52 protein-coding genes and 6 pseudogenes (1 of these 58 only partly in view) are annotated in these 55,020 nt (G+C 69.2%); 28 read left to right on the top strand and 30 right to left on the bottom strand.

The features are described 5' to 3' along the window. The 3 genes from ACFYO0_RS10175 to ACFYO0_RS10165 form a co-directional block, all read right to left on the bottom strand. Nucleotides 1-893 carry the 5' portion of an MFS transporter gene (locus ACFYO0_RS10175; protein ID WP_388673182.1) on the bottom strand. 280 nt of this gene lie to the left of the window's left edge, so only the first 893 of its 1,173 coding nucleotides appear in the window; the start codon lies at nucleotides 891-893; its stop codon lies beyond the left edge, outside the window. 371 nt (nucleotides 894-1,264) lie between these two features. After that, entirely contained in the window at nucleotides 1,265-3,955 is a 2,691-nt protein-coding gene (fdhF, locus tag ACFYO0_RS10170) for a formate dehydrogenase subunit alpha (RefSeq protein ID WP_388673180.1), read from the bottom strand. Further along, nucleotides 3,952-5,640 carry an NAD(P)H-dependent oxidoreductase subunit E gene (locus ACFYO0_RS10165; protein WP_388673178.1) on the bottom strand — a complete coding sequence of 563 codons (1,689 nt, stop codon included), beginning with the start codon at nucleotides 5,638-5,640 and terminating at the stop codon, nucleotides 3,952-3,954. Before ACFYO0_RS10165 ends, fdhF begins: the two co-directional genes overlap by 4 nt. Before the next feature lie 199 nt (nucleotides 5,641-5,839). Here ACFYO0_RS10165 and ACFYO0_RS10160 point away from each other — a divergent pair, with 199 nt between their 5' ends. The 3 genes from ACFYO0_RS10160 (at nucleotide 5,840) to ACFYO0_RS10150 (ending at nucleotide 8,075) form a co-directional block, all read left to right on the top strand. Next, entirely contained in the window at nucleotides 5,840-6,616 is a 777-nt protein-coding gene (locus ACFYO0_RS10160; protein WP_388673176.1) for a PspA/IM30 family protein, read from the top strand. Next, on the top strand, nucleotides 6,613-6,891 hold the full coding sequence (locus tag ACFYO0_RS10155) for a hypothetical protein (protein WP_388673174.1): 279 nt from the start codon (nucleotides 6,613-6,615) through the stop codon (nucleotides 6,889-6,891). The genes ACFYO0_RS10160 and ACFYO0_RS10155 overlap by 4 nt, the downstream gene beginning before the upstream one ends. A gap of 509 nt (nucleotides 6,892-7,400) precedes the next feature. After that, nucleotides 7,401-8,075, top strand: a complete 675-nt coding sequence (locus tag ACFYO0_RS10150; protein ID WP_388673172.1) for a class I SAM-dependent methyltransferase — start codon at nucleotides 7,401-7,403, stop codon at nucleotides 8,073-8,075. A gap of 290 nt (nucleotides 8,076-8,365) precedes the next feature. On the opposite strand, the gene ACFYO0_RS10145 is transcribed toward ACFYO0_RS10150, so the two are convergent. The 5 genes from ACFYO0_RS10145 to ACFYO0_RS10125 all read right to left on the bottom strand — a co-directional run bounded on the left by ACFYO0_RS10145 (nucleotide 8,366) and on the right by ACFYO0_RS10125 (nucleotide 10,251). Continuing rightward, nucleotides 8,366-8,893, bottom strand: a complete 528-nt coding sequence (locus ACFYO0_RS10145) for a DUF6448 family protein (protein ID WP_388674216.1) — start codon at nucleotides 8,891-8,893, stop codon at nucleotides 8,366-8,368. Between the two features lie 153 nt (nucleotides 8,894-9,046). Further along, nucleotides 9,047-9,256: a hypothetical protein gene (locus ACFYO0_RS10140; RefSeq protein WP_388673170.1), complete on the bottom strand. Its 210-nt coding sequence runs from the start codon at nucleotides 9,254-9,256 to the stop codon at nucleotides 9,047-9,049. Nucleotides 9,257-9,499: 243 nt separating this feature from the next. Further along, complete coding sequence (locus ACFYO0_RS10135; protein WP_388673168.1) at nucleotides 9,500-9,652, bottom strand: hypothetical protein; 153 nt, start codon at nucleotides 9,650-9,652, stop codon at nucleotides 9,500-9,502. A 30-nt stretch (nucleotides 9,653-9,682) separates the two neighbouring features. Further along, nucleotides 9,683-9,937 (bottom strand): DUF2933 domain-containing protein, encoded by a 255-nt coding sequence (locus ACFYO0_RS10130; protein ID WP_388673166.1) that lies wholly within the window; start codon nucleotides 9,935-9,937, stop codon nucleotides 9,683-9,685. Between the two features lie 50 nt (nucleotides 9,938-9,987). Next, nucleotides 9,988-10,251: an SHOCT domain-containing protein gene (locus ACFYO0_RS10125; RefSeq protein ID WP_388673164.1), complete on the bottom strand. Its 264-nt coding sequence runs from the start codon at nucleotides 10,249-10,251 to the stop codon at nucleotides 9,988-9,990. A 331-nt stretch (nucleotides 10,252-10,582) separates the two neighbouring features. On the opposite strand from ACFYO0_RS10125, the gene ACFYO0_RS10120 reads away from it, so the two are divergent. Continuing rightward, on the top strand, nucleotides 10,583-11,302 hold the full coding sequence (locus tag ACFYO0_RS10120; RefSeq protein WP_388673162.1) for a hypothetical protein: 720 nt from the start codon (nucleotides 10,583-10,585) through the stop codon (nucleotides 11,300-11,302). A gap of 449 nt (nucleotides 11,303-11,751) precedes the next feature. Here the strand turns inward: ACFYO0_RS10120 and ACFYO0_RS10115 are convergent, their stop codons facing one another. The 4 genes from ACFYO0_RS10115 to ACFYO0_RS10100 form a co-directional block, all read right to left on the bottom strand. After that, nucleotides 11,752-13,767: a beta-galactosidase gene (locus ACFYO0_RS10115; RefSeq protein WP_388673160.1), complete on the bottom strand. Its 2,016-nt coding sequence runs from the start codon at nucleotides 13,765-13,767 to the stop codon at nucleotides 11,752-11,754. Nucleotides 13,768-13,814: 47 nt separating this feature from the next. Beyond that, entirely contained in the window at nucleotides 13,815-14,684 is an 870-nt protein-coding gene (locus ACFYO0_RS10110; protein WP_388674214.1) for a carbohydrate ABC transporter permease, read from the bottom strand. A 62-nt stretch (nucleotides 14,685-14,746) separates the two neighbouring features. Further along, nucleotides 14,747-15,727 (bottom strand): carbohydrate ABC transporter permease, encoded by a 981-nt coding sequence (locus tag ACFYO0_RS10105; protein ID WP_388673158.1) that lies wholly within the window; start codon nucleotides 15,725-15,727, stop codon nucleotides 14,747-14,749. A gap of 38 nt (nucleotides 15,728-15,765) precedes the next feature. Next, complete coding sequence (locus tag ACFYO0_RS10100) at nucleotides 15,766-17,076, bottom strand: ABC transporter substrate-binding protein (RefSeq protein ID WP_388673156.1); 1,311 nt, start codon at nucleotides 17,074-17,076, stop codon at nucleotides 15,766-15,768. Between the two features lie 507 nt (nucleotides 17,077-17,583). On the opposite strand from ACFYO0_RS10100, the gene ACFYO0_RS10095 reads away from it, so the two are divergent. The 11 genes and pseudogenes from ACFYO0_RS10095 to ACFYO0_RS10045 all read left to right on the top strand — a co-directional run bounded on the left by ACFYO0_RS10095 (nucleotide 17,584) and on the right by ACFYO0_RS10045 (nucleotide 26,703). Next, entirely contained in the window at nucleotides 17,584-18,621 is a 1,038-nt protein-coding gene (locus ACFYO0_RS10095) for a LacI family DNA-binding transcriptional regulator (protein ID WP_388673154.1), read from the top strand. A gap of 221 nt (nucleotides 18,622-18,842) precedes the next feature. Further along, nucleotides 18,843-20,903 carry an RICIN domain-containing protein gene (locus ACFYO0_RS10090; protein WP_388673152.1) on the top strand — a complete coding sequence of 687 codons (2,061 nt, stop codon included), beginning with the start codon at nucleotides 18,843-18,845 and terminating at the stop codon, nucleotides 20,901-20,903. Between the two features lie 255 nt (nucleotides 20,904-21,158). After that, on the top strand, nucleotides 21,159-21,653 hold the full coding sequence (locus ACFYO0_RS10085; RefSeq protein WP_388673150.1) for a MarR family winged helix-turn-helix transcriptional regulator: 495 nt from the start codon (nucleotides 21,159-21,161) through the stop codon (nucleotides 21,651-21,653). A gap of 153 nt (nucleotides 21,654-21,806) precedes the next feature. Next, nucleotides 21,807-22,418 (top strand): DsbA family protein, encoded by a 612-nt coding sequence (locus ACFYO0_RS10080; protein WP_388673148.1) that lies wholly within the window; start codon nucleotides 21,807-21,809, stop codon nucleotides 22,416-22,418. A 34-nt stretch (nucleotides 22,419-22,452) separates the two neighbouring features. Then, the gene (locus ACFYO0_RS10075; protein ID WP_388673146.1) at nucleotides 22,453-23,259 is read left to right on the top strand and encodes an MBL fold metallo-hydrolase; all 807 of its coding nucleotides are present in this window, start codon (nucleotides 22,453-22,455) and stop codon (nucleotides 23,257-23,259) included. Between the two features lie 2 nt (nucleotides 23,260-23,261). Next, nucleotides 23,262-23,672 (top strand): nuclear transport factor 2 family protein, encoded by a 411-nt coding sequence (locus ACFYO0_RS10070; RefSeq protein WP_388673144.1) that lies wholly within the window; start codon nucleotides 23,262-23,264, stop codon nucleotides 23,670-23,672. Between the two features lie 30 nt (nucleotides 23,673-23,702). Next, nucleotides 23,703-23,861 (top strand): annotated as a pseudogene (locus ACFYO0_RS10065) (hypothetical protein); the annotation flags it as partial. 125 nt (nucleotides 23,862-23,986) lie between these two features. After that, a complete protein-coding gene (locus ACFYO0_RS10060; protein WP_388673142.1) occupies nucleotides 23,987-24,274 on the top strand; it encodes a winged helix-turn-helix domain-containing protein in 288 nt (95 codons plus the stop codon). After that, nucleotides 24,199-24,933, top strand: a complete 735-nt coding sequence (locus tag ACFYO0_RS10055) for a transposase (protein WP_388673140.1) — start codon at nucleotides 24,199-24,201, stop codon at nucleotides 24,931-24,933. Before ACFYO0_RS10060 ends, ACFYO0_RS10055 begins: the two co-directional genes overlap by 76 nt. Nucleotides 24,934-24,943: 10 nt before the next feature. After that, nucleotides 24,944-25,468 carry a MarR family winged helix-turn-helix transcriptional regulator gene (locus ACFYO0_RS10050; protein ID WP_388673138.1) on the top strand — a complete coding sequence of 175 codons (525 nt, stop codon included), beginning with the start codon at nucleotides 24,944-24,946 and terminating at the stop codon, nucleotides 25,466-25,468. Further along, nucleotides 25,465-26,703 carry a multidrug effflux MFS transporter gene (locus tag ACFYO0_RS10045; RefSeq protein WP_388673136.1) on the top strand — a complete coding sequence of 413 codons (1,239 nt, stop codon included), beginning with the start codon at nucleotides 25,465-25,467 and terminating at the stop codon, nucleotides 26,701-26,703. The genes ACFYO0_RS10050 and ACFYO0_RS10045 overlap by 4 nt, the downstream gene beginning before the upstream one ends. Before the next feature lie 362 nt (nucleotides 26,704-27,065). On the opposite strand, the gene ACFYO0_RS10040 is transcribed toward ACFYO0_RS10045, so the two are convergent. Both ACFYO0_RS10040 and ACFYO0_RS10035 read right to left on the bottom strand, forming a co-directional pair. After that, complete coding sequence (locus tag ACFYO0_RS10040; RefSeq protein ID WP_388673134.1) at nucleotides 27,066-27,260, bottom strand: hypothetical protein; 195 nt, start codon at nucleotides 27,258-27,260, stop codon at nucleotides 27,066-27,068. A gap of 1 nt (nucleotide 27,261) precedes the next feature. Continuing rightward, nucleotides 27,262-27,693, bottom strand: a pseudogene (locus ACFYO0_RS10035) (pyruvate carboxylase); the annotation flags it as partial. 343 nt (nucleotides 27,694-28,036) lie between these two features. On the opposite strand from ACFYO0_RS10035, the gene ACFYO0_RS10030 reads away from it, so the two are divergent. The 4 genes from ACFYO0_RS10030 (at nucleotide 28,037) to ACFYO0_RS10015 (ending at nucleotide 32,335) form a co-directional block, all read left to right on the top strand. Then, entirely contained in the window at nucleotides 28,037-28,852 is an 816-nt protein-coding gene (locus tag ACFYO0_RS10030) for an oxidoreductase (protein ID WP_388674212.1), read from the top strand. 59 nt (nucleotides 28,853-28,911) lie between these two features. Then, complete coding sequence (locus tag ACFYO0_RS10025) at nucleotides 28,912-29,559, top strand: alpha/beta fold hydrolase (RefSeq protein WP_388673132.1); 648 nt, start codon at nucleotides 28,912-28,914, stop codon at nucleotides 29,557-29,559. Between the two features lie 112 nt (nucleotides 29,560-29,671). Then, nucleotides 29,672-30,550, top strand: a complete 879-nt coding sequence (locus ACFYO0_RS10020; RefSeq protein WP_388673130.1) for an alpha/beta fold hydrolase — start codon at nucleotides 29,672-29,674, stop codon at nucleotides 30,548-30,550. A 105-nt stretch (nucleotides 30,551-30,655) separates the two neighbouring features. Further along, entirely contained in the window at nucleotides 30,656-32,335 is a 1,680-nt protein-coding gene (locus tag ACFYO0_RS10015) for a CocE/NonD family hydrolase (protein WP_388673128.1), read from the top strand. Between the two features lie 416 nt (nucleotides 32,336-32,751). On the opposite strand, the gene ACFYO0_RS10010 is transcribed toward ACFYO0_RS10015, so the two are convergent. Together ACFYO0_RS10010 and ACFYO0_RS10005 are read right to left on the bottom strand one after the other, a co-directional pair. Beyond that, entirely contained in the window at nucleotides 32,752-33,846 is a 1,095-nt protein-coding gene (locus tag ACFYO0_RS10010) for an NmrA family NAD(P)-binding protein (RefSeq protein WP_388673126.1), read from the bottom strand. Between the two features lie 87 nt (nucleotides 33,847-33,933). Beyond that, a complete protein-coding gene (locus ACFYO0_RS10005) occupies nucleotides 33,934-34,386 on the bottom strand; it encodes a transposase (protein ID WP_388673124.1) in 453 nt (150 codons plus the stop codon). 15 nt (nucleotides 34,387-34,401) lie between these two features. Between ACFYO0_RS10005 and ACFYO0_RS10000 the strand changes: the two are divergent. Next, nucleotides 34,402-35,068 (top strand): annotated as a pseudogene (locus ACFYO0_RS10000) (transposase family protein); the annotation flags it as partial. On the opposite strand, the pseudogene ACFYO0_RS09995 reads toward ACFYO0_RS10000, so the two are convergent. The 6 genes and pseudogenes from ACFYO0_RS09995 to ACFYO0_RS09970 form a co-directional block, all read right to left on the bottom strand. Beyond that, nucleotides 35,043-35,246 (bottom strand): annotated as a pseudogene (locus ACFYO0_RS09995) (alpha/beta fold hydrolase); the annotation flags it as partial. The pseudogenes ACFYO0_RS10000 and ACFYO0_RS09995 overlap by 26 nt on opposite strands. A 310-nt stretch (nucleotides 35,247-35,556) precedes the next feature. Next, complete coding sequence (locus tag ACFYO0_RS09990; protein ID WP_388673122.1) at nucleotides 35,557-36,126, bottom strand: TetR/AcrR family transcriptional regulator; 570 nt, start codon at nucleotides 36,124-36,126, stop codon at nucleotides 35,557-35,559. A gap of 303 nt (nucleotides 36,127-36,429) precedes the next feature. Further along, nucleotides 36,430-37,332 carry a LysR family transcriptional regulator gene (locus ACFYO0_RS09985; RefSeq protein WP_388673120.1) on the bottom strand — a complete coding sequence of 301 codons (903 nt, stop codon included), beginning with the start codon at nucleotides 37,330-37,332 and terminating at the stop codon, nucleotides 36,430-36,432. A gap of 40 nt (nucleotides 37,333-37,372) precedes the next feature. Continuing rightward, nucleotides 37,373-38,566, bottom strand: coding sequence for a glycine C-acetyltransferase (locus ACFYO0_RS09980; protein ID WP_388673118.1), 1,194 nt, complete (start codon nucleotides 38,564-38,566; stop codon nucleotides 37,373-37,375). A 35-nt stretch (nucleotides 38,567-38,601) separates the two neighbouring features. Then, nucleotides 38,602-39,630: an L-threonine 3-dehydrogenase gene (gene tdh, locus ACFYO0_RS09975; RefSeq protein WP_388673116.1), complete on the bottom strand. Its 1,029-nt coding sequence runs from the start codon at nucleotides 39,628-39,630 to the stop codon at nucleotides 38,602-38,604. 629 nt (nucleotides 39,631-40,259) lie between these two features. Then, on the bottom strand, nucleotides 40,260-40,526 hold the full coding sequence (locus ACFYO0_RS09970; RefSeq protein ID WP_388673114.1) for a hypothetical protein: 267 nt from the start codon (nucleotides 40,524-40,526) through the stop codon (nucleotides 40,260-40,262). Nucleotides 40,527-40,622: 96 nt separating this feature from the next. On the opposite strand from ACFYO0_RS09970, the pseudogene ACFYO0_RS09965 reads away from it, so the two are divergent. Further along, nucleotides 40,623-41,391: pseudogene (locus ACFYO0_RS09965) on the top strand (transposase family protein). Nucleotides 41,392-41,448: 57 nt separating this feature from the next. Here ACFYO0_RS09965 and ACFYO0_RS09960 read toward each other — a convergent pair. From ACFYO0_RS09960 to ACFYO0_RS09950, 3 genes are all read right to left on the bottom strand, one after another. Continuing rightward, complete coding sequence (locus tag ACFYO0_RS09960) at nucleotides 41,449-41,880, bottom strand: hypothetical protein (protein ID WP_388673112.1); 432 nt, start codon at nucleotides 41,878-41,880, stop codon at nucleotides 41,449-41,451. A gap of 461 nt (nucleotides 41,881-42,341) precedes the next feature. After that, a complete protein-coding gene (locus ACFYO0_RS09955; protein WP_388673110.1) occupies nucleotides 42,342-42,572 on the bottom strand; it encodes a hypothetical protein in 231 nt (76 codons plus the stop codon). 1,142 nt (nucleotides 42,573-43,714) lie between these two features. Beyond that, nucleotides 43,715-44,017 carry a DUF2218 domain-containing protein gene (locus tag ACFYO0_RS09950; protein ID WP_388673108.1) on the bottom strand — a complete coding sequence of 101 codons (303 nt, stop codon included), beginning with the start codon at nucleotides 44,015-44,017 and terminating at the stop codon, nucleotides 43,715-43,717. 71 nt (nucleotides 44,018-44,088) lie between these two features. Here ACFYO0_RS09950 and ACFYO0_RS09945 point away from each other — a divergent pair, with 71 nt between their 5' ends. Beyond that, the gene (locus tag ACFYO0_RS09945; protein WP_388673106.1) at nucleotides 44,089-44,655 is read left to right on the top strand and encodes a MarR family winged helix-turn-helix transcriptional regulator; all 567 of its coding nucleotides are present in this window, start codon (nucleotides 44,089-44,091) and stop codon (nucleotides 44,653-44,655) included. Here the strand turns inward: ACFYO0_RS09945 and ACFYO0_RS09940 are convergent. The 3 genes from ACFYO0_RS09940 to ACFYO0_RS09930 are packed head-to-tail and all read right to left on the bottom strand — an operon-like array spanning nucleotide 44,577 to nucleotide 47,535. Further along, entirely contained in the window at nucleotides 44,577-45,404 is an 828-nt protein-coding gene (locus ACFYO0_RS09940) for an ABC transporter ATP-binding protein (protein ID WP_388673104.1), read from the bottom strand. The two genes, ACFYO0_RS09945 and ACFYO0_RS09940, sit on opposite strands and share 79 nt — an antisense overlap. Further along, nucleotides 45,401-46,465 (bottom strand): FecCD family ABC transporter permease, encoded by a 1,065-nt coding sequence (locus ACFYO0_RS09935; RefSeq protein ID WP_388673102.1) that lies wholly within the window; start codon nucleotides 46,463-46,465, stop codon nucleotides 45,401-45,403. The genes ACFYO0_RS09940 and ACFYO0_RS09935 overlap by 4 nt, the downstream gene beginning before the upstream one ends. Then, on the bottom strand, nucleotides 46,462-47,535 hold the full coding sequence (locus ACFYO0_RS09930) for a FecCD family ABC transporter permease (protein ID WP_388673100.1): 1,074 nt from the start codon (nucleotides 47,533-47,535) through the stop codon (nucleotides 46,462-46,464). Before ACFYO0_RS09930 ends, ACFYO0_RS09935 begins: the two co-directional genes overlap by 4 nt. 136 nt (nucleotides 47,536-47,671) lie before the next feature. On the opposite strand from ACFYO0_RS09930, the gene ACFYO0_RS09925 reads away from it, so the two are divergent. Further along, a complete protein-coding gene (locus tag ACFYO0_RS09925) occupies nucleotides 47,672-48,643 on the top strand; it encodes an ABC transporter substrate-binding protein (protein ID WP_388673098.1) in 972 nt (323 codons plus the stop codon). A 26-nt stretch (nucleotides 48,644-48,669) separates the two neighbouring features. Here ACFYO0_RS09925 and ACFYO0_RS09920 read toward each other — a convergent pair whose 3' ends face one another. Together ACFYO0_RS09920 and ACFYO0_RS09915 are read right to left on the bottom strand one after the other, a co-directional pair. Next, entirely contained in the window at nucleotides 48,670-49,176 is a 507-nt protein-coding gene (locus ACFYO0_RS09920) for a MarR family winged helix-turn-helix transcriptional regulator (protein WP_388673096.1), read from the bottom strand. A 299-nt stretch (nucleotides 49,177-49,475) separates the two neighbouring features. After that, nucleotides 49,476-49,769 (bottom strand): hypothetical protein, encoded by a 294-nt coding sequence (locus ACFYO0_RS09915; RefSeq protein WP_388673095.1) that lies wholly within the window; start codon nucleotides 49,767-49,769, stop codon nucleotides 49,476-49,478. Nucleotides 49,770-49,844: 75 nt separating this feature from the next. On the opposite strand from ACFYO0_RS09915, the gene ACFYO0_RS09910 reads away from it, so the two are divergent. From ACFYO0_RS09910 to ACFYO0_RS09890, 5 genes and pseudogenes are all read left to right on the top strand, one after another. Then, nucleotides 49,845-51,131: a carboxypeptidase regulatory-like domain-containing protein gene (locus ACFYO0_RS09910; protein ID WP_388673093.1), complete on the top strand. Its 1,287-nt coding sequence runs from the start codon at nucleotides 49,845-49,847 to the stop codon at nucleotides 51,129-51,131. Between the two features lie 457 nt (nucleotides 51,132-51,588). Then, nucleotides 51,589-52,002: pseudogene (locus ACFYO0_RS09905) on the top strand (cbb3-type cytochrome c oxidase subunit I); the annotation flags it as partial. After that, the gene (locus ACFYO0_RS09900) at nucleotides 51,999-52,358 is read left to right on the top strand and encodes a hypothetical protein (RefSeq protein WP_388673091.1); all 360 of its coding nucleotides are present in this window, start codon (nucleotides 51,999-52,001) and stop codon (nucleotides 52,356-52,358) included. The pseudogene ACFYO0_RS09905 and the gene ACFYO0_RS09900, both read left to right, overlap by 4 nt. A 197-nt stretch (nucleotides 52,359-52,555) precedes the next feature. Continuing rightward, entirely contained in the window at nucleotides 52,556-53,977 is a 1,422-nt protein-coding gene (locus ACFYO0_RS09895; protein ID WP_388673089.1) for an ABC transporter permease, read from the top strand. Nucleotides 53,978-54,083: 106 nt separating this feature from the next. After that, nucleotides 54,084-54,764: an ABC transporter ATP-binding protein gene (locus tag ACFYO0_RS09890; protein ID WP_388673087.1), complete on the top strand. Its 681-nt coding sequence runs from the start codon at nucleotides 54,084-54,086 to the stop codon at nucleotides 54,762-54,764. Nucleotides 54,765-55,020: the final 256 nt, after the last annotated feature.

The raw sequence follows: 55,020 nt of genomic DNA, 5'->3' as shown, positions 1-55,020 counted from the left end.
ATGCCGAGGAAGGTCAGTGTGCCGATCGGGATCAGGGCGAGTTCGAGGGAGGTGAGGAGGGCGAGCGCGGCGAGGGCGGCGTACGCCCCGATGAGCACAGGGATGGGCTGTAGCCGGTCGGAGAGCCAGCCACCCGCCGGGCGGGCGGCGACCGCGAGGACGATGAAGCCGGCGGTGCGCAGGGCGGCGTCGGAGCGCCCGAGGTCGTACGCGTTGGTGAGATAGGTGGGCAGGTAGACGCTGAAGGCGACGAACCCTCCGAAGGCCACGGCGTAGAGGAAGGCCAGTTGCCAGGCGGTGGGCATACGCATGGTGGCGGTGGTGCGCGCGAGCAGCGAGCCGGCCGGGATGGCGCGGTCGGGCTGGTCGCCCAGGAGGAAATGTGCGGTGACGGCGTAGACGGCCAGGATGACGGCGACGAGGGTGAAGGGAAAGCTTCGGTCGACCGCATCGGCCAGCTGCACGGTGGTGAACGCCGAGATGGCGGTGCCGCCCGTGCCGATACCGAAGACGCCGAGGGCCAGGCCGCGCCGTTCGGGTGGGTACCAGGCGTTGACGAACGGGACGCCGATGGCGAACGTGGTGCCGCCCAGCCCGAGGAAGAAGCCGCCGATGAGGAACTCGGCCAGGGAGTCGGCCAGATGGCCCAGGTAGAGCACGGGCAGGACGGTCAGGGCGGTGACGAGGGGGAACATCCGGCGGGCACCGACGTGGTCGGTCAGGGCTCCGACCGGGATCCTGCCGAGCGAGCCGACGAGGACCGGCACGGCCACCACCAGGGACTGCTGGAACGAACTGAGGCCCAAATCGTCGCGGAGCGTCGGGCCGAGCGGCCCCAGCAGAGCCCACGCCCAGAAGCCGGCCATGAACCCGGCCGTGGCCAGAGCCAGCATGCGCGTCGGTTGTGAGGTCTGGCTCACCGGCTCTCGGACCCGCGGAAATTGGCGCATAAGGGCAATTTTGCGGTGTGAGTGTCCCTCAGGCTCTCCCAAAGCAGTGAGGTGAGGGTCGTGGCGGACAGCGGGGCACGAGCCGCGTGGCTGCCCGTAGGGGGTTACCAGGGCGCGGGTGGGCGACTCGGCGCCGGCGTCGGCCCCAGACCGATACGGAGCGCCGCCGCTACCAGTGGTCGAGAGGCAAGGGCGGCCATGAACGGGTCTCGTGGGACGAGGCTCCGGCTGCTAGGGCACGCGACCCTGCGGTGGGGACCGGCGGAGGACGGAGGCGGCCGGCCACGCAGGGCACGAGCAACCTCAGTCTGCCGCTATGACGACACGGCCACGCGGACCGCCGTGACCTTGTACTCGGGGCAGGAGGTGACGGTATCCGCGACGTCCGAGGTGAGGCGGTTCACTCCGCTCGCGGGGAAGTGGAAGGAGCAGAAGACCTGGCCGGGGGCTGTCTGGTCACCGACACGGGCGATGAGCCGGGCTCGGCCGTGCCGGCTCTCCACCGTTACCTGCTCGCCATCGCGCACGTCGTACCGGCCGGCGTCGTCGAGGTGGAGGTCAAGGAAGTCAACCGGGTCGAGCGTGAGGTTGCTGCCCCGCCGCGTCATGCTTCCGGAGTTGTAGTGAGCCCAGCGCCGCCCGGTGACCAGGACCAGCGGATAGTCGTCGTCGGGCCGTTCACCCGGGGGGAGATAGGGGGCGGCGGACAGGTGGGCCCGCCCGTCCGGTGTGGCGAAGCGCCCGGTGTACAGCTTGGCTTCTCCCGGCCGGTCGGGGGCGGTGCAGGGCCATGGCACGGAGCCCTCGCGGTCCAGTCGGTCGTGGGAGAGCCCGGCGAAGACGGGCGCGAGCCGGCCACACTCGGCGAGGGCGTCGGCGGGAGTCGCGCAGGCCAGGCCGACGCCCATGGCCTCGGCGACGGCCCGAAGGGTGTCGAAGTCGGTGCGGGCCTGTCCCGGTGGGGGCACGGCGGGGCGGACGCGCTGGAACCGGCGGTCGAAGTTGACGAAGGTCCCGTCCTTCTCCAGCCAGGAGGCCACTGGCAGTACGACGTCGGCGTGTTGGGCCGTCTCGGACAGGAACAGTTCGTTGCAGACGACGAGCGGGCAGGCGTCCAGGGCCTTGGCCACCTGGTTGGCGTCGGGGTCGGTTGCGCAGACGTCCTCGCCGATGACCCACAGCGCCCGCAGATCCCCGGCTCGTGCGGCGGCGAACATGTCCGGGATCCGCAGACCGGGCCGCCCTGGGACTGGTACGCCCCAGACGTCCTCGGCCCGCGGGCGAACGGCCGGGTCGGTGACCTTTCCGTAGCCGGGCAGGACGTCCGGCAGGGCGCCCATGTCGGAGGCACCCTGGACGTTGTTCTGGCCACGCAGCGGGTTGACCCCGTAGCCCCGGTCGGTGCCCACGGCGCCGCGCAGGATCGCCAGGTTGGCCAGGGAACGCACCCCGTCGGTGCCGTGGAGGTGCTCGGTGACGCCCAGCCCGTAGACGATGGCCGGATGCTCGGCGCTGCCGTACAGGCGGGCGGCGGCGATGAGATCCGCGGCCGGTACACCGGTTATGTCCGCGACGTGGTCGGGCGGGTAGTCGACCAGCAGCTCGGTGAGTTCCGGCAGCCCGGTGGCACGCTCGCGCAGGAACTCCTCGTCGGTCAGCCCTTCGGCGAGCAGGACGTGGGCGAGCCCGTGGAAGAGCGCCACGTTGGTGCCGGGACGCGGCCGCAGATGCACGTCAGCGTGCAGGGCGAGGCCGACCGCGCGCGGATCGGCGACGACCAGCTTGGCCCCGTGGAGAACCCGCCTCAGCAGCCGAGCTCCCACCACCGGGTGGGCCTCGACGGGATTGGCCCCGACCACCAGCAGGCAGTCGGCCCGCTCCACGTCGTCGAAGGCGTCGGTGCCGCCGGAGAGCCCGAAGGAAGCGGTGAGGCCGGCTGCGGAGGGGGAGTGGCAGAGGCGGGAGCAGTTGTCGACGTTGTTGGTTCCGATGACGACCCGCATGAACTTCTGTACGAGGTAGTTCTCCTCGTTCGTGGCACGGGCCGAGGAGATCGCCGCCACGGAGTCCGGGCCGCCGGCATCGAGGGCGGCCCGCAGCCCTCGGGCGACATGAGCCAGTGCCTCGTCCCAGCCGACCGGTTCCAGCACGCCGTCGCGTCGCAGCAGGGGCTGGGTGAGCCGTTCCGGTGAGGTGCGGAATCCGTGGGAGAAGCGGCCCTTCACACAGGCGTGGCCGCGATTGACCGGGCCGTCCCGGGCGGGCAGCACCGCCGTGACCTCACCATCGTGTGCGATCACGTCCAGGGTGCAGCCCACGCCGCAGTAGCCGCATGTGGTGCGTGTCCGGGCCTCCTCGGGGTGGAACGCCGAGGTGAGTCCCCGCGCCGGTCCCGGCTGGGTGATCGCCCCCGTGGGGCAGGTGTCCACGCAGCCGCCGCAGGCCACGCAGTCCGACTCGGCCCAGGGCCCGCCGGTGCCGGGGGCCACGAGGGTGTCGCCGCCTCTGCCGACCAGGGTGAGGGCGAAGGTGCCTTGCAGCTCGGAGCACATCCGCACGCACCGGCCGCAGGCGATGCACAGGTCCCGGTCCAAGTGGACGTACGGGTGGGACTCGTCCCTGCCCCGGCCTCCGGCACCCTGCGCCGCCTCTGGGCCGATGCCCATCGACCGGCAGACATGGGCCAGTTCGCTGGGACTGCCGTCGGCGAGGGCCCGGGGCGGAAGCGCGGAGACGATGACCTCCACCGCGTCCTGGCGCAGCCGCACAACCTCGTCGCTTCTGGTGTCCACGCGCATGCCGGGGGAGGCCGGAGTGACACAGGCCGCCGCGATGCGTCCCTCGGCCCGTACGAGACACGTACGGCATGACCCGGCGGGACTGAGCCGGTCGTCGGAGCACAGCGCGGGCAGCTCGATCCCGGCCGCCCGCACCGCCGTGAGCAGTGACGACTCCTCGGGCACCTCGACGCCGGTGCCGTCGACCTCGATCGTGACTCCGTTCATGGGAGGCCCCATCCCGCCAGTCGGTCCCCGTATGCACGGGCGAGGCTGTGCACGGCGGGCGGTATCCGCCGTCCGAAGGCACACAGGCTTGCCTCGGCCAGGACCCGCGACAGCCGCTCCCACTCTCGGCCGGGCGGCGTGTCGGCGGACGCCCATTCCAGGCCGCGGCGCGAGCCGACACGGCAGGGTGAGCACGCGCCGCAGCTCTCGGCCGCGGCGAACTCCCAGACGTGACGCAGCACTTCCTCCGGTGCCACACGCTCGTCGAAGGCGACGAGACCGGCGTGGCCGAGTGCGGCGCCCCGGGCCGACAGCTCTGCCTCCGACAGCGGCACGTCCAGCGCGTCGGCAGCGAGGAAGCCGCCCAGCGGCCCGCCGACCTGAAGAGCCATCAGCTCGGCGCCGTTCTTCAGGCCGCCTCCCAGCTCGGTGACGATCCGCCGCACCGGCGTGCCCAGCTCGACCTCGTAGCAACCAGGCCGTGCGAACCGCTCCGATAGACAGACCAGCTTGGTGCCCGTCTCGTCGGACGCACCGCGCCGGGCGTACGCCTGGCCGCCGTGCCGGACGATCCAGGGGACGGCCGCCAGTGTCTCCACGTTGTTGACGACGGTCGGCGCGTTCCACAGGCCGCGCTCGGTCGGGTACGGCGGGCGGGGCCGGGCGCATCCGCGACCGCCCTCCAACCCCGCGATGAGTGCGGTCTCCTCACCGGCGACGTAGGAGCCTGCGCCCTCGACGATGTGGATGTCCAGGGAGGTGGCCGTCCCGTGCACCGACGCTCCGAGTTGCCCATCTGCGTACGCCTGGCGCACCGCTTTCCGCATCCGTGCCAGCGCGGCCGGGTATTCGGAGCGCACCAGCACCACTCCCTCACATGCCCCGCACGCGAAACAGGCCAGAGCCAGACCCTCCAGCACGCGCCCCGGGTCGGCCTCCATCAGCAGCCTGTCTGCGTACGAACCCGGATCGCCTTCGTCGCCGTTGGCGACGACCACGGTCCCGGGTGCGCGGCCGGCCGCCTCCCACTTCGCCGCCACGCGGAATCCGGCGCCGCCACGCCCACGAAGCCCGGAGGCCGCCACCTCCCGGTGCACCTCGTCCGCCGTGCCCGACGACACTGTCCTCGACCACACCTGCCACGCCGGTTCACCGTAGAGCACACCACCGAGCAGGACCGGGTCACCGGTGTCGTCCGCCGCCGGGATCTCCGGCGCCCGCGGTGGCTCCCGCCCGGCGAGCTGAGCGGGGAGGGACGCCCCGGTACAGGGTGTGTCGCCGTCAAGGGCGGCGGGCCCCGCGTAGCAGTAGCCCAGACACCGGACAGCCTGCAGCGACACCTCACCGCGCGGTGAGGCGGTGTGCGCAGCGACACTCAGCTCACGCTCGACCTCCGCGAGGTGCTCTCCGCCCGCTGCGGCGAAGCACGCCGTCGCGGCGCACACCCGGACATGGCGGTCCCCGTGCGGGGCCGCGAGGTCGGCGTAGTAACTGGCAGGTCCCAATGCGGCGGCAGCAGGCAGCCCGACGCGGGCGGCGACAGTCGGTGCCCAGACGTCGGGGCCGTCCCCCGTCGTGGCCCTGGCCTTGGCCAGCGACTCCACCAACCTTTCTCCAGGTCGCCCACGCCGGTCCGCCAGCGCCCGGAAAGCGTCGAAGGAGTGAGCGGAACGGACGAGCGCCATGCATTCATCGTGGAGGAAGCCGCACGAGACCGCAGCTGGGGTCGGCACGGTCGGACATCGGGATCGAGCACCTGTTGACCAGAGCTGGGACGCCAGGACCGAGGTTGCGGCCCGGCCCCCGCCGCTGGAGCCTGGAGGTGTCCCGCAGATGTGGCACGGACCGGCTGATTCCTCACCGATCGAGAGGAGGCAGGCCGCTATGGTCAGCATCGCCCACCGCATGGCCACCCTGTTCCGGACCAAGGCGAACAAGGCCCTGGACCGGGCTGAAGACCCGCGCGAGGTCCTGGACTACTCCTATACCCAGCAGCAGGAAATGCTGCAGAAGGTACGACGCGGTGTGGCGGACGTGGCCACAAGCCGCAAACGCGTCGAGGTACAGATCAACCAGTTGCAGCAGTCCAGCGGCAAGCTGGAAGGACAGGCCCAGCAGGCGCTCGCCGCCGGACGAGAGGACCTCGCCCGCGAAGCCCTGAGTCGGCGCACCGCCGTGGCCTCCCAGGTCACGGATCTGCAGACCCAGCACGCTTCGCTGCAGGCCGAGGAGGAGAAGCTCACCTTCGCCGCACAGCGCCTGCAGGCGAAGGTGGACACCTTCCGTACCAGCAAGGAGGCCATCAAGGCCCGCTACACCGCGGCGGAGGCTCAGACCAGCATCACCGAGGCCGTCACCGGCATCGGCGAGGAGCTGGGCGATGTCGGCCTTGCCATGCAGCGTGCCGAGGACAAGACAGGACAGCTGCAGGCCCGCGCCGGAGCACTGGACGAACTGCTCGCCTCTGGTGCCCTGGAGGACGCCACCCTCCCCGGCGGCCGCGACGACATCCAGGCCGAACTCGAGCGCGTCACCGCGGACCAGGACGTGGACGAGGAACTGGCCCGGATGAAGGCCCAGCTCCCGGCGTCCGCGACCCCGCCGGCCGTGGAGGGAAAGAGCGCCGAGCAGAGCCCGCCGGATCAGGAGGCGACATCATGATCATGCGGATTCTCGGCGAGGGCCAGTACGAAATCACCGACGAACACCTCCCCCGGCTCAACGAGCTGGATGCCACCTTGCAGTCGGCCGCCGACGCGGGTGACGACACGGCGTTCGCCGCCGCCCTGTCGGCCCTGCTGGACGCGGTGCGCAGCCTCGGCGCACCGCTGCCGGACGAGACGATCACACCGTCCGATCTCGTGCTGCCGGATGCGGACACCAGCCTCACACGGGTGCGGGAGCTGCTCTCCGACGAGGGCCTCATCCCGGGTTGACTGGGCGCACACCCCTGCCCGCTTACGGCGCCACCGCGTCCTGATCGGCGCAGCCCTCACTCCGCCCGCGGGTGAGCCCGACGAAGCAGACGGCGGTACGAGCCGCCCAAGCACCGCCAGAAAGAGCGAACGTGATGGCAGCCGCAGACCACTGGCCAAGCCTGGCTTCGCGGTCCCCGCCCGAAAGGCTCGCCCACATGACATCCACCCCGCTGAACAGGGGCCGCACTGCCGTTGCCCTGTGGGGGAGCCTTGGCCTTGCTCGCTCTGGTCAGCTGCTCGAATGACGGCAATGGCAACAGCCCGGCCACCACCAGTGCCCCACCCATCGAGACCAGCGCAGCCCCGCCGCGGCGCGTATTGTGATCGAGAACTTCGCCTCCACGATCCACCCGAACAGGCAGGGAACCCTCACCGTGGGATGACACTCAGGTGGGCGAGCCCGCACGCTGGACCGAGGCCATGCCGCGCGATGCCGTGAGCCCGTAGAGACAAGTCGGTGACAAGCCATGCCCCAGCAGACGATGCCACCTGTCCGGTCGCGCCCGGTCTTCGCGCGCTTCTACAGCAAAGTCGCCGGTCCAGCTCTGGAGAAGGCAGGCGTCACTGAACACCGCAAGCGCCTGCTGGTGGGCCTGTCCGGCGAGGTCATCGAGATCGGCGCGGGCAACGGGCTGAACTTCCCCCACTATCCGAGCACAGTGACCCGGCTCTTTGCCGTGGAACCCGAGCCCCACCTGCGTGAATGGGCCGTGCGAAGCGCCCGCTCCATCGCCGTTCCCGTGGAGGTGGTGGACGGCCGGGCCGAGCAACTGCCCGCCGAGGACACCTCGTTCGACGCGGCCGTCGTCTGCCTGACCCTGTGCTCGGTCGCCGACCCGCATGCGGCTCTCGCCGAACTCCACCGGGTGCTGCGGCCGGGCGGACAACTCCGCTTCTTCGAGCACGTACGCGCTGACTCGCCTGCGATGCGGCGCGTACAGCGACTGCTGGACGCGACCGTCTGGCCCCTGCTCATGGGCGGCTGCCACGTCGGCCGCGACACCCAGACCGCGATCAACGCAGCCGGGTTCCGCCTCACCGACGTGGAGAAGTTCTCCTTCCCCGACACTCGCCTGCCCTCGCCCGCCGCCACCCACATCCTCGGCACAGCTCAGCGTGAACCGGGATGGGGCACACCATGAATCTCTGCCCGCGCTCTTGGTCCGGAAGCCGGGAGCCTGGCTCACGCCTCCGCCATCTCAAGGACTACGACGGCTTGCCCATGAACTCGAACAGATCAAGGACTATCGGGCGGCCAGGGGCTGACCGTGCATCTGGACTGGGATCGGCCGGGAGTTATACGGGTGAAACCGCTCACGCGCCTTACCCCGGCAGGGCGCGGCATCCGGTTGGTGATCAAGGAGAAGAACGTGCACACGGCCGCTCACTTACGCCGGGGCTCACACGGCGGGCGGCCGAACTTTTCGTTTCCTTATGAGCGCCGGGTTGGTGCATGCGGGACGGCGATCGCCTGTTTGTACAGGTGGTGTGCCCACACCTGCAGGCCGAGACTTGCCTCCACATATGCGCGGGTGGCAGCCACTCCTTCAGTGGCATGCTCCTTGAGTGCCATGGCGCGGTCGTGACGCTCTTCCACCTGCTTACGGATGATCCCGCAGAGTACCCCGGTCAGTTCGTCCGCGGAGCCGGCGTCGAGGGCACGCTCAGCAGCCGGGATGACCGGTCCGACGTTGAGCCCGGCCGGCTTCAGTCCCGTGAAGGGAGCGCCTTCTCCGGAGCGGTGTACGCGGACGACCGTCTCGAAAAACCAGCGGTCGGCCACTTCCTGCGCCTCCTGGCCGAGCATCCGTGCTCTGACGGTGAGCCCGAACGCCTCACGGACATCTGCTTCCCCTTCTTCAGACACGTAAGGCAGGACCTGTCCGATATCCCTCTCCTCCAGGGCTTTGCGCGCGGCCGTGACGACGGGACCGTCGAGAGAATCACAGTGCGGTGGCATCGCCAATCACCTCCTGCTGCGGCTTACCTCCATCATCGCCCCGTCGTGCGCGAGGGGGAGAGAGGGGTGCCATAGCGGCCCTCGCATGGTGTCCTCCGAGCCGTATGCCGAGCCCGAGCGGCACATCGCGCAAGGTCTCGGCAACGGTCCAGGTCAGGGCAACGGTGTGCGTGGTGGTGCCCCACCGGCCCAGGCCGCGGCCGGCGCGTCGTCGAGCAGGAGCGAGGGCAGGGCGAGCACACCGGCGGCCGGTAGGGCCAGGATCGCACCTGGTACGGGGCCGCCCCTGCGGTGCACCCGGGTCGTGCAGACTGCGACGGTCACGAGGCCGACAGCGATCAGGATCCAGGTCAGTGCCGTCATCGCGCTCACCTTCACGTGACGGGCTGCTTTGGTCCTCGGCCGTGGCCGGGCGCCCGGCCGTGCGGGAGCAACCGATGACGCAGCTTCGCCCAGAACGCCGGTGTCCGGGCCGCGCAGGCGGTCCACTGCTCACCGAACCGGGCCGCGACCTCACGTTCTTCATCTGCGGGCCAACCGTACATACACGAACACCAGTACCGGGAACATGATCAGGTCGTGATGGCCATTGCGGCAGGAAGCCGATCATGATGAGGAGAAAGCCGTCGAGCCGCGCCGTCCGCGCAGGTGGGCCGGCGGCGGGCGGCGCGGCTCGACGGTGGTGATCAGGCGGGCGATGTCGTGGACGATGCCCGCCAGGATCAGCGCCCCGACCACCGATGCGATCACGGCGGCCATGGCACTCGCCCCCTCCCCGGGGCGGGGCGGTCAGGGCCGCCCGGGCCCGGTGTAGTGGTCGTGCTTGCGCAGCGGGTCCTCGTCCCGGTCGTCGCGGTGTTGATCGCGACCGCCGTGCATGCCCTGGCCGTGCATGCCGCGCATCATGAAGAACATCATCAGCGGGCAGGCAGCGACGAGGGCGAGCCAGACCAGGCTTTCCAGGGACGCGCCGACGATCAGGGCGCCGACCACGACGATCGCGGCGGCGAGTGCGTACATGCCGTAGTTGCGCTTGTCGTTCATCACGGGCTTCCTTCAGCGGAGGGGACAAGGCCACAGGGGTGCGGCCGTGTTCAGGATTTGGTGACAGGGCCGGCGTGCAGGGCGTTGAGGCGTCGCTGGTACTCCTCTTCGTCGATCTCCCCACGGGCGAACCGCTCACCGAGGATCTGCTCAGGTGTCGGTGCGGCGGGGGTTTGGGTGTGTTCGTGGGGCTGGTTGGCGGCACGGAAGACCAGGACAAGAGCTGTGATGATCAGCGCCCAGAACAGGACCATTCCGAGCGACATCCCGAACCAGCCCCACCCGCTGACATCGTGGTCGTACCAGAACATCATCGCCATTCACCTGCTTCGGCTTGTTTCGGCGACTGGTACGGGCGCGGAGCCCGTCGTCCGGGGCGGGCTGCTGCCCTCGCCTCCATTGTTCCCCTGTATAGGTGGCGCTCTTGGGCCGGACGGTCCAGGACCTGTGGGCCGTTCGGCTCCTACCCGGCCTGGGTACCCGAGCGCAGGCTGGAGAGTGATCTTCCAGGGGAGGCGAACATCTCGTGGGTGCCCTCGATGTCGTGGTAGTCCTGGCCGCCATGCTGTTGGTCGCCGGGCTGGGCTGGTTCTCCTTGGGCCCCGCCGGGTCGGTGCCGCCCGGGTCGAGGGCGGGGTGCAGCGGGTGGAGGCCACGGTGCGGGGCGGCTACAGCCCCGACCCGTCCCTCGACGGCCACGACACCGGCACAACGCCTGAGGGTCCGGCGGCCGAAGGTCCGCCCGGGGGAGAGGAGCGGACGGCGGCCGAGGCGGAGGCAGCGGACGCCGCCGAGCGGCAGACGGAGATCAAGGACCTGACCCGCAGGGTAGTGGTGGGCGCGGTACTGACCGACCCGGTGCTGTTCGTCGTGATGGCGTACGAGCTGTTCGGCGCGGACTGGGTGCCCGGCTGGATGCTGAACCACTGGCTGCAGCTGGCGCTGATCACGCCGGAGATGTTCTACACCGGGTGGCCGATCCATGTGACGGGGAGGCTGGCCCTGCGTCACCGCGCCGCGGACATGAACAGCCTGATCGCCCTGGGGACGAGTGCCGCCTACGGTTACAGCCTGCTGGTCACTCTCGCCCCCGGCCTGCTGCCGGAAGACGTTCGCGAGGTCTACTTCGAGGCCGTCGGCGGCATCCTCACCCTGATTCTGCTCGGACGGCTGCTGGACGCCCGCGCAAAGGTCGGCACCGGCGAGGCGATCCGGGCCCTGCTGGGCCTGCAGGTCCGACAGCGGGCCCTGCCGACGTCAGGCTCCGGTGGAGGACAGACCGGACGTCGGCGCACCCGACCCGTGCCAACGAGCGGCAGCACCAGGGCTCGGCCTCTGACGTTTCCTTGGAAGGACCTGTCATGACCGGCATCGCCATCGTCGGCGCCGGCCGTCAGCTGGGTCTGGCCATCGCCCGCAACTTCGGCTCCCAGGGCTTCGATCCCGGTCCCGACGGTGGCCTCTGTGCGAGCGGGGCCGAGGCCGCCGAAGCCCATTCCGGCCGTTTCCGCGGCCGATTCCGTCCGTGGAGGGAGGTACCCGTTGGCACGGGTGGAGGGGGTGTGAGTCCTCGGCTACGCGGACGAAGTGTCGTCGTACCGCCTGCCGTCCGGTCGGTACGGTCTGACCGCCCGGCCGCACTGATCAGGGGATCCGGCACAGGGGAGTTGATCGGTCCGGGTAGGAGTGGGTACCGCGGACCGGTCACTTGTGCAGGCGGAGAGCCTTCGACGCGTCGGAGGCAGGCGGCCGTCCTGCGCTCGATCCGGATCAGCACGGGTCCCACGCATCGGCGCCCAGGACCTGCGCTCTGGTCAGTGCGGCTCGCGGATGACGGCAACGCCTCCCGGTGGGACGCTGACGGTGCCGGAGACCGGCTTGCCGGTGAGGAGTTCGACGCCTTCGGCGGGTGCTTCGGCGCCCCTTCCGGTGTGGTCGATGAGGAACAGATAGTCGGCCTCCGCGCCCCGGCGCCGGACGACCTCGATCCCGGCGGGTGCGTCCTGCTCCGGTGTGACGCCGGCGTCCTGACGGATGCGGTCGAGCAGGGCGGCGAGCGTGTCCTGGTCGGGGTGGGTGGCCAGATACCAGGCAGTGCCGTCGCCGTGCCGGTGGCGGGTGACTGCGGGGTGGCCGGCCAGTGGGCCGTCGGCGTGGGAGGCGACGGCCTGTGCGCCGGTGAGCCGGATGCGTTCCGACCACAGGTCGGCCGTGGCGCCCGGCGCCACGTCGCCGGTCAGGCCGGTCGTCTCGCCCGGCAGCAGGGGGAACAGCTCGTCGGTGACCACGCCGAGGACATCGCGGAAGGCGCCGGGGTAACCGCCCAGGTACACATGGCAGTTCTCGTCGACCATGCCGCTGTGGAAGCCGACGGCAAGAGTGCCCCCGCGTTCGGTGAACCGGGTGAGGTTCGCCGCGGCCGCCTCCGTGACCAGGTACATCGAGGGAGCCAGGACGAGTTTGTAGCGGTCGAGTTCGGGGTCGTCGGGGCGTACGAAGTCGACGGCGACCCCGGCCCGCCACAGTGGGGTGTACCAGTCCCGTACCAGGTCCTGGTAGCGCAGTTCGCCGCTGGGCTGGGAGGGCAGTTCCAGTGCCCAGCGGGCGTCCCAGTCCCACACGATCGCCACCTGTGCCGTGCTGGTGGAGTCCCGCACTTCGGCCAACGCCCGTAGGTCAGCGCCGAGTTGGACGACATCGCGCCAGATCTGGCTGTCGGTGCCGGCGTGCGGGAGCATCGCCGAGTGCCACTGCTCGGCGCCCGCCCTCGCCGCCCGCCACTGGAAGAACGCGATGCCGTCGGCGCCGTGGGCCACGTGCGCGAGCGCGTTGCGGCGCATTTCCCCGGGGAGCTTGGCACGGTTGACGGGCTGCCAGTTGACGGCACCGGTCGAGTGCTCCATGAGGAACCACGGGCCGCCCGCGAGCGAGCGCATCAGGTCGCCGTGGAGGGCGATGTCGACCTCGGCCTCCGGGTCGTCGGACAGCAGGTAGTGGTCGTTGGAGAGGATGTCCAGCCCGGGTGCCCAGCGCCAGTAGTCGAGAGCGTCGATGGTGCGCAGGACCAGGAAGTTGGTGGTCGCGGGGGTGTCCGGAGCGGCCCGGCGCAGTACCTCGCGTTCGGCCGTGCACAGGGAGAGCAGTTCGTCGGAGCAGAAACGGCGCCAGTCGAGCCGATGGGTGGGGTTCGGGGGAGCCGCGGTGGTGCGGGGCGGCAGGATCTGGTCCCACGAGTAGTACCACTGGCTCCAGAACGTGGTGCCCCAGGCGTGGTTGAGGGTGTCCAGGTCATTGTCGTAGCGGGCGCGCAGCCAGGTGCGGAAGGCGGCGGCGCTGGTGTCGCAGTAGCAGGCGTCGTTGTGGCAGCCGTATTCGTTGTGGACGTGCCACATGGCGACGGCCGGGTGGGCGGCGTACCGCTCGGCGAGGGCTTCGGCGATCCGCAGCGCCGCTCGGCGGTAGGCGGGGCTGGACGGGCAGAAGGTCTGGCGGCTGCCGTACGACAGCCGGTGGCCGTCCTTGTCGACCGGCAGGGCTTCCGGGTGCTCGACGAAGAACCAGGCCGGCGGGGTCGCCGTGGGGGTGGCCAGGTCGGCGGCGATACCGTTGGCGTGGAGCAGGTCGAGGATCTTGTCCATGCGGGCGAAGTCGTAGACGCCCTCGGCCGGCTCCAGCAGCGCCCAGGAGAAGATGCCGACGCTGACCATGGTCACCCCGGCCTCGCGCATCAGGTTCATGTCCTCGGCCCAGACCTCCTCGGGCCACTGCTCGGGGTTGTAGTCACCTCCGTAGGCGATTCCAGGAATGCGAAGACGGCGTGCGGTACTCACTGGCGATGCTCCGGGAGGGGTGTAGGGGAGGGGCAAGTGGTGGTGTGTCAGCCCTTGTTGGCGCCCAGCGTGAGGCCGCTGACGAACTGCCGCTGCAGCACGAAGTAGACGATCAGCGTCGGGATCGCGGTGAGCAGGGCGCCTGCCGCGACCAGGTTCGGGTCGGTGAAGTACGCCCCGGTGAGGTTGTTCAGCGCCGAGGTGATCGGCATGTTCTCGCCGGTGGAGATCAGGACCAGGGCCCAGAAGAAGTCGTTGTAGATCCAGATGGAGAGCAGGGTGGCCAGGGCCGCCATTGCCGGGCGGCACAGCGGGAGGGTGATCTGCCAGTACTGCCGCCACACCGAGGCGCCGTCGACCAGCGCGGCCTCGGTCAGTTCGTGCGGGAGCGAGCGCATGTAGTTGCTCAGCACGAACGCGCAGAAGCCGGACTGGAACGCGACATGGATGAGGACCAGGCCGAGGGCGGAGTCGTAGAGCTTGCCGGACATGGTGATGCCGGGCAGGTCGACGAGCAGGTACAGGCGGTACAGCGGGGTGATGATGACCTGCTGCGGGAGCAGGTTTCCGGCGGTGAAGACCAGCAGCAGGGCGAGGTTGAAGCGGAAGTCGAAGCGGCTGACGTAGAAGGCGACCATCGACGACAGGAAGAGCGTCACCAGCACCGCCGGCACGGCGATGATCATCGTGTTGACGAAGTAGTGCCCCATGTCCGACTGCGTGAACGCGTTCGTGAAGTTGTCGAGGCTCAGCTTGTCGGGCCAGGACACATAGCCCTTCTCGCTGGTCTCCGCGTACGACCGCATGGCCGAGTACAGCGCCCAGAGCAGCGGCGCGAGCCATGCCAGCGCGGCGCCCGCGAGGAGGACGTGCAGCAGGATCCGGGCAGGCCGGACGGGCGTACGGACCTTGGTCATGACATTCGGTGGGGCGGCGCGAAGCGCCTCGTTCAGGGTGGTGGTGGGCGACGGGTGGGAGCTCATGCGCGCCGCTCCTTCCGGAAGGTGGCCACCAGGTAGGGGATGATCACGACGAGCGAGATGAGCAGCAGGACGACGGCGATGGCCGAGCCGTAGCCGATCCGGCTGGACTCGCCGATGATGTTGTTGGTCACGAGGATCGACAGCAACTCGGTGCCCTCGGCGCCCTTGTTGAAGACGAAGACCAGGTCGAAGGCGCGCAGGGCCTCGATGATGGTGACGACCAGGACGACGGTGTTGGTCGGCCGCAGGGTCGGGAAGATGACGTTCCTGAACGTCTGCCACTCGTTGGCACCGTCCAGCGCGGACGCCTCGCGCAGGGACGGGTCGACGCCCTTCAGGCCGGCCAGGTACAGGATCATCATGTAGCCGGTGTGCCGCCAGGAGGCGGCGACGAGGATCGCCCAGAGGTTGAGGTCCGGGTCACCGATCCAGTCGATGTAGTGGCCCGGCTCGTTGGCCCCGATGATGCTGTTGATCAGGCCGGTGTCGGGGTTGTACACCAGCTGCCAGACGAACCCGATGACCGCCATCGACAGCACGACCGGCAGGAAGAACGCCGTCTGGTAGACCCGGCTGAACCGGATCTTCTTGTCCAGCTGCACGGCCAGGAGCAGGCCCAGCGGCGTGGGGATCGCGATCAGGACGACGAACCAGATGACGTTGTGCTGGAGGGCGGGCCAGAACTGCGGGTTCTGCTCGAAGAGCTCCTGGAAGTTCTGGAGCCCGACCCACTGGATCGAGTCGAAGCCGATGCCGTCCCAAGTGGTGAAGGCGAGGGCGATGGAGGCCAGGGCGGTGACCCAGACCAGGGCCACGTGCAGGATCGTCGGCAGGCCGGCCATCAGGCCGAGCGTGATCCGGTCGCGGCGGGTCAGCAGGCGCTGGTGGCCCTGCGGAACCCGCCTCTTCGGCGTCGCGGCGCCCGGAGGCGGCGCCGCGGCCGCCTCCGGGATCTTCGTGGTCGTGTCGGAGCTCATGGTGTGGGTGTTCATCCGCTTCGGAAGGGGGGTCGGGCTCAGCCGGACGCGAAGATCGTCTTCTTCTGGCGCTCGATCGAGGACAGCAGGCTGTCGATGCCCTTGGGGTCGCGGATGAACTTCTGGAGTGCGGGCTGCATCACCGTGGAGGTGAAGTCGGGCCGGCTGTCACGGTCCATGAACTGGGTGAGGTGCTTCGCCTGCGCGATCATCTCGTAGCCCTTCTTCTGAAGGGTGCTGTAGCCGGAGGTGTCGGCCTTCGTGGAGGCGGCGATAAGGCTCGGGTCGGCCTTCAGGTAGATCTCTTCGGCCTGGGCCGTACCCAGGAATTCGAGCAACTTGACGGACCCGGCGTGGTTCTTGGGCTTCTTGCTGAGCATGATGCCGTCGGTCGGCGCCTCCACGGTGTCCTGCCCGTACGCCGGGTCGATCTCGGGGAAGGCGAAGAAGTCGAGGTCGTCCAGGTCCGCCTTGTTGGTGAACTGCTGGGCCACGAACATGCCGAGCATATACATGCCGGCCTTCTTCGCCACCAGAGTCTGAGCGGCGTCCTGCCAGGTACGGCCGACCGCGCCCTCCTGGTGGTAGGGGAGGGCCTCGGCCCAGGTGTCGAAGACCTTGCGGACCTTCGCGTCGGTCCACGAAGCCTTGCCCGCCATCAGCTCGACATGGAAGTCGTAGCCGTTGAGGCGGAAGTTGATCTGGTCGAAGGAGCCCATCGCCGGCCAGGCGTCCTTGTCGCCGTACGCGATCGGGACGAGGCCGTCCTTCGTCATCTGCTTGCACAGGGCGATGTATGCGTCCCACGTGGTGGGGACCTCGTAGCCGTACTTCTGGAAGACACTCTTGCGGTAGAAGACCGCCCACGGGGACGTGGTGAGGGGTACCAGGTAGTACTTGCCGTCCTGACCCTGGCTCAGGTCATGCATGGCAGTGGGGAAGTTGTCCCCGATCGTCTTCCACACGTCGTCGATCGGGGAGGCGAGCCCCTTGGCCGCGAAGAACTGCATCCGGTAGCCGGCGAACCACTGGAACACGTCGTCCGGCGTGCCCTGCAGGTAGGTGTTGATCTGCTCCTGGAACGTGTTGTGGTCCTTGGTGTTGATGTCGACCGCGATCCCGGACTGCTTCGTGAAGGCCGCGTAGACGTCGGCATACCCCTTCTTCGGGACGGCGTCGGACGCGTTGGAGCCCACGGTGACGGTCTTGGTGTCCGACGAGGTGGAACTGCCGGCGCAGGCACTCAGCAGGGGGATGCCAGCACCCAGTAGCGCGGCTCCGCCGAGTCCGCGTAGCACAGTGCGGCGGCTGGTGTCAGGCATGGGCTGACCAAGGGATGAATGGTGCATTTCGACTCCTGACAGGGCTGGCGGTACCCAGACTTGGCGCGTCAGCCGGAAGAGGGTTGGCGGAGAGATAGCCGCTGAGTGACCAGAACCAAACACGATCGAACAAACGCGATCGGTGGACGCCAGGAAGCGTGAACGCTCTGTGTGCTGGCTGTCAAGACTCCGCGTCCGGCAATGTGTGATGGATCAGGTCCGGTCGGGAGCGCGATGTGCGGGCAGCCGGAGCCGACGGGCAGGACCGACCTGGCTGGCCGTCGAGTCGTCCCGCATGGAGAAAACACCGCTTGAGCTGCCGGAATGAAGGCCGGGCACGTTTCCTCGAGCGCCTGCGACACCCCCCTCCGCCCGGCCGCAGGCCCCGACGTCCTCTCGCGTCGGAGGCAAGTGGCATTGCGAGAACTCTTGACGTGCGCTCGGCGGATGCGTACACATTGACCGCGCGGTCAGACCGCGCGGTCATTCAATTGACCTCGTTCGATGGCGAACACACGGCCATGGGGAGACTTCATGACAACAGGGGCGGAGCGCGGTGCCGGCTCCTCCGCGCCGCGCAGTGAGGACGTGGCGAGGCTGGCCGGCGTCTCACGCAAGACGGTCTCCCGGGTCCTCAATAACGAGCCGTACGTCTCCGACGAGTCCCGCCGACGTGTCCTGGCGGCCGCCGAGGAGCTCGGCTACCGGCTGAACCACGCGGCAAGGGCACTGGCCTCCGGCCGTACCCGGTCCATCGGTGTGGTCGCTCTGGCAACAGCCGGGTATGGAACTGCCTCCCTGCTGGTGGGCATCGAACAGGCCGTACGGGACGCCGGTTACGCGCTGCGCGTGGTCAACACCCCGGACGGCGACCCGCGAAGCATCGCCGGCGCGCTGGAGTCACTCCTGGAGCAGGGCGTGGACGGCATCGTGGTCTCCGTACCCATCGTCGAGGGTGAAGTCCCGCTCGGTGTCGACGTGCCGGTCCTCTTCGTCGGAGCGCCACCCGCCTTCACCGCCGCCCGGACACTGACCGTCGGCGTGGGCGCCCATGAGCTGGCCCGTGCGGCCACCGAACACCTGCTGGACCTGGGACACGCGACCGTCCATCACCTCGCCGGCCCGCGCCGGTGGTACGCCACCAAGGACCGCATCGAGGGATGGCGAGCGGCGCTGGCGGCCCGGGGCGCGCATGAACCGCCCGTGCTGAACGGCGACTGGTCGGCGGCCTCCGGGTATGCCGCGGGCCTCGGGCTGGCCTCGGACCGCTCAGTGACCGCGGTGTTCGCCGCGGGCGACGAGATGGCCATCGGACTGATCCACGGCCTGCGGGAAAGCGGTCGTCGTGTGCCGGAAGACGTCAGTGTCGTCGGTTTCGACGGCAACCCCGTCTTCGCCTATGTCTCCCCGCCTCTGACCACCGTCCGTCAGCCCTTCGAGGCGGCGTCGAGCGAAGGAATCCGGCTTCTCCTCCACGCCATGGAGAAGCCCGACACCGAACTGCCGCCGGCGAACGACCCACCCGTCGAGCTGATCGTCCGCGGTTCTACTGCGCCTCCGTCCTCCCTCTGATCCACCCCGCCCCCGTGCCACTGCTTCGGCGCACCCGCACGCCGGGGCGCTCCACCTCCGTCATTCCGCGCTTGTCGCGCCGCGCCCTCCGCGCTCGCGAGCCGTGCCCGGCAGTGTCGCCCGGCTGTCCCCGGGCCACGCGCCAACGAACTCCGCCGCGTCACTCTGAGCCGTTCCGAGTCGGCGGCAACACCGAAACACACCTTCCCCCAGGAGTCGCAATGTCCCCTGCGCAGACAGCCGCCAGACCCGGCGCCGCTCCGCGTTCCCGTCCCGTCTCCTTCTTGTCCCTGGCTTTCATCCTGCTCGTCACGGCGATGGCCATGGTCGTGCCCGCCGGCCGGGCGGACGCCCTGGCCCGTCCCTCGCAGACGATGTACACCCCGCCGTCGGGTGCGCCCTCGCCCGGGTCGCTCTACCCGCGGGGGATGCGGATGCAGCACAACGGCTCCGCCAACGGCACCATCCTCGCGACCTTCGAGCAGTACACCTCCGGCACGCCGGTCCTCCCCATCTACCGCAGTACGGACAACGGCAACTCCTGGTCGAAGATCTCCGAGGTCGCCGACACCCAGAACGGCTGGGGCATGCGCTGGCAGCCCGAGCTGTTCGAGCTGCCCACGGCGGTGGGCGGCTTCCCCGCAGGAACCATCCTCGCCGCCGGGGCTTCCGTCCCCGCCGACCGCTCGGCAATCAAGATCGATGTCTATGCCAGCACCGACCGCGGACAGACCTGGACCTTCGTCAGCAACATCGCCACCGGCGGCCCGGCATTCGATCAGAACGGCAATGGCAACACTCCCGTGTGGGAGCCGTTCTTCCTCTACGCCAACGGCAAGCTGATCGTCTACTACTCCGACCAGCGCGACCCCGACAACGGCCAGAAGGTCGTGCACCAGGTCACCACGGACCTCCGGACCTGGGGGCCGGTCGTGGACGACGTGGCGATGCCCACCTACAGCCAGCGCCCGGGTATGGCCACCGTCGCGCAGCTTCCCAACGGCAACTACGTCATGACGTACGAGTACGGCGGCTCTCCCTCGGGCAACTTCGCCGTCTACTACAAGATCTCCGCCGACCCAGAGGCCTTCAACTCCGTCACGGGCATTCCCCTGCGGTCGACGGACGGCGTGGTCCCCACCAGCACCCCGTACATCACGTGGCTGCCCACCGGCGGTCCGAACGGCACGCTTGTCGTCGGCGCCTACAGCACCAGCGACCTGTTCCTCAACACGCAGAACGGCGCCGCGAACACCTGGACGCGCATCAGCTCCAACGTCGCCAACGGCTACAGCCGCGGCATGGTGCCCCTGCCCGACGGCCACAGCCTGCTCGTGCTCAGTGGCGGCAACGGAGGCAGCAACCTCTCCAACCCCGTCACCTACAGCACCATCGACCTGGGCGGCGGCATCTCGGACGGCGCCACGTACACCGTGTCGAACGCGGGCAGCAACCTCATGCTGAGCATCGCGGGCGGCTCCACCGCCAACGGCACGAACGCCACCCAGCAGAACGCCGACAACGCCACCGACCAGCAGTGGCGCTTCGTGCACCAGAGCTCCGGCTACTTCAAGATCCTCAACGTCGCCAGCGGCAAGGTACTCGGTGTGGAGAACCAGTCCACCGCCGACGGCGCCAAGATCCTCCAGTGGGACGACAACGGCACCCTGGACCACGAGTGGGCGGTCTCCCCGCACCAGGCCGGCGGGTACACCATCACCAACCGTGTGACCGGCAAGTTCCTGGAGATCCCGAATGCCTCCACCGCGGCCGGCACCGCCGCCGTCCAGTGGAGCGGCACCAGCTGCGCCTGCCAGCGCTGGAACCTCACCCAGACCGCTCTGCCGCCGCTGGGTACCGGGCAGTACGTTCTCGTCAACAAGAACAGCGGGAGGTACCTGGACATCCCGCAGGGCTCGACCGCCACCAACACGGCAGCCCAGCAGTGGCAGAACTCGGCCTGTTTCTGCCAGCTGTTCACCTTCCAGTCCGCCGGCGGTGGAGCCTGGACCATCAGGAACGCCAACAGCAACCTGAATCTGGACATCCGTAACGGCTCCACCACCGCCGGAGCCGCCGTCGTCCAGAACACGCCGTCCACCGCGAACTCACAGAAGTGGACGCTCACCGACGCGGGCAACGGCTACTACGAACTCAAGAACGTGGGCAGCGGCTTCAACGCCGCCGTCGCCCAGTCCTCCACCGGCAACGGCGCGGCAGTCGTGCAGTGGAACGACCTGAACATCGACGACCAGTTCTGGAAGATCGTCCGCATCAACTGAGTGGCTGCGGCCGGTGCGGAGAGCGGGCGTGTATCCACGCCCGCTCTCCGCACCGGCCAGGGAGGGAGCATGTCCTGCCGACCGGGGCCGGGGCGTCGCGAAGTTCCCCGATGCCGGACCGACGGATGCGGCGAGCTCCCTGACCAGCACCCACGTGGGGTTGCTGTCGCTCGACTGGTCCAGTCGACTTCTGCCCTGCCCGACCCCTCATGATCGGTACGGTGGTACCAGGACGACTGGAGGGGCGGCGCGGCCGTGGATGAGGAAGCGGAGATCAGGACGGCGAAGGAGGCCGCCGACCATGAGCTCATTCTGGCGTTCGGCCGGCTGCAGGGGGCGGCCAACCGGCTGGAGTACATCCTCGGCCGGGCGCTCGAGGAGGAGTGCGGTATCAGCCATCTGGTCTTCGAGGTCCTGCTGATCCTCGGCCGGGCGGGGGAGCCGGGGCTGTCGATGCGGGCCATCGCCCAGGAACAGGTTCTGACCACGGGAGGCGCCACCCGGCTGGTGGACCGGATGGAGGCGGCGGGTCTGGTCGAGCGCGCGGAGGATCCCGGCGACCGGCGCGGGCGGCTGGTGCGCCTGACCCCGTTGGGCGAGGAGACGGCCGTACGCGCGTCACGGGTCCATGTGGAGAACATCCAGCGGTACTTCGTGCAGCCCGTCCCCGCCGCGGACCGCGCGCGATTCGCGGAGGATCTCCGCATCCTCAGTCACACGGCCCGGGACGTGCTGCCCCGGCTGCCCTGACCTGCGGTTCGGCGGCGACGCTGATGTGATGACGTGAGTCGCCCCGGTGTGTCCCAGGCCACAGTCAGCAGGAAATATCTGATGAGTCAGTTACTGTTTGGTCAGGTGAATGGCTCGCGGAAGGCGCGAGTACCCACCCTGCCGAGGTCTTTGATGAAGCTCGTCTATGTCTTCGATGCGTACTGCGGCTGGTCGCACGGTTTCTCCGCGACCCTGCGCGAGGTCGTCTCCCGACACCCCGACCTGCCGATCGAGGTGGTCTCCGGTGGTCTGTTCACCGGGCCGCGTCGGGTACCGATCCGCGAGTTCGGTCATGTCCAGGGCGCCAACGCCCAAATCGCCGAGCTGACCGGCGCCGCGTTCGGCGAGGGGTACGAGCGGCTGATCGTCGACGGCTCGTTCGTGATGGACTCCGAGGCCGCCGCCCGCGGTGTCGCGGCCCTGCGTCAGGCTGCTCCCGGCCGTGCGGCGGAGCTCGCCATCGCCTTGCAACAGGCTTTCTACGTCGACGGCTTGAGCCTGTCCGAGCCCGCGACCTACCGGAAGGTCGCGGAGGAGGCCGGGCTGAACGCCGAGGCCGTGGTCGCCGCCTTCGAGGGCCCTGAGGCGCCCCATACGGCGGCGGACGACTTCCACCGCGCGGCCGAACTGGGCGTCACCAGCTTCCCCACCCTCCTCGCCGATGACGGCGAACGCGCTGTCCCCCTCGCACGCGGGCACGCCACCGCCGACGACATCGACCGGCGCCTCGCGAGTCTCGTCTGAACCCCGTCCCCACCCCCTGCAAGGAGCAATGACGATGAGCACCCTGTCCTTCAAGGTCCTCGACCTCGACTTCCCGGCCGGCAGCAGGAACAAGACCGCCACCCTCGTCACCGGCGAGCAGGAAGCCCTGCTGGTGGACGCCGCCTTCACCCGCGCCGACGGGCACCGACTGGCCGCCGAGATCCTCGACTCCGGCAAGACGCTGACCACCGTCTTCGTCTCGCACGGCGACCCCGACTTCTACTTCGGCGCCGAGGTGATCGCCGACGCCTTCCCCGACGCGCGCTTCGTCGCCACCCCGATCGTCATCGAGCACATCCAGCACTCCTACGAGGGCAAGCTCAAGGCCTGGGCCGCCCTCGGCCCGAACCTGCCCACCCGTCTGGTCGACATCGAGCCCCTGACCGGCGATCTCACGCTCGAAGGCCACCGCTTCGAGTTGAAGGGCGGCCCGGCCGGCCTGCCCGACCGCCACTACCTCTGGCAGGCCGAGCACCGCGCCCTGCTCGGCGGCGTCCTGCTCTTCCAGCAGGAGCACGTCTGGGTCGCCGACACCCCCACCCCCGACGACCGCGCCGTCTGGATCGGGCTCCTGGACGAAATGGCCGCCCTGGACCCGGAGTTCGTCGTCCCCGGCCACCGTCTCCCCGGCACCGCCGCCGACGCCTCCGCGATCACGGCCACCCGTGACTACCTCGTCGCCTTCGAGGAGGAGTTGGGCAAGGCCGCCGACGGCGCCGCGCTCACCGAGGCGCTCGTCGGGCGCTACCCGGACAACGGAATGCTGATCGCCGCGCAGATCGGGGCGAAGGTCGCCAAGGGTGAGATGAAGTGGGGCTGACCATGAGCGAGTTCGCCACTTCCGCCGCGCCCGCCGATGTCGTACGGCGTCAGTATCTGGCCTCCGCGGCAGGTGATCTGGAGGCCCTGCGCGCCACGCTCGCCCCGGACGTGGAGTGGACGGAAATGGCCGGCTTCCCGCTGGCCGGGACCTACCGCACCCCCGACGGGGTCACCTCCAACGTGATGGAACAGCTCGGCAAGGACTGGGACGGCTGGACCGCCCACGACGACACCTACGTCGTCGACGGCGAGAACGTCGTCGTCCTCGCCCGCTACACGGCCGCCAACAAGGCGACCGGCAAGCCGATCGACGTCCGCGTCGCCCACCACTTCGTCGTACGCGGCGGTCTCATCGTGCGCTTCGAGCAGTTCGTCGACACCGCACTCGTCCGCGACGCCATGAACGCCTAGAGATCTTTACAGTGCGGGTTACGCCGGGTCGTGACGGCTGGGCCGCGCTATGCCAGGAGAGTGAGGTATCCCGATGGTGGTGGACTGACGGCCGAGGAGCGGGCTCGGCGTGAGCGAGTCCGGCTCGCAGCCGCTGACCTGATCGAGGCGGGGGCCAGCGACCGGGAGGTGGCCCGGCGATTCAGGGTGACCCGGATGTCGGCGAACCGCTGGCGGCGGGCGTTGTCTTCGGGCGGGCGGCAGGCCCTGGCCTCCAGGGCCCCGGCGGTGCCCGCTGCAAGCTCGACGCGGGACAACTCCGCCACCTGGAGTCGGTGCTGGACGCCGGCCCGGCCGCCTTTGGCTGGAATGAACAGTGCTGGACGCTGGCGAGGATCGCCGAGGTCGTGCGCGGCCGGTTCGGTGTTGAGTACACCCTGGCGGGGCTGGACCTGCTGCTGCACCGCATCGGTTGGAGCATGCAGGTCCCCTCTCGCAGGGCCACCGAGCGGGACGAGGCGAAGATCGCCGCCTGGAAGGACGAGCAGTGGCCCGTCATGAAAAGAGGGCGGCGGACTTGGGCGCCTGGCTCTGCTTTGAGGACGAAGCTGGCCAGGGCCTGAGGCCGCCCAAAGGCCGCACCTGGGCTCGACGCGGCCACACGCCGGTGGTGCGAGTCACCGCCGCAGGCACCAAACGTGTCTCGATGGCGGCGCTGATCTGCACCAAGCCCGGCCACCGGCAGCGGCTGATCTACCGCACCCACCTCGACCGCGGCCCTGCCAAAGGCCGCCGCAAGGGCTGCACCGAGACGGAATATGCCCGCCTGCTGGACGCCGCCCACCAGCAACTCGGCGGACCGATCGTGCTGGTGTGGGACAACTTGAACACGCACGTCAGCCGCACCACGCGCGAGCTGATCGCCGCCCACTTATGGCTGGCCGTCTATCAACTGCCACCGTACGCGCCCGAGCTCAACCCGGTGGAGGGTGTGTGGTCGCTCCTGAAGAGGTCGCTAGCCAACCTCACCAAACAGAGCCTCGACCAGCTCACCAAGCTGGTGAAGACCGGGCTCAAACGCATGCAATACCGCCCCTGTCTCATCGACGGTCTCGTAGCCAAGACCGGGCTCGACCTCCAATGCTCTGTACCGCCCAGCAGTGACCGATGTCACGATGATGCATCTGTGCAGCACGTGTCGACAGACCATCCAGATGAGAAGCTCAAACTTACTAGTTTGACGTTAAATACATGCTTTGAAAAACTATATAGCAAGCGTTAGCTTGGTAAGTGTGATTGATGTTCCAGAAGAGGCGTCGAAGGATCTGGTCTTGGCCGAGGCGTTGCGGTGGGGTGTGTCCCGCCTGGCTTCCCGGCTGCGCGCCGAGCAGCCGGGGAACAGCCGCTCCTTGACGCGGCTGGCCGCATCCGTGCTCGCCAACCTTCGGCACAGCGGCGCACTGACCCCGTCGGAACTGGCCGCCATCGAAGGGCTGCAGACCCAGTCACTGACCCGTGTACTCAACGAGCTGGAGGAACAGGGACGAATTCGCCGGTCGAAGAGCGAGGTGGATGCCCGTCGCCAGAACATCGAGGTCACGGAAGCGGGGCGGGAGGCGCTGCGGGAGCACGTGCGGGATGGCAACGCTTGGCTGGCGGCGGCACTGTGCCAGACGCTGTCACCGGCCGAGCGTGGTGTGCTGCAGATCGCCGCCGGGCTGCTGGAGCAGGTGGCGGAGGCCGAGGTGGCCGTCGATGGGTGCAGGGGCCCGGCGCAGGAGTCAGGGCAGGTCGAGGGGGCGGCCCCGGCGCTATGACTACTCACTCAACCGGTAAGGCATCAGCCGGTCATCAGCGCCCGTCCCCCGAACTTCCGAAACGGCTCCCGCTGTTGATGGTTCTGGCCGGACTGAGCGGCGCAAGCCCGCTGGCCACAGACATGTACGTCCCCGCCCTCCCCGACCTGGCCCGCTCCTTGGCAACCGATGCTTCCGGCGCGCAAATGTCACTGACCGGGTTCCTGGCCGGAATCATCGTCGGGCAACTTGTTCTGGGCCCCCTCAGCGATGCGGTCGGCCGTCGGCCCGTTCTCATCGGCGGATCCGTGCTGTTCGCTGTCTTCTCCACCGTGTGTGCTCTGGCGCCCACGGTCGAGTTGCTCAACATCGCACGAGTCGGGCAGGGCATCGCGGGAGCGGCCGGGATCGTCGTCTCCCGTGCCGTCGTGGCCGACCTCTTCGACGACCGTGAACTTCCCTTGGTCTTCTCCCGCCTGGGAGCGATCACCGCCACGGCCCCGGTCCTGGCACCCTTGGCCGGAGGCGCCCTGCTGCTCGCGGTGTCCTGGCGCTACGTCTTCGCCGTCCTCGCCCTCATGGGCTTACTCCTGTCGCTGGGCGTATGGCGCTGGATCCCCGAGTCCCACCCGCCCCACGCCCGCCTCACCGGCGGGATGACCGCCGGCCTGCGCGCCATCGGAGAGGTCGCCGCACAGCGCGCCATCCTCGCACCGGTGCTGGCCCTCGCCTGCGGTGGGGCCGCCGTCTTCGCCTATATCGCCGGAACCACCTTCGTCTTCCAGGACATCTACCGTCTATCCCCGGCTCTTTCCAGCCTCGTCTACGGCGTCAACGCCATCGGCAACATGGCAGGGAGCCTGGCCTACGGCCACCTGGCCAAACGTCGGACCCCCGAGGCTCTCCTCATCATCAGCGGGGCGCTGGCGACAACGGGGGCGGCAGCACTACTCCTCATCCAGGCGACCACTGGCAGTACCACGCCGCTGACCTGGCTATGCCTGTTGATCACTATCAGCGCATTCGGCATCTTCTTCCCAGCCGTGATCACCGTCGCTCAGAGCCGCGGACGCGCTGCCCCGGGAGCTACCTCCGCTCTCCTGGGCGGAAGCCAGTTCCTCTTCGGCGCGGCCGCCTCCCCCCTGGTCGGGCTATTCGGTACTCAGAGCCCGGCGCCCATGGCAGCCGTGATGAGCAGTTGTCTCGCCCTGGGGACCCTGGCCGCCATCGCCACCAAACGTGCACACGCCTCCTGAGGGTTGCTACCCCAAGGGTGCTGATCACGACCCGGACAAGAGAGAGTCCTGCGCCAGAGACCTTCAGCCGCCGTAACGCCAGCCATTGAAGGTCTCTAGAAGTCGCACGCGCCACTCATCGTGAGGAGAAGCCTGCGCGGGCAGTTCCCCGACCCGCGCCTGGACATCAGAGGGCCGTCGCCGACTTCTGGCGCATCGTCGGCGGAAAGAGCGTCGAGCACTGGGACGTGATCCAGGAAGTGCCCGAGAAGAGCGCCAACTCCGAGTCCGCGCTGGTGCCGGCGCATCACTGGGTGTTTTGCCCAGTGATGCGCTCAGTCGGGTGGGCGGCCCCGAGTATTCCGGGCCGCAGTGGGGCGTGTTCAGGTGGTGATGCGGGCGTTGACCTTCCGCATCCAGTCCCGGTCGGTGTGCCACATGGGGTGGTGCGGGGCCGCGTTGGAGGTCAGGACGACGCCCTGGAAACCCGCGGCGAGGCAGCGGTCGACGACGAACTCGGCGATGTCCTTGCCGACGGCGTCCTCCTCGAAGTGTGTCAGCAGCGGGGTGTAGCCCACACCGGTTGAGCGTCGCCCGCCGGCCCTTCTCCAGTCCCGTACGGTCCTCGGCGGTCAGCTCCTGCGTGGGCTTGGGGTCGGCGCGGCCCTCGAGCGCCTTGCTGCGGAAGGGCTCCGGCCAGCCGTCGGGCGGGTTGCCCAGCACGCCGCGCAGGAAGCCGATGACGGAGTCCGGGATGTCGTACGTGTTCGGCGAGGCCTCGAAGTCCTCGGGCTTCACGCCGGCGTCGCCGACCAGGTGCAGTGCGAGGTCGCAGACCACCTTCGACGACGGGGTGACCTTGACCAGGCGGCCCAGCATCCGGTCGGCGGCGGGGTACATGGCCTCGATGTCCTCGAAGCGGTCGCCGAGGCCGAGCGCGATCGCCCGGGTACGCAGGTTGGAGAGCTGGCCGCCAGGGATCTCGTGGTGGTAGACGCGTCCGGTCGGTGCGTCGTGGGCGGTGGTTCTGCAGGGGCGAATTGAGGGGCGAGTCGATGCCGTCCTGCCTGAACCGGCGGTCGGCCGTCTCGGTGACCCGCGGCCGCGTCGACTCGTAGTCGGTGCCGTGGTAGCCCTCGTGCCACAACTCGGTGATCGCCGCGCGGATGACGCTCACGTCTTTCCTGTGCGCTGATCCTGACGTGTCGTCATTTGGCAGGCGCTGGTCAGCTCAGCCTGGAGGCGGCCGGTGGCGCGGGCAGGGATCCTTTCGTGTTTGAGCTTGCGCTCGGAAACCGATCGGTTTACAGTGATGGAAACCGATCAGTTTTCTCTATGAGCTCGGGAGTCCATGATGACGACACATCGGCCGGTGGCACTCGTGACGGGTGCGTCCTCCGGCATCGGCAAGGCGGCAGCGCTGGCGCTGGTCAAAGCAGGTTTCGAGGTGGTCGGTACAAGCCGCGACACCTCGCGCGTCACCCCGCTTGACGGTGTGACGTTCCTGGACCTCGACGTGGCCAGTGACGCGTCGGTCGCCGGGGCGGTGGAGCAGGTGATCGAGCGGTTCGGGCGGATTGACGTCCTGGTCAACAACGCCGGTATCGGCTTGATGGGCGCGGCCGAGGAGAACTCCCTCGCGCAGGCCCAGAACGTCTTCGACATCAACGTCTTCGGCGTCATGCGCATGGTGAAGGCAGTACTGCCGCACATGCGCGCCCGGAGGCGCGGGCGCATCATCAACCTCTCGTCCGTGGTCGGCTTCCTCCCCTCGCCCTACATGGCCGCCTATTCCGCCTCCAAGCATGCGGTCGAGGGGTACTCCGAGTCCCTGGACCACGAGGTCCGCGAGCACGGTGTCCGGGCGCTCATCGTCGAACCCGCCTACACCAACACCGGGTTCGAGTCCAACAGCCCGCGGCCCGACGCGCCCCTGGAGGTCTACGCGGACCAGCGGCGCGCCTTCGACCGCCTGATGGAGGCAGCGATCAGGGACGGCGACGACCCCGCCGTCGTCGCCAAGGTGATCGTCGCGGCGGCGACCGACCCGAAGCCGAAGCTGCGCTACACCGCCGGTCCCACGGCCGGACGCGCCAGCACCCTGCGCCGCCTCGCTCCCGCCGGCATCTTCGACAAGCAGATCCGCAAGCTCAATCAACTGGCCGGCTGACGCCCACCGCCCCGCACACCCACTGACCGCGCACGCCAAGCAGGAAATAGACGCATGGCATGAGCACCTACCTGGCAGACAAGGCCGAGGACCTCTCCGTGGAGGGGCCCTCCGCAACGTTCACCTACCGGCGCATCGGCCCGCAGGACGGCGTCCCGCTGGTCCTGCTGAACCGCTTCCGCGGCCCCAGCGACTGGTGGGACACGCAGTTCCTGGACCACCTGGCCGTCGACCGCGACGTGATCCTGTTCGACCATGTCGGCGTCCGCTACTCCACCGGCCAACCACTCGCCTCCATCGAGGGATTCACCGACGGCGCCATTGAGTTACTCCAGGCCCTCGACCTGGCCCAGGCCGACCTGCTCGGATGGTCCCTGGGCGGCATCGTGGCTCAGCACCGGGCCCTGCGACGGCCCGACCTCGCAGCAGTGGCCGCGGCGCAGGCGCAGGATGTCAACGTACTGATCAACAAAGCCGGCGCGGCGGTCGGCGCGTCCTTCCTCGAGTCGCCGGTCGATGATGTGCGCCGGGAGTTCGAGACCAACTTCTACGGTCCGCTGCTGGCCGACCCTCGTGACGTCGCCGCGCTCGCCCTCGACGGCGTCGAGACAGGGGTGTACGAGGTGCTCGCCGACGACGTCTCGCGGCAGGTCAAGGCGGGCCTGGCCGGGGACCTGGCAGGGCTGTATCCCCAGCTGGCGAAGTAGGACACGGACCACAGCGAGAAGCGCAGGCCCGCGCGCCATCGGCGGTCGCCGCCCTCGCTGCCGCACCGCACCCAATCACCCATCCGCAGTTCACGTACAAGGAGGCGGCGAGATGCCCACCCAAGACCCACGTCCGACGATTCGCATTCCGGGGACCACCAGCCACACCCTCGCTCCGCGCGCCGGGCGCCAGGGCCGCGAGGGAACCCTGCGCTACCTCAAGGCGGGCACCGGTGCTCCCCTGGTCCTGCTGCACACCGTGCGCACGCAGGCCGAGCACTTCCGCTTCCTCATCCCGATGATCTCGGACCAGTACACCGTGTACGCCCTGGACCTGCCGGGGATGGGCTACTCCGAGATCGTGCCCGGCGCCTCCTACGACGAGCCGGCGATGCGCGCGGGCGTCGAGCGGCTCCTGACCGAACTCGACCTGCATGACGTGACGCTGGTCGGGGAGTCCATGGGGGCGGTGCTCGCCCTGACCACCGCGGCCGATCTGCCGGAGCGGGTACGCCGCGTCGTCGCCGTGAACACATACGACTTCCGTGACGGCATCGCCCGCTCCAGCCTCCTCGCCCGCGTGGTGGTCGCCGGTGTTCTCGCTCCGGGGGTGGGCCCGGTGATCGCCGGGGTGGAGCCCAAGCCGGTCCTCCGCAGGGTCCTGGAGGGCGGCCTGGGCGACAAGAGCGCTCTGCGGGAGGACTACGTCGACGAACTCCTCCAGGTGGGTGGCCGCCCCGGTTACCCGACCGTTGCCCGGTCCGTGTACCAGAGCCTGCCCAGCCTCATCGCGGCCCGCTCGCGTTATACCGAGATCAAAGCCCCCGTTCACCTCGTCTACGGGGAGAAGGACTGGTCCCGATCCTCGGACCGGCATGCCAACAAGGAACTGCTGCCCGCCGCCGAATTCACGCAGCTGCCGGGAGCGGGCCACTTCATCGCACTGGAAAGACCCGACGTCCTGGCCGGCCTGTTGAACGCGGCGGCGTGAGCTGCCCCGAGACCGGTGTGTCACCCCCATTTCGGGGGTGGTGCGTGATGAAGACCGACTCCAGGATGGCGCGGGAAGGCGTCGTGGCAGACGAAGGAGCGGCACATGACGGATATCCGGATCGAGTTCGACGTTACGGCGGAGATGCGTGACGGCACGGTGCTGCGCGCGGATGTCTACCGGCCTGGTGGTACGGGGCCGTGGCCGGTACTGCTCAGCCGGCTGCCGTACGGCAAGCAGACGCCCATGATGGCCGTCATGCTCGATCCGGTGGCGGCGGCCCGACGCGGCTTCATGGTCGTCATACAGGACACCCGTGGCCGGTTCGCCTCCGAGGGGGAGTGGGAGCCGTGGACGTACGAGGAGAGCGACGGTTACGACACCGTTCGGTGGGCCGCTGCCCTGCCCGGCTCGAACGGCTCCGTCGGCATGATCGGCGTCAGCTATTTCGGCAACACCCAGTGGATGGCGGCGCTGTCGAAGCCGCCGGAGCTGAAGGCTATCGCGCCAATGATCACGTGGTCCGACCCGGACGACGGCCTGTGGACGCGCGGCGGTGCGATCGAGCTCGGCATCACCGTCCCCTGGTCGCTCCTGCAGGGCGCCGACACGCTGACGCGCCGGCACGCCACCGATCTGGACGGGCTGGTGAGCAGCATCACCGGGCTCGTCCAGGACTTTGACGGTCTGGCGGGCGGCGGTTACGGGGAGCTCCCGGCCGGGCGGTTTCCCGCGTTCGCCCGGCACGATCTTCCCGAGCTGGGCTACGAGCGTTCCCGGCGAGAGCCCGAGTGGGCGCGGTCCTGCCGGGTCGCGGGCCGGCACGACGAGGTCGACCTGCCCACCTTCCAGGCCGGCGGGTGGTACGACATCTTCAGCCAGGGCACGCTCGACAACTTCACGGCCATGCGCCGGGCGGGCCGGTCCGCCACGCTGGTCATGGGCCCGTGGTCGCACACCAACCTGCGGAACGTGGTCGGGGACGTCAACTTCGGGTTCAGCGCGCACTCCGACTTCATGGGCATGCGGGGACGTCTGACCGACATGCAGTTCGACTGGTTCCAGCGCACGCTCGGCGACGGCAACGGTCAGGTGCTTGAGCCGGACACGGGCAAGGTGCTGCTGTTCGTCATGGGGATCAACCAGTGGCGCGAGGAGACGGAATGGCCCCTGTCGCGGGCGGTGGACACGGACTTCCACCTGCGCGCGGACGGAAGCCTGAGCCTTGAACCGCCGTCCACCGCCGAGCAGCCCGAGGAGTTCACCTACGACCCGATGGATCCTGTGCCCACCGCCGGCGGCGCGGTCCTCATGACCGACGAGTTCCGTCCCGGACCGCTCGACCAGACGGCCGTGGAGGCGCGCGAGGACGTCCTGGTCTTCACCACAAATCCGCTCGCCGAGGACGTCGAGGTGACCGGCCGGGTCCAGGCGGTGCTCTTCGCGGCAACGGACGGCCCTTCGACGGACTGGGTGGCACGCCTGTGCGACGTCGACGAGAACGGCCTCTCCCGCAATGTGACCGACGGCATCGTGCGGGTGCGGGTGACACCGGGCGAGCCGGCCGAGCACGTGGTGGACCTGTGGTCGACCAGCATCGTCTTCCGGGCGGGGCATCGGATACGGGTTCAGGTCACCTCCAGCAACTTCCCGCGCTGGGACCGCAATCTCAACACGGGCGAACCCGAGGAGAGCGCGACCACGGCCCGAGTGGCCCGCCAGCAGCTCTTCCACGACCCCGCCCGGCCGTCCCGCATCGTCTTGCCGGTGGTTCCGGCCAGGTAAGAAGCACGGGAGATCCACGGGGACGACATGGTCGATGTCTTCTCGCCGGGGCCGATCCTCCCTGGCGCCGCAGCTCGCGGCAGCGACAAGTGGTTCACCCGGTTCGAAACCGCCCTGCGGGCGCTGCCGGAGCAGCGACGCCGGCACTCCCTGGTGCCGCTGCTGCAGGCGCTCGCGAAGCCGGGCGAACCGGCACTCGGCTCGGCCGTCCCGGCCGACCGCTTCACGGACGCCGTCCGGGAGGCCGGATCGGTGAGGACGGGGCCACCCGCACCTGTCCGCAAGCCTCATCACCAAGTACGCGAGCGACCTGCGCGGACTCGGCCTCCTCTGACACGACCGTCGCCGCCGGGACGAACCGCCGTGGAGCAGTACGCTCCCCGGCAGGCGCTCCCGGCAACGATCGCGGGCCCCGTTTACAACTTGCCCCTCCTCAAATCCGCACTGCCCTTGAGGATCGGAGAGTCGCTGCGCCAGTTCTCGGGTTGGACCCTCTCCCAGAGACTTCCCTTGCCGAGGTCCCGCCCCATTTGATCTTCTCGCCTGAACCACTGCTCAGCACTTCTGATCCTGGTGGGGTGAATTTCGTCGAGCAGGGCGTAATCCCTGGTGATGATTCCGTGCTTCCATGTGTTCCAGAAGCCCGTGAAATTGTCCCGGAAGCTCATGGTGCTCTTGTCGTTGGGATCGGCGTTGTATCCGGCAGGGAGATCAGCGGCCCCCTTCAGCGGGCCGCCCCAATAGGCATCCAGATCGGTGTCGATGTATTGCGCTGGATGCCCGGTGGCCTTCTCGAACGCCGCAGCCATATCGGTATAGGTCATGTGCTCGATAGCGACTTCGAGGTCCATGCCGTTCGCCCGCTCCGGATTGTCGAAGAGCCAGCGAACATAGAATCCGCAATCTTCAAGAGACACGTGGGGAACGGCGCCCTCGCCGAGAGGTACTCGCCACGTGACGACACCGTCCTCGATGGAAGGTGTCATGGGTGTGCCCGGTGAGATCACCATCTCGATGTAGGGACCCGAAGTGAAGACTGCTGCTCCCATCCTGTCCCTGTTCTTTTCGTTCTGAAAGAGCACCCATTCAGCTATACGGCCTTTGCCGTCGTAGTGGCCGGTGCGGAACCTGGAGTCGTAGCCGGACTTCTTGAGGGCGTAGTCGAGGTTTCCGTAGACGAAGAACTTGATTCCTTCTTCAATCGCTATCTCATAAGTGCGGATGGCCCAGTACATCTCCGTTTTCTCGCCGGTGTTGAACCCGTCGATGTTGATGAATGCCCCGTCACATCCGCGAAACCCCTCCCGCAGGACGTCTTCGTCGGCGAATGAGCCTTCGAGGAGGGAGACGTTGCCGAGTGCGAGGAGGGCCTGGGCTCGTGAGGACGTGGAATCGCGGGTGAGGACTCGGACGGAGTACTTCTTGTCGGCGACAAGAGCGCGAACGATGGGCATCCCTTGAGCCCCTGTGCCGCCGATGATGAAGATGTTGGAGGTGATGTGAGAAGACATGGCTTTTGACTCCAGGGGTTGAGTACACGCGATCAGTACGCGATGGGTGCGGCAAGTTCGAGGCTTATCTCTGCACCAGCTTGGCGATCAACGGCACCGGATTACGCTGCGCCGATGGCTCGTGGGTCGCGGGCGGTCGCATAGGCGACGACTGTGTCTTTGATGCCGGTAATAGATACCTCGAAAACCGATCGGTTTCGGATAGAGTACACCGAACGGTTTTCTAGTGGCAAGCGCTCGGGTGTCCGGGTCTTCAAAGTGGAGCGGTGCAGGGGTCCGCGGGCTCGGTGGGTGGTCACACAGCGCGTGCGTAGGTGTTGGTCTGTCGGCATTGCGGAAGCCGAAGGCGGCCCGTGCGACAAGTCTGATGACGCGGTTGATGTCCTCACTCTCGGCGTTGCTGTGTCTGGCGTCGGCGAGCGCCTCGATTTCGGGCTCTTCACAGTTGAGGGTGTAGTCGCTGGTTGGATGGTGGCTGGCGCGTCGGTCCCGGGGCAGGTGTCGAGGTCTTCCGAGGATGGATGTTCCTACGCCGCTCATCTGGAAGACCTCGACGTGCCTGACGCAACCCTCGGCTGCCCTGACCTGACCACGTTCTGCCGCCTGGATGAGCTCGGCCCGGTCGTGGTCGGCCAGCGTCTGCAGCCCGATCGCGCGGTCCTGGCGTGCCGGGTCCTGGAGGCCGATGACGGCACCGAGGGCCGGTGCCAACGCTGCGGGTGTGCAGCAGGAAGACCCCGGGACTCCGTCACGCGGGAGCTGGCCCACGAGCCGCTGGGCTGGCGACCGACCACCCTGCTGGTGACGATCCGCCGGTACCGGTGCACCGGGTGTGGCATGTGTGGCGCCAGGACATCAGCCGCGCCGCGAGCCTCGGGCCAGGCTGTCGCGTCGTGGACTGGCCTGGGCGCTGGAGGTGATCGTGTGTCAGCACTTGAGCATCGCTCGCGTCGCCCAAGGGCTCGGCGTCGTGTGGAACACCGCCAACGACGCGGTCCTGGCCGAGGGCCGACGGGTGCTGATCAACGATCCCGGCCGGTTGAACGGTGTGAAGGTCATCGGGGTCGATGAGCACGTGTGGCGCCATACCCGCCGCGGGGACAAGTACGTCACCGTGATCATCGACCTCACGCCGGTGCGCGCCGGTACGGGTCCAGCGAGGCTGCTGGACATGATCCCGGGCCGCTCCAAGGCCGTTCGGTCAGGAGCCGCTCGACGCCCGCGCGCATCGCCGGCTCGTCGTAGGAGGCGCCGGGCACGATCTCGGAGTAGCCCATCCCCGGCAGGTCCAGGGCGTACACGGTGTACTGGTCCGAGATCATCGGGATGAGGAAGCCGAAGTGCTCGGCCTGCGTGCGCACGGTGTGCAGCAGGACCAGGGGAGCACCGGTGCCGCCCCGCTACGAGTGCACGCTGACGGAAGCCGCGCGCGATCTGCGGCCGGTCCTGCTCGTCCTGGCGGAATGGAGGGGCGGCCATGCGCCCCAGGGAGATTCGCCGACGGGGCGTCACCGCGACCGCGGCGTGGTGCCACCCGCGGACCGCCTGCGGCACCTGAAGCGAGCCGCTCTACTCCTGTCCGGCGCCGGACTTGGCGGCGGTGGAATGCCGGCAGGCCGGGATGAAACCTCTGGTGGTCAGACGGGTCTGCAGTCGACGCTCCATCGCCGCACACATCCGTCTGCTCGGGCGGCTCGAAAAGGCGATGCGTCAGTGCATGTCCGCCGCATCGAGCAGGGTGGCCACGGTGGGCACGATGAGTCCGGTGAGTTTGTCGGCTCTGATCCCCGCGCGGGCACTGGCGCCGTCGAAGACGAGGATCAGCTGGCGGGCCAGCAGATCCGGGTCGCTCGCCCCGCCCCGTTCTGCCTCGCCCCGGAAAAAGGCCGTCAGGTTCCCCTTGACCTGGTGGGCCACCCGGCTGGCGGGGTGGCTCTGATCCTTGAGCTCGATCTGCACAGCCAGGTACGCACAGCCGTGGAATTCGGGCGCGCCTGCCTGCGACTCCAGCTGCTCGAAGACGTGCAGGATCCGCTCCCGCGGGGAACGCGGATCGTCCGCCTCCGGCAGGAGCCGGGCCGCGTAAGAGGCGGCTCGCCGCTCCAGGCTCGCCGCCAGCAGGTCATCCTTGCTCTCGAACAGTTGGTACATCGAGCGCTTGGACACTCCCGCCGCCTTGCACAGCGCCTCGACGCCGACACCGACGCCCTCGCGGTAGGCGAGCGTGGCCGCCGCCTCCAGGAGCCTCTCCCGGGGAGTCGGCTTCGTCTGTGTGGTCATGATGTGAGGTTAACTCGGTTTTCAACGAAATGAAAACCGATCGGTTTACTCTGTGGCTGATGTCGGGGCGTTCTGGCCCGGCGCTGTCGGCGGGCGGTCGTGGTCCGCGCTGTGGCTCAAACCGCGGGTCCGGCAGGTACGACACGAACAGCGTGACCGCACCTTCGTACCCGTGCGCGGTGGACACCTTGATGCCCCCAGGACGGCCCGGGCGCGGCGAGCGAGGGTGGCGATGAACGCCGCAGCCCCTGCGGTGCCCACCGCCAGGAATAGAGGCCGGTCAAGCTCAGTCTTACGCAAAGCTCACGTCCGCGCCGCCTCCCCCAACGCCTCCAGCACCGGCTGTATCAACGGATGCTCCTCCGCTCCCCGCCGCACCGCCGCAAAGACCCGCCGGGCCGGCACCGCCCCGTCCACCGGACGCACGACCACCCCCGCGAGGTCCATGCCTCGCAGCGCCGACCTCGGTACGAGCGCCACTCCCGCACCGGCCGACGCCAGTGCCACGACCGCGCGGAAGTCGTCCGAGGAGTGCTCCATGCGGGGCTGGAAGCCGACGTTCTCGCAGGCCAGAACGACCACGTCGTGGCAGGGATTACCCGGGTAGGGGCCGATCCAGCTGTCCTTGGCCAGCTCGGCCAGCGGCACCTCGCTCGCGTCGGCCAGACGGTGGGTGACCGGGACGACGGCGTCGAAGGGCTCGGCGTACAGCGGTACGTGAGTCAGGCGGGGGTCGTCGGCGGGCGGGGCGCCCCGGTACTCGACGGCGACGGCGACATCCACCTGCCGGTCCAGGACCATCGGCAGGCTGGCGTCGCCCTCGGCGTCCTGGACGCGGATGCGGATGCCGGGCGCAGAGTCGGCGAGGCGGGCCACCGCGGGCGCGACGACCAGGGTGATGCCCGTCGCGAAGGAGGCGACGGTGACCGTGCCGGCCGCGCCCGCACTGTAGGCGGCCAGCTCTGCCTCCGCACGCTCCAGCTGGGCGAGGACCGCGTTGGTGTGTCCGAGAAGGATCTCGCCGGCCGGGGTCAGTCGTACGCCCTTCGCGCTGCGCTCGACCAAGCGGTGGCCCGTCTCCTGCTCCAGGGCCGTCAACTGCTGGGAGACCGCCGAGGGCGTCAGGTACAGCGCGGCGGCAGCCGCCGTCACCGTGCGGTGGTCGGCCACCGCACGGAGGATGTGCAGCCGCCGCGCTTCGATCATGGGATCGATTGTCTCAAATGCCCCCGGTTCTCCTTCCTGCTCAGGCCTCCAGCTCCGCCCGCGCCGCCACGAACGCGTCCACCACGCGGTTCACGTCCTGCGTCGAGTGCGCGGCCGACAGCTGGACCCGGATGCGGGCCTGACCCTGCGGGACGACCGGGTACGAGAAGCCGATCACGTACACGCCGCGCTCCAGCAGCAGTTCGGCCATGCGGCCGGCCTTCACCGCGTCGCCGATCATCACCGGTGCGATGGCGTGGTCGCCGGGAAGGACGTCGAAGCCCTCCTCGGTCATGCGGCCGCGGAAGAGGGCCGTGTTCTCGGCGAGCCGGACGCGCAGGTCGTCCGCCGACTCCAGCAGGTCGAGGACCTTGAGGGAGGCCGCCGCGATCACCGGGGCGAGCGTGTTGGAGAAGAGGTATGGCCGGGAGCGCTGGCGCAGCAGTGCGACGATCTCGGCGCGGGCAGCGACGTAGCCGCCGGAGGCGCCGCCCAGCGCCTTGCCGAGGGTACCGGTGATGATGTCCACACGGTCCATGACGCCGTGCAGCTCGGGGGTGCCGCGGCCACCGGGGCCGACGAAGCCGACGGCGTGCGAGTCGTCGACCATGACCATCGCGTCGTAGCGGTCGGCGAGGTCGCAGATCTCGCGCAGCGGGGCCACGTAGCCGTCCATGGAGAAGACGCCGTCGGTGACGATCAGACGGCGGCGCGCGTCGGACGCCTCCTTCAGCCGGGCCTCCAGCTCGGCCAGGTCGCGGTTGGCGTACCGCAGCCGTCGGGCCTTGGAGAGCCGGATGCCGTCGATGATCGACGCGTGGTTGAGAGCGTCGGAGATGACAGCGTCCTCCTCGCCGAGCAGCGTCTCGAACACGCCGCCGTTGGCGTCGAAGCAGGAGGAGTACAGGATCGTGTCCTCCTGTCCCAGGAACGCCGACAGTCGCTCCTCCAGTTCCTTGTGCACCTCCTGGGTGCCGCAGATGAAGCGGACGGAGGCCATGCCGTAACCCCAGCGGTCCAGGGCCTCGTGGGCGGCGGCGATCACCTCGGGGTGGTCGGCGAGACCGAGGTAGTTGTTGGCGCAGAAGTTGAGGACCTCGCCCGCGCGGCCTCCTGCGGTGACGTTCACGGTCGCGGACTGCGGGGTGCCGATGACCCGCTCGGGCTTGTGCAGACCGGCGGCGCGGATCTCGTCCAGGGTGGCGCGCAGGTCGTCGCGCACGGAGTCGAACATCAGGAAGCTCCTAAAGTGCTTGCGGAGGAAGGGAGTTATGCCGTCCAGTCGAGGATGACCTTGCCGCCGCGGCCGCTCGCCGCGTCGGCGAACGCCGCCTCGAAGTCGCGGTAGCCGTACCGGCCGGTGATCACGGGCGCGAGGTCCAGGCCGCTCTCGAGGAGCACGGACATCGCGTACCAGGTTTCGAACATCTCGCGGCCGTAGATGCCCTTGATAGTGATCATCGAGGTGACGATGCGGGCCCAGTCGACCGGGAACTCCTGGGACGGCAGGCCGAGCATGGCGATACGGCCGCCGTGCGTCATGTTGGCGACCATGTCGCGCAGGGCCTCAGGGCGGCCGGACATCTCCAGGCCGATGTCGAACCCCTCGCGAAGCCCCAGCTCCCGCTGTCCACCGGCAATCGAAGAGCCGGAGACGTTGAGCGCCAGGCTCACGCCGATCTTGCGCGCCAACTCCAGCCGCTCCTCGCTCACGTCGGTGACGACGACGTTCCGGGCACCCGCGTGCCGGGCGACGCTCGCGGCCATCAGGCCGATCGGCCCCGCACCGGTGATCAGGACGTCCTCGCCGACCAGCGGGAAGGACAGCGCGGTGTGCACGGCGTTGCCGAACGGGTCGAAGATCGCGGCCACGTCGAGGTCCACCGGGACCCGGTGCACCCACACGTTGGACGCCGGCAGGACGACGTACTCGGCGAAGGCGCCGTCTCGGCCGACACCGAGCCCGACCGTGGCCCGGCACAGGTGCCGGCGCCCGGCCAGGCAGTTGCGGCACGTGCCGCACACCAGGTGGCCCTCGCCGCTCACCCGGTCGCCGGCCTTGATGCCGGTGACGTTCCATCCGGTCTCCATGACCTCGCCGACGAACTCGTGCCCGACCACGAGCGGGGTGCGGATCGCCTGCTGGGCCCAGCCGTCCCAGGACCGGATGTGCAGGTCGGTGCCGCAGATACCGGTGCGCAGCACCTTGATCAGTACGTCGCCGGAACCGACCGCGGGCTCCGGGACGTCCACGAGCCACAGCCCGGGCTCCGCCTTCTCCTTGACCAATGCCTTCATCGCCACGGCTCCTGTGGATGAGGCCCCGGGGCCGGGCATGTCGAATGAGCCCGTGTCCGGGGAGAGGAGTGGAATCACCCGGCAATCTGCCGTACGGCGCCCTGGGTGGTCCAGCGATGTTTTCTTAAGCCGCGCCGCAGCTTTCCTTCACGCCTGCACCCGCTCGAAGTACGCGGCGAGCTCGGCATTCAGGGGAGGCACTCCCTTTGCGACGCCCGTACCGTAACGACTGGGCGGCCCCGCCCCGTCCGTGGACCGTCATCCGCGCGGCCACCGGCCAGGTGCCGTACCGCCTCTCTCCGTTACGAACCTCAGAGACTCGTCGACGATCAGAGGACGCGTCACCTCCGGTGCGGCGTACTCCTCGAAGGCCCGCTCCCGGTACCTCGAGCGGCGCTCGTTCCAGAGCTTTCACGGCGCCGGGGCCGTCGCCGAAGCGGTCGGCACCCAGGAATCGTTCATGCAGGCCGTCGGCGCCACCCGCGGCGGCGGGCACCTGGGCTACGTGGGCGTGAACTACGACGTGACCATCCCCGCACGGCCAGCCGGTCGCCGTCGTCATCGCCACCACCCTGGAGGCCGGCGCCCGAGACGGCAGCCTGCGAACCGACGTCACCTCCGACGATGTCCTACTCCTCATGGGCGGCATCGCCTATGCCGTGCAGCACGGAGGATTGTTCATCCTGATTTCGCAGGTCACGGGGCTGGTGTGGGCGGGCGGTGGGATGCTCGGGCTGGTCGGGAGCGTGATCGGTAGCAGGTGGTCGTCTGGCACGGTGCCCGTTCGCCGGAATCGGCTTGTGGGACGCGGTTGCCTCGTACTCTCCGGCCCAGAAATCATTGAGCGTCTCGATCAGACGTCCCCGCAGGTCAACAACCAGCTCTGTGTCTGCCACGCCAGCAGATTAGCCAGCAAGGACTCCTCAACGACCGGTCAACGAGACAGAACCTAAGCGTGTTGGAGAAGGCTGCGATCTGGGCATTTCCCTTGTATGCGTGGGGTGTTGAGGGCTGATCCGTTGTGGGTGGAGACGTTCACGGGTCTGCGGATGCGTCAGTTCGAAGGCTTGTTACGGGTGGTGCGGGAGCGGGGCGGCAACGGTCCTGGCGGGGCGGCCGTGGTGTCTGCCGCTGGCGGATCGGGTGCTGCTGGTGGCGGTCTACTACCGCACCAACCTGACCATGCGGCAGCTCGCGCCGCTGTTCGCCGTCTCCCCGGCGACGGTGTGCCGGGTCATCCAGCGGCTGCGGCCCCTGCTCGCCCTCGAGCCGGCGTCCCGGCCCGCCGATGCCGCGGATCGGTTGTGGATCGTGGACGGCACCTTGATCCCGGTCCGCGACCGGCAGGTCGGTGCCTCCAGCCGCAACCACCGCTTCTCGGTAAATGTGCAGGTCAGCATCGATGCTGACACCAGGCTGGTGGTGGCCGCCGCCCGGCCGGCCCTGGGCAACCGGGCCGACGCCCAGGTCTGGCGGAGCTCCGGTCCTGCCCAGCACTGCGACGGTGTCACGGTGCTCGGCGACGGGGCCTACATCAACACCGGACTCGTCGTCCCGCACCGAAAACGGCCCGGCCGGCCACTCCTCGCGGGTGAGGAGGAAGACAATGCGGAGCATCGTCGGGTTCGTGCCCGCGTCGAGCATGCCTTCGCCCGGATGAAGAACTACAAGATCCTTCGTGACTGCCGCCAGCGCGGCGACGGCCTCCACCATGCGGTCCAGGCCGTCGCCCACATGCACAACCTCGCCCTGGCAGCGTGATCAGAACAGCAGAAGCCCGGGCCTGACCTGCCCGATCACAGCCTTCTGCAACACGCTTTAGTCATCCCAGGTGATGTAGACCTTGCCAGTGCATTTGTCGGGCAAGTTGTTGATCCGCTCACACACCTTGAAGTAGCCGAGGTTCCCACGCCAGGTCACATCACCCCAGTCACCTTTGGTACAGCCGGATGCGGAACCGTTCGAGTCGTTCCACCAGAAGGTGTCGTCTCCTGCCTCCCTCCAGAATTTGATGTACGCCTGGTGGCCATCCGCTTCGTTGTCGCAGATCGTGACGCCACCGTCGTACTCGACCTTGCCCGAGTCGGCCCCCTGCTTGAGGTAGTAGAAGGGGTTCGCTTCGGCGGCATTGGCCGTACCCGCCGGAGCGGCCACGGCGATTACTGTGGCCGCCGCGCCTGTGGCGAGTGTGCGCAGCAGCATCCGTCCACGTCGCAGCTGCTTCGCGCCCATGTTGGTGATCACGTGCATGAACCCCCACTCTCTATGTGTCGCTCGGGAAGGGCACGCAGGGGTCCCGCGTGGGCCATCTTGCCTGGGCAGGCACTTGCTGCATGCTTACGACACGTCATCGTGGCATGCCTACTCACTTCCCCGACCCTGAGAAGTTCTAGGTTCTCCAGCCCACGCTGCCGTGGTAGTTCAGTCGCAGGATCCCTTAGAGTGTGCCGGGAGTTGATCCCGAAGCGGAGTGTGTTCGCGTTTCTGGCCGAGCGCCGGGAGGTTTGGTTCCCGGCGGGGATGTTCGCGTACATGTACCCGTCGTCCAACGGGCGCCCGAGCTATCCGCCGCAGGTGCTGTCCAGTGAGATCGTTTCATTCAGGAGAGCCCTCGGTGGGCTGGGAGATCTTCATAAGTCGACCCAACTCCCGCTGGGGGCTCTCGCGTTACGGCCGGAATCGGCCCGTCCGTGACCGCCCGCGAGGCGTTGTCAGCGAGAGCCGAACCGGCCCGCCGGGGTGCGGTGCAGCCAGCCCCGCTCCGCCAGCCGCTTCAACTTGCCCCGCATCGGCTCGACCTGCTTGGGCTGCACGTCCATCCCCATCGCCACGCACACATCCCGGGCCTTGACCGGCCCGGACTGAGCCACTACGACCTGCAGGATCGCCTGGTAGTCGGCCGGCAGCTCCTCCTCGCTGACGTCGTCCGCACGGTGCGGCACGAACAACATCCCACCGGCTCCGGAACCGGCGATGGCGGTGTCTGCGCCGCCGTGCCCCTCAGTCGGCTACCGTCCGTCGCTTCGGTGTACTGGCCGAACACCACCTCCGCGGCCTCCAGCCGGGCCACCTCGGCATCGACCTCGGCGAGTTCCTTGCGCAGCCGTTCGGCGCGTTCGACCAGCAGCACCCGCCGCTCCATCGTCCACACCAGCCCCGTGAACTGCGAAATCAGGATGAACAATCCTCACGGCACCAAAGAGCAGGCCAGTCGGCTCGTCGACCTCCTCATGGACGCGCTGGCCAAAGGCTCGACCGCGAGTTGAACCCAAGCTGCCGGACCGGCGCGTCGAATGCGCACGCAAGTGCCGCCATTCATCAAGCTGCTGCGCCAACACTCATGAGGCGCCGGACACATGACGCACACCAAGTTCCGAGCGCATTCTGTTAGTGGTTCTTTTTAGCCCGGGCTTGGCCCGGAAATGCCCTGGAACAGCTGGTCAGAGGTGGGACACCGGTGGGAGGAATCGGGAGTAAGGCCGAATTTCTCCTCGCGGCCCAGACGCAGCCGGATACGGGCGCCTGACAGGCATCTGCCTGGTCAGGCGCCCTTTTTCTGCGTCTGGAAGAAGCCCAGCTTCTTCGGCGAATACGACACCAGCAGATTCTTCGTCCGCTGCTGGTGCGGCCCGCATGAGGCTGTGAGCGGCTGTGAGCAGGGGAAACGAGGGTTGGCCTGCTGTGTTCCGCGTGTTGGCCCGCGCATGGTCCCGATCTTGGTCGAGGTTGTGACCACGCCAGTCCGCGCCCGAGTCCGCCAGGCGAGCGAGCCGCGGCCGGGAGCTTCCGCACGGTCTTGAGGTCGGGTTCTCGGCTTCGGCGGAGTCGGCCCCCGAGGAAGAGCCAGTCCGGCTCGTCGCCATGCCGTACCGGCCGGTCGTGCGCTGTTGTCTCTCCCCGCGGACGAGAGGATGCCACCCTCCGACGGGCCGACCCGGCGCTCTTCCGCGGACGGTGTCGGGCTGAGCGATTGATCCGGGCGGGGTCTTCGCCCGGGCCGGTGGCATCCGAGTTCGCCTGCAGGGTGGGGTTCCCCGCGGGCCGCGGGGTCGAGCTCCTCACGCCGTGACGGACTCGGTGGAAGTCAGCCGCGGTGCCAGACGACGCGCAGTCCCTCGTCGGCGGCGAACCGTTCGAGGTGGACGGCGATGACCTGCTGGACCTGGTCCAGGGTGTCCTCGTCCGGCCCTGCGGCGGTCAGACGCAACGCTGTCTTGTCGCACGTCATGGCACAGGAGCCGCCGACGATCAGCAGCGTCGTCATGTCGGCCTCCTGCACGACCTCGCACTTGCGGCCGAGGTGGGAGGCGAGCTGCTTGCGCCAGCGCTCGGCCCGCGGTGTGAGCACGTCGGCGTGGGAACGTACAGTCGTCTCGTGCGTGGTCATGTCGTTCTTCCTGTCTGTCAGTGTGCTGGTGTTCTCGCCGCCGCGTCGCGGCCCGGCCGTTCGGCGGGCCGGTGACCGGCCAGGGGCCGGAGCGGGCGGAGGTGCTCGGGCTCGTTCGGCAGCTGCCGTTGCTCGGGGCGGTGTCGCGCGTCGCCCGGCGGGCCGTGCGCCGACAGGTGACGGAGGAGCGGCTTCCCGATGCGCAGATCGAGGTGCTGCGCACGGTCGAGGCGAATCCGGGCATCGGAACGCGGGCCGTGGCCGAGCGGCTGCAGCTGGTGCCGAACACGGTGTCCACCATCGTGGGCGATCTGGTGCGCGCCGGACTGCTCAGGCGCGCCCGGGACCGTTCGGACCGGCGGGCCGCGCGCTTGTACCTGACCGAACAGGCGGTGAACCGCTTGGCGGCCTGGGTGGCGGCCGGTGACGACGTGCTGTCGGAGGCGCTGCTGCGCCTGGACGAAGACGACCGCCGGTCGCTCGAACAGGCGATGCCCGCGCTGCGCCGGCTGTTGGACGTCCTCGACGAGGAGGATGCCCCGGACGAGAGCGATGCCGGTCATCGGGCGAGCCCTCGGGGAACGACCAACGGGCAGTCGGTGTCCGGGTCGCGCAGCACCCCGGCCTCCACGCCGTAGAGGCGGCGGATCAGATCGGGCGTGACGACTTCGTGCGGGGCGCCCTCGGCGACCACCCTGGCGTCCTTCATCGCGACGAGGTGGTCCGCGTAGCGGCAGGCCAGGATGAGGTCGTGTACGACGACCACGACCGTCCGGCCCGCGGCGGCCAGTTCACGGAGCAGTTCGAAGACTTCGAGTTGGTGGCCGAGGTCCAGTGCGGACGTCGGCTCGTCCAGCAGGAGGACGGCCGTCTCCTGGGCGACCGTCAAGGCGATCCAGGCACGCTGCCGCTGTCCGCCCGACAAGGTCTCCAGGGGGCGGTCGGCCAGCGCGGTCATGCCGGTGGCGGTGAGCGCCCGTTCGACCGCCTGCTGGTCTTGCGGTGACCACTGCCGCAGCAGGCCCTGGTGCGGCTGCCGGCCGAACCGGACCAGGTCGGTGACGGTCAGCCCGTCCGGAGCCTGGGCCGACTGGGGGAGCAGGCCGATACGGCGGGCGGCCTCCCGGGTGGGCAGCCGGGCCAGGTCCCGGCCGTCGAGCAGGACCGTGCCGCCCGCAGGGCGGTGCTGTCGGCTCAGCCCGGCCAGGAGCGTGCTCTTGCCGCAGCCGTTCGGGCCGACGACGGCGGTCAGGCGGCCGGGCGGGGGAGCGAGCCGTACGGTGTCCACGGCGATCGCCTCTCCGTGGGCGAGGGTGAGGGCGTCGGCGCGCAGCACGGTCGGTGGGTCGGTGACCTGCGTGGACGAAGGCGCGGCGGGAGCGGTCACGGCTGTCTCCGGGAGCGTGAGGTGAGCAGGAGCCAGAGCAGGTAGGGCCCGCCGACGACGGCGGTGACGAGCCCGACGGGCACTTCGACGGGCGCGGCGAGCGTGCGACCGACGGTGTCGGCGAGGAGGACGAGCGCCGCTCCGGCCAGCGCACTGCCGAGCACGGGGACACCATGCGGGCCGCAGACGCGGCGGGCGGCCTCGGGCGCCAGCAGGGCGACCATGCCGAGCGGCCCGCCGACGGCGACCGCGAGCCCGGCGCACACGACGGCGACCGCGAGTGCGGCGAGCCGTACCCCTCGTACCCGCACGCCCAGACCGGTCGCCACCGAGTCGGTCAGGCGCAGCACGGTCAGCCGCCGCCCGACCAGCAGCGCCAGAGGCAGGCACCCTGCCAGGCCGTGACCGAGCAGTGCCACGGGGGTGGCGGAGCGTGCGTTGAGCGTGCCGACCGCCCACGGGAACGCCGCGTTCGCGGCATCGATCGGCGCACGGACCAGCAGCAGGCTGGTGACCGCGCCCAGCACCGCGCCCACCCCGAGCCCCACGACGACGAAGCGGTAGCCGGAAGTGCCGGTCCCGCCCGCGAGGCCGAGAGCCAGGGCCGCGGCGGTGGCCGCTCCGGCGAGGGCCATCGCCGAGGGCGCGAGGGAGGTGGACGCGCCGACAACGGAGGCGACCGCGAAGGCCGTGGCGCCGTCGTCGATGCCCACCGTGCCGGGGGTGGCGAGCCGGTTGCGCGCGAGGGTCTGCATCAGGCACCCGGAGATGCCGAGGGCGGCGCCGACGAGCAGCCCGGCGACCAGCCGCGGCGCCCTCAGCCGCTGCACGACGAGGACGTCGGCCCGGTCGCCGGCACCGGCGAGCGCGGGCAGGGAGCGCAGCGGGCTCATGGGTACGGTGCCGACGGTGAGGGCGGCGGTGACGGCGAGGAGCACCGCCCCGGCGAGAACGGCACACCCGAGGGCCGCCCGGAGGCGCACCAGTACGGACATGCGGCCGACGCGCAACAGGAGGGTCCCCGAGGGTGACGGCAGGGCCGGGGCGGTGGTCGCGGTCACAGCGCCGGCACCCGTCGGGAGCGCACCACGGCGACGAGCACGGGAGCGCCGATCAGGGCGGTTACCACGCCGAGGGGCATCTCGTACGGACGTACCAGCAGCCGTGAGACGACATCGGCGGCCAGGACGACGACCGGCCCCAGCAGCAGCGACGGAACGAGTACCCGGCGCAGGTCCGGCCCGACCAGCGCCCGTGCCGCGAAGGGCACCACAAGGCCCACGAAGCCGATCGGCCCGGCGACCGCGGTGGCGCCGCCCACCAGCAGAGCCACCGCCGCGACGGCGGTCAGGCGGGCGCGGCGCGGCCGGTGGCCGAGTCCGGCGGCCGCCCGCTCTCCGAGGGCCATTGCGGAGAGCGGGCGGGCCACCAGCAGCAGGAGCAGTCCGCCGAGCAGCAGCGCGGGGGCCACATCGGCCAACGCGCCGAGGTCCCGCCCGGCAACCCCTCCCACCGTCCAGAACCGCACCTCGTCGGCGGTGCGGTTGTCCACCAACAGCAGCACGGAGGTCAGCGATCCCAGCAGGCCGCTGAGCGCGGCACCGGCCAGGACGAGCCGCAGCGGATCGTCGCCGACGCCCCGCAGCCGCGCCGCGCCGACCGCGGCGAGACAGCCGAGCAGGGCACCGAGCACGGCGGCGTATGGGCCTAGCGTGGCCACGCTGCCGCCCACCGCGATGACCACGACGACGCCCGCGGAGGCGCCGGCGCTGACACCGAGCAGACCCGGCTCGGCGAGGGGGTTGCGCGCGGCCGCCTGGAGCACCGCTCCGGCCGTGCCCAGCGCCGCGCCGACGGCCACGGCCACGAGTGTCCGGGGCCAGCGCAGCTGCCACACGGCGAAGGCCGCCTCCGAGTCCCCGGCACCGCCGCTCACCTCCCGCCAGGAGCGGACGGGGTCCACCTCGCCGCTGCCGACCAGCAGGGACGCGAGGGCGGTGAGCACGAGGAGGGCGAGCGGTAGGGCGACGCCCGCCGCAGTGCGCCGGGCTGTCCGCGTACGGCGGGTGGGGGCTCGCCCCACAGGTGCGGCAGTGCTGCTGGTGGACCGCTCGTGGTTCCCGACGAGCACGTGGCTGACCTCCGACGGCTCTCGCGCCGGACGAGGCGCATGTGTTTAGGTAAGCCGAACCATACCTCTGTTGCAGAGGTTTATCTATGTGCCTCTGCCGCAGAGGTCCCGCCAGCTCGCCTCACCGGGAGTCACCATGCGCCGTCCACTGCCTCCGTTGCCGCGCCGCCGATTCGTCACCGCCCTTGCCGCCGTCCCTCTCGCCCTGCTCACCGCATGCGTCGCCGGATCGCCGTCCTCGACCTCGGCGGACAGTGAGGGTGCGTCGTCGGCCCCCGTACGCACCGCATACGGCACCGTCGAGGTTCCGGCCGCTCCGAGAAGGGTCGTCGCGCTGGGAGACACCGTGCTGGACAGCGCCCTTGCCCTGGGCGTCGAACCGGTCGGCACGCTGTCGAGCCGGGGCGGCGACTCCGTGTCCGCCTACCTGGCCGCGAAGGTGCCGGACATTGCCCTGGTCGGCACCGTCGCCGAGACAAACCTGGAAGCCGTCGCCGCGGCCCGCCCCGACCTCATCCTCGCCGCGTCCGGTATGCCGCGGGAGCGGTACGACGCGCTGAAGGCGATCGCGCCGACGGTCGTCCCGGAACCCGCCCGCTTCGGCGACTGGGAGAGCGAGACCCGCACGGTCGCCGCCGCGCTCGGCAAGGAGGCCGACGCCGAGAGACTCCTCACCGGCATTGAGCAGCGTGCCGAGGAAATCGCCGGCCGCCGCTCCGCCGACGGCCCCGAAACAGCGGTCGTCATCCGCTGGATGCCCACCGGCCCGGTGATCCTGTCGTCCGCACTGATGCCCGGCCGCCTGCTGAAGTTGACCGGTGACCGGACCTCTGCCGCCGCGGACTTCACCGGCAAGCCGCACACCGACCCGCTCAGCCTGGAGAACCTCGGCAAGATCGACGCCGACCGCATCTACCTCACCACCCTCAACGCCGACGGGGAGAAGGCCCTGGCCGTGGCCGAGGCGCAGCCGGCCTTCGCCCGACTGAAGGCGGTGCGGGCGGGCAACGTCGACGTGGTCGACGGGGACGTGTGGAGCAGCGCCACCGGACCCCTTGCCGCCGCCAAGGTCCTCGACGGCATCGAGCGGCTGCGCACCACCGGCTGACACCAGCGTCGAAGAGGGCTCACGCGTCAGGCGCGTTGCCGCCCCACCCGCTGCTGAAGGACCTCTTCCAGCAGGTTCAGGGCATCCACCACTCGGTCGCGGTCGGCGCCGAGGCTCCCCAGCAACTCGGCCTCCACTGCCAGCTGGCGGGGAAACATCTCGTCGACCGCGTCGCTCCCCGCCGGCGTGACGGTGACCAGGGCGGCGCGGCGGTCCGCGGGGCTCGGCCTGCGCTCGACGAATCCGCGCTTCTCCAGCTTGGCCAGCGTCTTGCTGACGGCCGCGCGGGAGCAGCCGAGGGTCTCGGCCAGCCGACGGGCGATCACCGGACCCTCGGCGTGCCGGAGTTGTACCAGCGCGTCGAGCTCCGGTGCGGTCAGCGGGGCCCCCTCGTACAGCGGCTCCACGGCGGTGGTCAGCAGTGCCTCGATGCGCTTGACCGGGCGCACGACATCCATGGGAGAGGTGTCGAGGTCGGGGCGTGCTGCTGTCCACATGGCGCGGAAGTCCTCGGGGGTCGATGGGGAAGTCATTGCTGGGTCCAATTGTTAACCGGTAGACAAATGGTTTACTGTGCGGTCCATGGTACCCACCACAACTTCCGGACCGGTGTCCGCGGCGCCGACCGTCACTGCCTCGCCGCGACGGGTCGACGGCAGATACGGCGGCCCGTGGGGGACGTCGTCCCCCGGCGGCGGCCGGCCCGGGGTGCCCAGTGCCGCGGCGGGCTCGCGGGGGCAGCCAGGGTTTCGGCAAACCGGCGGGCGATCAAGGGGTTCCTGGTGACCGCCTCTCCGCCGGGCTCGGCTCAAGGGCCGGTCCGGGCTCGCCGTCATGATGGCGGGAGAGCGGCACGCTGCTCTTCGGGCGACCGGTCGAGCGGCATGGTCCGGAAGGCGCGGCCGTGAGCCTCGAAGGCTCCCGTGAGGTGCCGATGCGCCTCCTCGGTGAGTCGGACGATTCGCGCCCGCCACTGGACCCGCGTCCTCGCGCGTCGCGAAGGAACGCTGCTCAGGTCAGCCGCCTCGGTGACGGCCTTGTTGACCGCCGCGTGGATTCCCTTGCTCCACCGTGAGAACTCCCGCCAGACAACCAGATCCTCGCCCTCGAGTGCGCCGCCGCTCATGGGACCGGCATGCCGTCCCTGTTGAGGCGTCAACGCGCAGGTTCCTCTCAACTCCTACCTTTGGGACTGCTGTCCGTGCCTGCTTCCATACCGCAGCCGACGCTCGGCCGGGTCGCTTCCATCCTGTGGTTCCCCTTCTTCCTCGCCGTCGTCATGTCGGCACTCTTCGTCGCGCCGCTGGCCCATCCGACACCGCATGACATGCGTATCGGGATCGTGGGTGACCAGCACCGTGCCGAACAGCTCCAAGCACAGCTCGACCATGCAGAACCGGGCGGCTTCCGGGTCGAGACACTGGCCGAGGCGCACGCGGCTGACGCGGTGCGGGACGACGACGTCGCGGCGGCGGTCCTTCCCGGGACCGACCCCGTCGTGCTCGTCGCGTCGGACACCGGTGCGACGCGAGTGAGGTTCCTCGAGCAGTTCCTTCCGAAGGTCATCAACCCGACCTTCAAGGACATCGACCCGAGCCCGGTCGGCGATGCCACCGGCACAGGCGTCTTCTTCTACGCACTTCCCATCGCGATCGTGGCGATGGTGTCCGCGATCGTCCTGCTGCAACTGGGTGCGTGGACGTACCGCCGCAAGCTCACCGCGGTGACGATGATCGGCGCTTTCACCGCCGTGGTCACCTACGCCATCGCCGTCTGGCAGCAGGTGGTACCCCTGAGCTGGAGCTCGGCGCTGCTCATGATCGGCACGTTCGTGTTCGTGCAGGGTGTCGGCTGGACCCTGACGGGAGCCGCGGTGTTCGTGCACCAGTTCCTCGTGCCGATCGCCCTCACGTTCGTCCTCGTGCTCGGCGTCCCCACTGCGGGCGCACCGGTAACGCACGACATGCTGCCCACCGCGCTCGGCCGGCTGCACGAGATCATGCCCCTGGGCCAGTTCGTCACGCTTGTGCGCTCGCTCGCCTCCGGCGTCGGCTCGCCGCTCCACCCCTCGGCCGTGCTCGTGGCGTGGCTCTTCATCGGCGCGGTCCTCGTCAAGCTGGCCGCCGTACGCAGCCGGCGCGGCGTGACCGCCCCGGTCGCTCAGCCCAAGCCGGCATCCCTGCGACGCCTCCATGGCATGGTGTCGTCTCTGTCCGGCGCCCCAGTGGCCCACGCAGCCGTCTGGGTCCTCAGCGAAGAAGACGAGTCGGTCCTGCGGACAGCGACCGACACCTCGGGCGGCTACTCCCTCGACGACGTGCCGGAAGGCACGCACCACGTCCTGGTCACGGCGCGGCACGCCGAACCCGAGTTCGTCACCGTCTCCCTGCACGGAAACGGCGACCGGGCGCACGACTTCGCACTGCAGCAGTGGGACGACCCTGCGGGAAATCTGGTCGTCGAGGCTGCCGGGGAGATCGAACGGTGAGTCCCGACGTCCAAGGGCTCGACCGCCCTGCAACAGCTGAAGCATGCCCCGCCTGTGGCGCAGAACCCGACATGGTGCCCCGCTCCTTCTTCTGGCAGGGCCTTGTCCAGGGGGCCTCGCAACGTGGCCGCTGATCAGGCCGACTGCGATGACCCCGCCCCCTGCGACTGCCTGGGCGGCGCACATCGCGTTTGCCCGTTCGTGTAAGCACACTTGAGAAAGGAAGCCGACATGAGCGTGCCCGCAACCGCTGCGGCACCTGCCCCCGAGCTGTCAGCCCGTCGGCGACGGCCCGGCAACGTGGTGGTCAAGTGGCTCACCACCACGGACCACAAGACGATCGGCACGCTGTATCTGGTCACGTCGTTCGCGTTCTTCGTCATCGGCGGCGTGATGGCGCTGTTGATGCGTGCCGAACTGGCGCGCCCCGGCAGCCAGATCATGTCGAACGAGCAGTCGCCTCGGGAAGATCACCTTCTGGACGCTGTTCATCGGCTTCCACGGCACGTTCCTCGTCCAGCACTGGCTGGGTGCCGAGGGCATGCCACGGCGGTACGCGGACTATCTCGCGGCCGACGGCTTCACCGCGCTGAACACGATCTCGACGATCAGCTCCTTCGTGCTCGGCCTGTCGATCCTGCCGTTCTTCTACAACGTGTGGAAGACCGCCAAATACGGCAAGAAGGTCGAAGTCGACGACCCGTGGGGCTACGGCCGCTCGCTGGAGTGGGCCACTTCCTGCCCGCCGCCGCGGCACAACTTCCTCACCCTGCCGCGGATCCGCAGTGAATCGCCGGCGTTCGACCTGCACCACCCCCAATCGGAAGTGGCCCACATCGGTCCGGCCGGGATGCAGCGGAGCTTGCGATGACGGCGATGAGGGGCCGGCCGTTGGACACGCGCGCGCTGATCAACGAGGTCGAGGGCCATCTGCTCATCGAGGCCGCCCGTGAGGAGGGGCGGGCGGCCGTGGCGCAGTGCACGGCCCACCTCGACTGGTTGACGAACGACCAACGCGAGGAAATCGAGAGGGAGTTCGTCGACATGTACCTGGGCCTCTGCCGGCTCTCCTGGCAGCGAACCGCCTCGCGAGCCCGCGAGGTTCGGGCCGAATACGAGACGGTGTATCGCCGCCTGAGGAGACGACTTGTCACAGGCTGCCTGAGCGTGGCACTCGTCGCAGCGACCGCTCTGCCGATCCTGGCTGCCGTGTGGAGTGACGGCTGACGACTGTGGTTCTGCCGTCTCCCCTGATAGATACCGTCGAAAAGTGCGGGGCGGTCGGCGGGCTTCTACGGGTTCGAGTACCGCCCGTACGCCGGTGCCGAGATGACGGTCCGTCTTGTTTAACCAGCATATACATTCTCATCACCCTGTAATGCAGGACTTATCCTGTCATCACGATGCATCCATAGCGTCGCAGCATGTTCTTCACCTATCTGAGGCGCGAACTGCGCCGTCGCAGAAAGGCAGCGCTCGTCGTTGCCTCCGGGCTCGCGCTCGGCATCGCACTGGTCATCGTCGTCAGCTCCGTCTCGGCCGGTATGGAGCAGGCTCAGGGCAAGGTCCTTCAGTCGCTGTACGGCCTGGGGACCGACATGACCGTCACCAAGGCGGCCGAGCCGCCTGAGGAGGGCGATGCCGGCGGACGGTCGCGCTTCCAGTTCGACGCAAAGGACGGCGACTCGGGGGAGGAGCAGAGCACTGACCGCGTCATGGTCCAGGGATTCCAGACTCTGTCGTCCAGCACCGTCACCAAGGTCGGCGAGCAGCAGGGGGTCGGCGAGGCGGTCGGCGGGCTGAGCCTCAACGTGGTGAAGGTCAACGGCGAGTTCAGCCAGGGCCAGATTCAGCCGGGCCAGGGAGGCCCCGGCGGGGCGGAGGGCAGAGTCCAGGGCGGCGGCGCCGACTTCGAGGTCAACAGCTACACCGTCTACGGCACCGACGTCACCAACCTCGCCATCGGCCCGCTGACCTCCTCCAAGATCAGCAAGGGCCGCACGTTCAAGGAATCCGAGACCGATGCCAAGGCCGCGGTCGTCGACGAGTCGTACGCCAAGGAGAAGGACCTCACCCTCGGCGACACCGTCACGATCTCCGGTACCAAGTTCGACATCATCGGCATCGCCACACCGGACAGCGGTGACGCGGCCGCCAACCTCTACATCCCTCTTGAGCAGGCCCAGACCCTGTCCGACTCCAAGGACAAGGTCACCACGGTCTACGTCCAGGCGACCGACTCGCAGCAGATCGACGCCGTCAAGAGCACCATCCAGCAGAACATCCCCGGTACGACCGTGACCACGTCAGCCGATCTGGCCGACACGGTGTCCGGCTCCCTGTCCACGGCCTCCAACCTCGCCTCGAACGTGGGCAAGTGGCTGTCGATCGCGGTGCTCGTGGCAGCGTTCCTCGTCGCCGGCCTGCTGACCATGTCGGCCGTCTCCCGCCGAGTTCGGGAGTTCGGCACCCTCAAGGCACTGGGCTGGAAGTCGGGCCGCGTCACCCGGCAAGTCGTGGGCGAGGCGGTCGTGAACGGACTCGTCGGCGGCGCACTCGGAATCGCCCTGGGCCTCGCGGGAGCGTACGCCGTCACCGCGGTCAGCCCGACGCTCCAGGCCCAGATCGGTGCCACCGGCGGCACGGCAGGTCCCGGCGGCATGGGCGGCCCTATGCGGCAGTCCGCGTCCCAGGCGCTCGAGGTCGCGCTGACCGCGCCCATCAGCCTGTCGACCATCGGTATCGCCGTAGGCCTCGCCGTCGCGGGTGGGCTGATCGCGGGCTCCTTCGGCGGCTGGCGCGCCTCCCGGCTGCGGCCCGCAGACGCGCTGCGCCGCGTCGAGTAGACCCGGCGGCCGGGCCGCCCCCTCCCCCCGGTCGGCCCGGCCGTCGACGAGCCCTCCGCAGACGGCTCCGCATCGCACCCCCCTTACTTCTCATTGGAGTTGCACCATGTATCAGCTCAGAGGTGTCACCAAGCGCTACCGCAAAGGCAGGGAAACGGTCCACGCGCTCGCCGACGTCGACCTGACGATCGCGGACGGTGACCGGCTCGTCATCCAGGGCCCCACCGGCGGCGGCAAGTCCACGCTCCTCCAGATGCTCGGCGGACTCGACCGGCCCACCTCGGGAAGCGTGGAACTCGACGGCACCGATCTGGCCAGGCTGTCCGAGGCCAAGCTCACGAAGGTGCGGTCACAGTCCATCGGCTTCGTCTTCCAGAGCTTCAATCTCATTCCCACGCTGAGCGCTCAAGAGAACGTCGAGACGGCGCTCGTGCCGCTCGGTGTCAAGGCCCACGAGCGGCGCGAACGGGCCGCCGAGGCACTGAAGTCGGTGGGCCTCGGGGAACGCCTCGGCCACCTTCCCTCCGAGTTGTCCGGCGGTCAGCAGCAGCGTGTGGCTATCGCGCGGGCCCTGGTGAAGCGGCCGAAGGTGCTGCTCGCGGACGAACCCACCGGCAACCTCGACGAGTCCATGCGTGACGACATCATGGATGTGCTGGAGTCCATGTGGAAGGAGCACGGGCTGACCTTCATCATGGTCACTCACGACTCCTCCATCGCGGAGAAGGCACCGCGCCTGGCTACGATCCGCAAGGGGGCCCTGACGGTCACCGAGAAGGCAGCCTGAGGGAGAACGCTGCCGGGCCGGGGAGCAGGATCGAGCACGCGGTTCCTCCTCGGCAAGGACCCGCCTGAGCCGAAGCCAGAAACGGCCTGATCACAGCCGACCGCGTCACGTATCACTCCTCATGGCGAGCGGCCCCCCCCCCCCCCCCCCCGGGGGGGGGGGGCCGGGGGGGGGGGGGGGGGGGGGCCCCGGCCCCCCCCCCCCCCCCCGGCCCCGCGCCGCCCCAAAACAAGCCCCCCGCCACCACGGGCGGGTA

It is taken from the genome of Streptomyces sp. NPDC006365, assembly GCF_042870755.1.
Classification (GTDB): Bacteria; Actinomycetota; Actinomycetes; order Streptomycetales; family Streptomycetaceae; genus Streptomyces; species Streptomyces xiangluensis.
This window is presented reverse-complemented; position numbering and strand designations above follow the sequence as displayed.

What these genes read in the sequence shown, in the direction of transcription:
- fdhF (WP_388673180.1), bottom strand. Translation starts at nt 3,955, where the DNA reads ATGAACGGAGTCACGATCGAGGTCGACGGCACCGGCGTCGAGGTGCCC.
- ACFYO0_RS10165 (WP_388673178.1), bottom strand. Translation starts at nt 5,640, where the DNA reads ATGGCGCTCGTCCGTTCCGCTCACTCCTTCGACGCTTTCCGGGCGCTG.
- ACFYO0_RS10160 (WP_388673176.1), top strand. Translation starts at nt 5,840, where the DNA reads ATGGTCAGCATCGCCCACCGCATGGCCACCCTGTTCCGGACCAAGGCG.
- ACFYO0_RS10155 (WP_388673174.1), top strand. Translation starts at nt 6,613, where the DNA reads ATGATCATGCGGATTCTCGGCGAGGGCCAGTACGAAATCACCGACGAA.
- ACFYO0_RS10150 (WP_388673172.1), top strand. Translation starts at nt 7,401, where the DNA reads ATGCCCCAGCAGACGATGCCACCTGTCCGGTCGCGCCCGGTCTTCGCG.
- ACFYO0_RS10145 (WP_388674216.1), bottom strand. Translation starts at nt 8,893, where the DNA reads ATGCCACCGCACTGTGATTCTCTCGACGGTCCCGTCGTCACGGCCGCG.
- ACFYO0_RS10140 (WP_388673170.1), bottom strand. Translation starts at nt 9,256, where the DNA reads ATGACGGCACTGACCTGGATCCTGATCGCTGTCGGCCTCGTGACCGTC.
- ACFYO0_RS10135 (WP_388673168.1), bottom strand. Translation starts at nt 9,652, where the DNA reads ATGGCCGCCGTGATCGCATCGGTGGTCGGGGCGCTGATCCTGGCGGGC.
- ACFYO0_RS10130 (WP_388673166.1), bottom strand. Translation starts at nt 9,937, where the DNA reads ATGAACGACAAGCGCAACTACGGCATGTACGCACTCGCCGCCGCGATC.
- ACFYO0_RS10125 (WP_388673164.1), bottom strand. Translation starts at nt 10,251, where the DNA reads ATGATGTTCTGGTACGACCACGATGTCAGCGGGTGGGGCTGGTTCGGG.
- ACFYO0_RS10110 (WP_388674214.1), bottom strand. Translation starts at nt 14,684, where the DNA reads ATGACCAAGGTCCGTACGCCCGTCCGGCCTGCCCGGATCCTGCTGCAC.
- ACFYO0_RS10105 (WP_388673158.1), bottom strand. Translation starts at nt 15,727, where the DNA reads ATGAGCTCCGACACGACCACGAAGATCCCGGAGGCGGCCGCGGCGCCG.
- ACFYO0_RS10100 (WP_388673156.1), bottom strand. Translation starts at nt 17,076, where the DNA reads ATGCACCATTCATCCCTTGGTCAGCCCATGCCTGACACCAGCCGCCGC.
- ACFYO0_RS10095 (WP_388673154.1), top strand. Translation starts at nt 17,584, where the DNA reads ATGACAACAGGGGCGGAGCGCGGTGCCGGCTCCTCCGCGCCGCGCAGT.
- ACFYO0_RS10090 (WP_388673152.1), top strand. Translation starts at nt 18,843, where the DNA reads ATGTCCCCTGCGCAGACAGCCGCCAGACCCGGCGCCGCTCCGCGTTCC.
- ACFYO0_RS10080 (WP_388673148.1), top strand. Translation starts at nt 21,807, where the DNA reads ATGAAGCTCGTCTATGTCTTCGATGCGTACTGCGGCTGGTCGCACGGT.
- ACFYO0_RS10075 (WP_388673146.1), top strand. Translation starts at nt 22,453, where the DNA reads ATGAGCACCCTGTCCTTCAAGGTCCTCGACCTCGACTTCCCGGCCGGC.
- ACFYO0_RS10070 (WP_388673144.1), top strand. Translation starts at nt 23,262, where the DNA reads ATGAGCGAGTTCGCCACTTCCGCCGCGCCCGCCGATGTCGTACGGCGT.
- ACFYO0_RS10045 (WP_388673136.1), top strand. Translation starts at nt 25,465, where the DNA reads ATGACTACTCACTCAACCGGTAAGGCATCAGCCGGTCATCAGCGCCCG.
- ACFYO0_RS10030 (WP_388674212.1), top strand. Translation starts at nt 28,037, where the DNA reads ATGACGACACATCGGCCGGTGGCACTCGTGACGGGTGCGTCCTCCGGC.
- ACFYO0_RS10025 (WP_388673132.1), top strand. Translation starts at nt 28,912, where the DNA reads ATGAGCACCTACCTGGCAGACAAGGCCGAGGACCTCTCCGTGGAGGGG.
- ACFYO0_RS10020 (WP_388673130.1), top strand. Translation starts at nt 29,672, where the DNA reads ATGCCCACCCAAGACCCACGTCCGACGATTCGCATTCCGGGGACCACC.
- ACFYO0_RS10015 (WP_388673128.1), top strand. Translation starts at nt 30,656, where the DNA reads ATGACGGATATCCGGATCGAGTTCGACGTTACGGCGGAGATGCGTGAC.
- ACFYO0_RS10010 (WP_388673126.1), bottom strand. Translation starts at nt 33,846, where the DNA reads ATGTCTTCTCACATCACCTCCAACATCTTCATCATCGGCGGCACAGGG.
- ACFYO0_RS10005 (WP_388673124.1), bottom strand. Translation starts at nt 34,386, where the DNA reads ATGAGCGGCGTAGGAACATCCATCCTCGGAAGACCTCGACACCTGCCC.
- ACFYO0_RS09990 (WP_388673122.1), bottom strand. Translation starts at nt 36,126, where the DNA reads ATGACCACACAGACGAAGCCGACTCCCCGGGAGAGGCTCCTGGAGGCG.
- ACFYO0_RS09985 (WP_388673120.1), bottom strand. Translation starts at nt 37,332, where the DNA reads ATGATCGAAGCGCGGCGGCTGCACATCCTCCGTGCGGTGGCCGACCAC.
- ACFYO0_RS09980 (WP_388673118.1), bottom strand. Translation starts at nt 38,566, where the DNA reads ATGTTCGACTCCGTGCGCGACGACCTGCGCGCCACCCTGGACGAGATC.
- tdh (WP_388673116.1), bottom strand. Translation starts at nt 39,630, where the DNA reads ATGAAGGCATTGGTCAAGGAGAAGGCGGAGCCCGGGCTGTGGCTCGTG.
- ACFYO0_RS09960 (WP_388673112.1), bottom strand. Translation starts at nt 41,880, where the DNA reads ATGCACGTGATCACCAACATGGGCGCGAAGCAGCTGCGACGTGGACGG.
- ACFYO0_RS09950 (WP_388673108.1), bottom strand. Translation starts at nt 44,017, where the DNA reads ATGACCACGCACGAGACGACTGTACGTTCCCACGCCGACGTGCTCACA.
- ACFYO0_RS09925 (WP_388673098.1), top strand. Translation starts at nt 47,672, where the DNA reads ATGCGCCGTCCACTGCCTCCGTTGCCGCGCCGCCGATTCGTCACCGCC.
- ACFYO0_RS09920 (WP_388673096.1), bottom strand. Translation starts at nt 49,176, where the DNA reads ATGACTTCCCCATCGACCCCCGAGGACTTCCGCGCCATGTGGACAGCA.
- ACFYO0_RS09915 (WP_388673095.1), bottom strand. Translation starts at nt 49,769, where the DNA reads ATGAGCGGCGGCGCACTCGAGGGCGAGGATCTGGTTGTCTGGCGGGAG.
- ACFYO0_RS09900 (WP_388673091.1), top strand. Translation starts at nt 51,999, where the DNA reads ATGACGGCGATGAGGGGCCGGCCGTTGGACACGCGCGCGCTGATCAAC.
- ACFYO0_RS09895 (WP_388673089.1), top strand. Translation starts at nt 52,556, where the DNA reads ATGTTCTTCACCTATCTGAGGCGCGAACTGCGCCGTCGCAGAAAGGCA.
- ACFYO0_RS09890 (WP_388673087.1), top strand. Translation starts at nt 54,084, where the DNA reads ATGTATCAGCTCAGAGGTGTCACCAAGCGCTACCGCAAAGGCAGGGAA.